The organism is Paenimyroides viscosum, assembly GCF_003858535.1.
Lineage (GTDB): Bacteria > Bacteroidota > Bacteroidia > Flavobacteriales > Flavobacteriaceae > Flavobacterium > Flavobacterium viscosum.
On the sequence record NZ_RQTJ01000018.1, the window covers coordinates 1 to 55,713 of the forward strand.

The 55,713-nt window shown below is 32.0% G+C and carries 53 protein-coding genes; 22 read left to right on the top strand and 31 right to left on the bottom strand.

Annotated features, from left to right (window positions below):
* The first annotated feature begins 806 nt into the window (after positions 1-806).
* Complete coding sequence (locus EG242_RS09230; protein ID WP_162497625.1) at positions 807-2,099, top strand: NAD(P)/FAD-dependent oxidoreductase; 1,293 nt, start codon at positions 807-809, stop codon at positions 2,097-2,099.
* Here EG242_RS09230 and EG242_RS09235 read toward each other — a convergent pair whose 3' ends face one another.
* Positions 2,100-3,167 (bottom strand): DUF3810 domain-containing protein, encoded by a 1,068-nt coding sequence (locus tag EG242_RS09235; RefSeq protein WP_124899609.1) that lies wholly within the window; start codon positions 3,165-3,167, stop codon positions 2,100-2,102.
* A gap of 66 nt (positions 3,168-3,233) precedes the next feature.
* Here EG242_RS09235 and EG242_RS09240 point away from each other — a divergent pair, with 66 nt between their 5' ends.
* Positions 3,234-3,497, top strand: a complete 264-nt coding sequence (locus tag EG242_RS09240) for a (2Fe-2S) ferredoxin domain-containing protein (RefSeq protein ID WP_124899610.1) — start codon at positions 3,234-3,236, stop codon at positions 3,495-3,497.
* Positions 3,498-3,603: 106 nt separating this feature from the next.
* The gene (locus tag EG242_RS09245; protein ID WP_124899611.1) at positions 3,604-5,067 is read left to right on the top strand and encodes an aminoacyl-histidine dipeptidase; all 1,464 of its coding nucleotides are present in this window, start codon (positions 3,604-3,606) and stop codon (positions 5,065-5,067) included.
* Positions 5,068-5,097: 30 nt separating this feature from the next.
* Here the strand turns inward: EG242_RS09245 and EG242_RS09250 are convergent, their stop codons facing one another.
* Together EG242_RS09250 and EG242_RS09255 are read right to left on the bottom strand one after the other, a co-directional pair.
* Positions 5,098-5,505: a hypothetical protein gene (locus tag EG242_RS09250; RefSeq protein ID WP_124899612.1), complete on the bottom strand. Its 408-nt coding sequence runs from the start codon at positions 5,503-5,505 to the stop codon at positions 5,098-5,100.
* 4 nt (positions 5,506-5,509) lie between these two features.
* A complete protein-coding gene (locus EG242_RS09255) occupies positions 5,510-6,094 on the bottom strand; it encodes a hypothetical protein (protein ID WP_124899613.1) in 585 nt (194 codons plus the stop codon).
* Between the two features lie 69 nt (positions 6,095-6,163).
* On the opposite strand from EG242_RS09255, the gene EG242_RS09260 reads away from it, so the two are divergent.
* Positions 6,164-6,373, top strand: a complete 210-nt coding sequence (locus EG242_RS09260; RefSeq protein ID WP_124899614.1) for a hypothetical protein — start codon at positions 6,164-6,166, stop codon at positions 6,371-6,373.
* Between the two features lie 13 nt (positions 6,374-6,386).
* Here EG242_RS09260 and EG242_RS09265 read toward each other — a convergent pair whose 3' ends face one another.
* Positions 6,387-7,667 (bottom strand): DEAD/DEAH box helicase, encoded by a 1,281-nt coding sequence (locus tag EG242_RS09265; protein WP_124899615.1) that lies wholly within the window; start codon positions 7,665-7,667, stop codon positions 6,387-6,389.
* A 79-nt stretch (positions 7,668-7,746) separates the two neighbouring features.
* Here EG242_RS09265 and EG242_RS09270 point away from each other — a divergent pair, with 79 nt between their 5' ends.
* The 3 genes from EG242_RS09270 to aroC all read left to right on the top strand — a co-directional run bounded on the left by EG242_RS09270 (position 7,747) and on the right by aroC (position 11,924).
* Complete coding sequence (locus tag EG242_RS09270) at positions 7,747-9,831, top strand: M1 family metallopeptidase (RefSeq protein WP_124899616.1); 2,085 nt, start codon at positions 7,747-7,749, stop codon at positions 9,829-9,831.
* A 378-nt stretch (positions 9,832-10,209) separates the two neighbouring features.
* Positions 10,210-10,728, top strand: a complete 519-nt coding sequence (locus EG242_RS09275; RefSeq protein ID WP_124899617.1) for a hypothetical protein — start codon at positions 10,210-10,212, stop codon at positions 10,726-10,728.
* 152 nt (positions 10,729-10,880) lie between these two features.
* Positions 10,881-11,924 carry a chorismate synthase gene (gene aroC / locus EG242_RS09280; RefSeq protein WP_124899618.1) on the top strand — a complete coding sequence of 348 codons (1,044 nt, stop codon included), beginning with the start codon at positions 10,881-10,883 and terminating at the stop codon, positions 11,922-11,924.
* Here aroC and EG242_RS09285 read toward each other — a convergent pair.
* The 3 genes from EG242_RS09285 to EG242_RS15240 form a co-directional block, all read right to left on the bottom strand.
* On the bottom strand, positions 11,921-12,583 hold the full coding sequence (locus EG242_RS09285) for a thiamine diphosphokinase (protein ID WP_124899619.1): 663 nt from the start codon (positions 12,581-12,583) through the stop codon (positions 11,921-11,923). The genes aroC and EG242_RS09285 overlap by 4 nt on opposite strands.
* Before the next feature lie 221 nt (positions 12,584-12,804).
* A complete protein-coding gene (locus EG242_RS09290; protein ID WP_124899620.1) occupies positions 12,805-13,797 on the bottom strand; it encodes a T9SS type A sorting domain-containing protein in 993 nt (330 codons plus the stop codon).
* 171 nt (positions 13,798-13,968) lie between these two features.
* A complete protein-coding gene (locus EG242_RS15240) occupies positions 13,969-14,085 on the bottom strand; it encodes a T9SS type A sorting domain-containing protein (RefSeq protein WP_124899661.1) in 117 nt (38 codons plus the stop codon).
* Positions 14,086-14,175: 90 nt separating this feature from the next.
* Between EG242_RS15240 and EG242_RS09300 the strand changes: the two genes are divergently transcribed.
* Together EG242_RS09300 and EG242_RS09305 are read left to right on the top strand one after the other, a co-directional pair.
* Complete coding sequence (locus EG242_RS09300) at positions 14,176-14,481, top strand: rhodanese-like domain-containing protein (RefSeq protein WP_124899621.1); 306 nt, start codon at positions 14,176-14,178, stop codon at positions 14,479-14,481.
* Positions 14,482-14,536: 55 nt separating this feature from the next.
* The gene (locus EG242_RS09305) at positions 14,537-15,193 is read left to right on the top strand and encodes a DedA family protein (protein ID WP_124899622.1); all 657 of its coding nucleotides are present in this window, start codon (positions 14,537-14,539) and stop codon (positions 15,191-15,193) included.
* A gap of 16 nt (positions 15,194-15,209) precedes the next feature.
* Here the strand turns inward: EG242_RS09305 and EG242_RS09310 are convergent, their stop codons facing one another.
* The 11 genes from EG242_RS09310 to EG242_RS09360 all read right to left on the bottom strand — a co-directional run bounded on the left by EG242_RS09310 (position 15,210) and on the right by EG242_RS09360 (position 30,961).
* Positions 15,210-15,884 (bottom strand): DUF2490 domain-containing protein, encoded by a 675-nt coding sequence (locus EG242_RS09310; protein WP_124899623.1) that lies wholly within the window; start codon positions 15,882-15,884, stop codon positions 15,210-15,212.
* A 26-nt stretch (positions 15,885-15,910) separates the two neighbouring features.
* On the bottom strand, positions 15,911-16,948 hold the full coding sequence (locus tag EG242_RS09315; protein WP_124899624.1) for a COX15/CtaA family protein: 1,038 nt from the start codon (positions 16,946-16,948) through the stop codon (positions 15,911-15,913).
* 2 nt (positions 16,949-16,950) lie between these two features.
* Positions 16,951-18,390: a CCA tRNA nucleotidyltransferase gene (locus EG242_RS09320; protein WP_124899625.1), complete on the bottom strand. Its 1,440-nt coding sequence runs from the start codon at positions 18,388-18,390 to the stop codon at positions 16,951-16,953.
* Positions 18,390-18,959 carry an L-threonylcarbamoyladenylate synthase gene (locus EG242_RS09325; RefSeq protein ID WP_124899626.1) on the bottom strand — a complete coding sequence of 190 codons (570 nt, stop codon included), beginning with the start codon at positions 18,957-18,959 and terminating at the stop codon, positions 18,390-18,392. The genes EG242_RS09320 and EG242_RS09325 overlap by 1 nt, the downstream gene beginning before the upstream one ends.
* 23 nt (positions 18,960-18,982) lie before the next feature.
* On the bottom strand, positions 18,983-20,059 hold the full coding sequence (locus tag EG242_RS09330; protein ID WP_124899627.1) for an agmatinase family protein: 1,077 nt from the start codon (positions 20,057-20,059) through the stop codon (positions 18,983-18,985).
* A 65-nt stretch (positions 20,060-20,124) separates the two neighbouring features.
* A complete protein-coding gene (kynU, locus tag EG242_RS09335) occupies positions 20,125-21,402 on the bottom strand; it encodes a kynureninase (protein ID WP_124899628.1) in 1,278 nt (425 codons plus the stop codon).
* Positions 21,403-21,486: 84 nt separating this feature from the next.
* A complete protein-coding gene (locus tag EG242_RS09340; protein WP_124899629.1) occupies positions 21,487-21,825 on the bottom strand; it encodes a hypothetical protein in 339 nt (112 codons plus the stop codon).
* Between the two features lie 96 nt (positions 21,826-21,921).
* Positions 21,922-24,183: an aconitate hydratase gene (locus EG242_RS09345; RefSeq protein ID WP_124899630.1), complete on the bottom strand. Its 2,262-nt coding sequence runs from the start codon at positions 24,181-24,183 to the stop codon at positions 21,922-21,924.
* 310 nt (positions 24,184-24,493) lie between these two features.
* A complete protein-coding gene (locus tag EG242_RS09350; protein ID WP_124899631.1) occupies positions 24,494-27,256 on the bottom strand; it encodes a bifunctional aconitate hydratase 2/2-methylisocitrate dehydratase in 2,763 nt (920 codons plus the stop codon).
* A 324-nt stretch (positions 27,257-27,580) separates the two neighbouring features.
* On the bottom strand, positions 27,581-28,942 hold the full coding sequence (locus EG242_RS09355) for a peptidylprolyl isomerase (RefSeq protein ID WP_124899632.1): 1,362 nt from the start codon (positions 28,940-28,942) through the stop codon (positions 27,581-27,583).
* Positions 28,943-29,014: 72 nt separating this feature from the next.
* On the bottom strand, positions 29,015-30,961 hold the full coding sequence (locus tag EG242_RS09360) for a peptidylprolyl isomerase (protein WP_124899633.1): 1,947 nt from the start codon (positions 30,959-30,961) through the stop codon (positions 29,015-29,017).
* 130 nt (positions 30,962-31,091) lie between these two features.
* Here EG242_RS09360 and EG242_RS09365 point away from each other — a divergent pair, with 130 nt between their 5' ends.
* Together EG242_RS09365 and EG242_RS09370 are read left to right on the top strand one after the other, a co-directional pair.
* Positions 31,092-32,684: a peptide chain release factor 3 gene (locus EG242_RS09365; RefSeq protein ID WP_124899634.1), complete on the top strand. Its 1,593-nt coding sequence runs from the start codon at positions 31,092-31,094 to the stop codon at positions 32,682-32,684.
* A gap of 62 nt (positions 32,685-32,746) precedes the next feature.
* On the top strand, positions 32,747-33,730 hold the full coding sequence (locus tag EG242_RS09370; protein ID WP_124899635.1) for a hypothetical protein: 984 nt from the start codon (positions 32,747-32,749) through the stop codon (positions 33,728-33,730).
* 99 nt (positions 33,731-33,829) lie between these two features.
* Here the strand turns inward: EG242_RS09370 and EG242_RS09375 are convergent, their stop codons facing one another.
* Both EG242_RS09375 and EG242_RS09380 read right to left on the bottom strand, forming a co-directional pair.
* Complete coding sequence (locus EG242_RS09375; RefSeq protein WP_124899636.1) at positions 33,830-34,888, bottom strand: nucleoid-associated protein; 1,059 nt, start codon at positions 34,886-34,888, stop codon at positions 33,830-33,832.
* A 101-nt stretch (positions 34,889-34,989) separates the two neighbouring features.
* On the bottom strand, positions 34,990-35,538 hold the full coding sequence (locus EG242_RS09380) for an IS1096 element passenger TnpR family protein (RefSeq protein WP_124899637.1): 549 nt from the start codon (positions 35,536-35,538) through the stop codon (positions 34,990-34,992).
* A 181-nt stretch (positions 35,539-35,719) separates the two neighbouring features.
* On the opposite strand from EG242_RS09380, the gene EG242_RS09385 reads away from it, so the two are divergent.
* The 7 genes from EG242_RS09385 (at position 35,720) to EG242_RS09415 (ending at position 42,203) form a co-directional block, all read left to right on the top strand.
* Positions 35,720-37,036 carry a histidine kinase gene (locus EG242_RS09385; RefSeq protein WP_124899638.1) on the top strand — a complete coding sequence of 439 codons (1,317 nt, stop codon included), beginning with the start codon at positions 35,720-35,722 and terminating at the stop codon, positions 37,034-37,036.
* Positions 37,023-37,325, top strand: a complete 303-nt coding sequence (locus EG242_RS09390; RefSeq protein ID WP_203227697.1) for a 2TM domain-containing protein — start codon at positions 37,023-37,025, stop codon at positions 37,323-37,325. Before EG242_RS09385 ends, EG242_RS09390 begins: the two co-directional genes overlap by 14 nt.
* A complete protein-coding gene (locus EG242_RS09395; RefSeq protein WP_124899640.1) occupies positions 37,322-38,059 on the top strand; it encodes a LytR/AlgR family response regulator transcription factor in 738 nt (245 codons plus the stop codon). Before EG242_RS09390 ends, EG242_RS09395 begins: the two co-directional genes overlap by 4 nt.
* Before the next feature lie 31 nt (positions 38,060-38,090).
* Positions 38,091-38,585: a thioredoxin family protein gene (locus EG242_RS09400; RefSeq protein ID WP_124899641.1), complete on the top strand. Its 495-nt coding sequence runs from the start codon at positions 38,091-38,093 to the stop codon at positions 38,583-38,585.
* A gap of 327 nt (positions 38,586-38,912) precedes the next feature.
* On the top strand, positions 38,913-40,121 hold the full coding sequence (gene lysA, locus EG242_RS09405; RefSeq protein ID WP_124899642.1) for a diaminopimelate decarboxylase: 1,209 nt from the start codon (positions 38,913-38,915) through the stop codon (positions 40,119-40,121).
* Positions 40,122-40,200: 79 nt separating this feature from the next.
* A complete protein-coding gene (locus EG242_RS09410; RefSeq protein ID WP_124899643.1) occupies positions 40,201-41,619 on the top strand; it encodes an alkaline phosphatase in 1,419 nt (472 codons plus the stop codon).
* 14 nt (positions 41,620-41,633) lie between these two features.
* Complete coding sequence (locus tag EG242_RS09415) at positions 41,634-42,203, top strand: anthranilate synthase component II (protein WP_124899644.1); 570 nt, start codon at positions 41,634-41,636, stop codon at positions 42,201-42,203.
* Between the two features lie 15 nt (positions 42,204-42,218).
* Here the strand turns inward: EG242_RS09415 and EG242_RS09420 are convergent, their stop codons facing one another.
* From EG242_RS09420 to EG242_RS09455, 8 genes are all read right to left on the bottom strand, one after another.
* Entirely contained in the window at positions 42,219-43,676 is a 1,458-nt protein-coding gene (locus tag EG242_RS09420) for a hypothetical protein (protein WP_124899645.1), read from the bottom strand.
* Between the two features lie 133 nt (positions 43,677-43,809).
* Entirely contained in the window at positions 43,810-44,265 is a 456-nt protein-coding gene (locus EG242_RS09425) for a DUF1456 family protein (RefSeq protein WP_124899646.1), read from the bottom strand.
* 55 nt (positions 44,266-44,320) lie between these two features.
* A complete protein-coding gene (locus tag EG242_RS09430; protein ID WP_158608860.1) occupies positions 44,321-45,070 on the bottom strand; it encodes an LVIVD repeat-containing protein in 750 nt (249 codons plus the stop codon).
* Between the two features lie 5 nt (positions 45,071-45,075).
* Positions 45,076-45,585: an LVIVD repeat-containing protein gene (locus EG242_RS09435; protein WP_124899648.1), complete on the bottom strand. Its 510-nt coding sequence runs from the start codon at positions 45,583-45,585 to the stop codon at positions 45,076-45,078.
* Between the two features lie 37 nt (positions 45,586-45,622).
* Positions 45,623-47,620, bottom strand: coding sequence for an excinuclease ABC subunit UvrB (uvrB, locus tag EG242_RS09440; RefSeq protein ID WP_124899649.1), 1,998 nt, complete (start codon positions 47,618-47,620; stop codon positions 45,623-45,625).
* Between the two features lie 81 nt (positions 47,621-47,701).
* The gene (locus tag EG242_RS09445) at positions 47,702-48,967 is read right to left on the bottom strand and encodes an OmpA family protein (protein ID WP_124899650.1); all 1,266 of its coding nucleotides are present in this window, start codon (positions 48,965-48,967) and stop codon (positions 47,702-47,704) included.
* Between the two features lie 94 nt (positions 48,968-49,061).
* Positions 49,062-49,343: a DUF3817 domain-containing protein gene (locus EG242_RS09450; RefSeq protein ID WP_124899651.1), complete on the bottom strand. Its 282-nt coding sequence runs from the start codon at positions 49,341-49,343 to the stop codon at positions 49,062-49,064.
* A gap of 2 nt (positions 49,344-49,345) precedes the next feature.
* On the bottom strand, positions 49,346-49,702 hold the full coding sequence (locus EG242_RS09455; RefSeq protein WP_124899652.1) for a hypothetical protein: 357 nt from the start codon (positions 49,700-49,702) through the stop codon (positions 49,346-49,348).
* A 194-nt stretch (positions 49,703-49,896) separates the two neighbouring features.
* On the opposite strand from EG242_RS09455, the gene EG242_RS09460 reads away from it, so the two are divergent.
* The gene (locus EG242_RS09460) at positions 49,897-50,718 is read left to right on the top strand and encodes an EamA family transporter (protein ID WP_203227698.1); all 822 of its coding nucleotides are present in this window, start codon (positions 49,897-49,899) and stop codon (positions 50,716-50,718) included.
* Positions 50,719-51,153, top strand: a complete 435-nt coding sequence (locus EG242_RS09465) for an NUDIX domain-containing protein (RefSeq protein WP_124899654.1) — start codon at positions 50,719-50,721, stop codon at positions 51,151-51,153.
* A gap of 13 nt (positions 51,154-51,166) precedes the next feature.
* On the opposite strand, the gene EG242_RS09470 is transcribed toward EG242_RS09465, so the two are convergent.
* The 3 genes from EG242_RS09470 to EG242_RS09480 form a co-directional block, all read right to left on the bottom strand.
* Entirely contained in the window at positions 51,167-51,787 is a 621-nt protein-coding gene (locus EG242_RS09470) for an L-threonylcarbamoyladenylate synthase (protein WP_124899655.1), read from the bottom strand.
* Positions 51,788-51,791: 4 nt separating this feature from the next.
* Positions 51,792-52,097, bottom strand: a complete 306-nt coding sequence (locus tag EG242_RS14845; RefSeq protein WP_124899656.1) for a hypothetical protein — start codon at positions 52,095-52,097, stop codon at positions 51,792-51,794.
* A 327-nt stretch (positions 52,098-52,424) separates the two neighbouring features.
* Entirely contained in the window at positions 52,425-54,761 is a 2,337-nt protein-coding gene (locus EG242_RS09480; protein WP_124899657.1) for an ATP-dependent helicase, read from the bottom strand.
* Positions 54,762-54,857: 96 nt separating this feature from the next.
* On the opposite strand from EG242_RS09480, the gene EG242_RS09485 reads away from it, so the two are divergent.
* Together EG242_RS09485 and EG242_RS09490 are read left to right on the top strand one after the other, a co-directional pair.
* Positions 54,858-55,418 (top strand): DUF7935 family protein, encoded by a 561-nt coding sequence (locus EG242_RS09485; protein WP_124899658.1) that lies wholly within the window; start codon positions 54,858-54,860, stop codon positions 55,416-55,418.
* Between the two features lie 37 nt (positions 55,419-55,455).
* Entirely contained in the window at positions 55,456-55,653 is a 198-nt protein-coding gene (locus EG242_RS09490; protein WP_124899659.1) for a hypothetical protein, read from the top strand.
* Positions 55,654-55,713 lie beyond the last annotated feature (60 nt).

Genomic DNA, 55,713 nt, shown 5'->3' on the forward strand with positions numbered 1-55,713 from the left:
AAACCAAAGTTATATAATTAATTTCTTAATTTCACTCCAGCTTTATAGGGGGCTAATATACTTTTATAGTAATTCTTTTACTGTATGATAGTTTTTAGTTAACTGTTTTAAACTACGTTCGTAAAGCAATTTATAAACGATCCACATAAACGTTATGCCAACAATTGAAATAAACGTACAGCAAATAATCAATACCGTATAATAAAAGGTGGTTTTAATGCTAGTGAGATTGGTGGCTTCTATAATAGTTTCGTAAACAGCAGAATATAAAACAAATAAAAAAATTATCAGTTTGCTGAACGCAAAGATTTTTAAACACATCCTAGCGTATGAAATGTTCTTCATAAGATTTATCACCGAGTCATCTTTTTTAATAGATTGTGTAATCCAAATACACACCCCAGTAAATACTATAGGTAAACTAAAAAGTATAATATTTAATAAATCAATAAGCGATTTGAGGAAATTTTGTTCTTCTTCTACCACATTTTCTTCGTCGACCAATAAACTAGCTACTACATAAAATAACAGAACAAAACAAAACAATTAACTATTACTATACATTTTAAACTTTTTAATGTTGTTTTTTTTAAAGTTGATAGTAATTCTTCACGAGATCTTGCTGTAACTTTGTTTTTATGATTTTTATTATGTTTTAAAAAATTTAAACTAAACATTTATTGATAATTTATTGCAAAATAAGAATATATTTTATAATTTTTATACAACTAATCTAAAAACAAAATTAATAGTACTATAATTACTATTAACTTCGTAATTTTGTGTTATACTAAATAATTAGAGATATGATGAATATTCCAGACTCTAGTAATCCTAGAGTAGTTATCATAGGTGGCGGATTTGCAGGTGTTGCAGTAGCACAAAAATTAAAAAATAAAGAATTTCAAGTTGTTTTACTTGATAAGCATAACTATCATAATTTTCAACCCCTAATGTATCAGGTTGCAACCGGCGGTTTAGAATCAGGTTCTATTGCGTACCCAATGCGTAAAATTATTAAAGAGCATAAAGAAGCTTTTTTTAGAATGACTTTGGTTGAACAAATCGATACAGAAAATAAAAAAGTTATTACCGATATTGGTACAATATATTACGATTATCTGGTAATTGCAACAGGTTCTACCAATAATTATTTCGGCAATAAAGAAATTGAAAAAAACAGTATGGTAATGAAAACCATACCCGAAGCTTTAAATATCAGAACGCTTTTATTAGAAAATTTTGAATTGGCTTTACAAACCAATGATATGAATGAGCGTAAAGCGTTGATGAATTTCGTTATTGTAGGTGCAGGACCAACAGGTGTAGAGTTAGCCGGGGCTTTAGCCGAAATGAAAAAGGCAGTTTTTCCTAAAGATTATCCCGATTTGGATATTTCTATGATGGAAATTAATCTGATTCAAGGTGGTGAAAAAATTTTAGATGCCATGTCTAAAAAATCATCCAAAGCGGCAGAAAAGTTTTTGAAAGACTTAGGTGTAAAAATTCATTTAAAAACCATTGTAACTAATTATGATGGCAAACGTATTGAAACTAAAGATGGTTTGTCTTTTGATACACATGCAGTAATTTGGTCGGCAGGTGTAAAAGGTGCTCCGATTGAAGGAATGCCGCAAGCCTTAGATCGCGCATCACGTATCCGTGTAAACGAATTTAATCAGGTTGAAGGTTTTACCGATGTTTTTGCATTGGGCGATGTTGCCGCAATGTATGGCGATAAATTTCAATACGGACATCCAATGATGGCACAACCTGCCATTCAACAGGGAAATTTATTAGCCGAAAATTTAGAACGTTTAGAAAAGAAACAATCATTAAAGAAATTTATTTATAATGATAAAGGTTCTATGGCAACTATTGGTAGAAACAAAGCGGTGGTAGATCTACCTAAACTGCATTTTAATGGTGTTTTTGCTTGGTTTGTTTGGATGTTTGTGCACTTATTTTCGTTAATTGGCTTTAAAAATAAAACTTTGGTTTTCTGGAGCTGGGTTTATAATTATTTTGTTTTTGATCGTGAGTCGCGCGTAATCATTCGTCCGTACCGTAAAAACAGAGACATCAAAACCACAGGATAATTAAATTTCACGATATTTTTTGTTGTAATTAATCAATAAATCAACAAATTTATTATAGGATCTAATGCCATCTTTTTGATTATTAATTTTTAAAAAGCCACCATAAAGATTTTTAAATAAATACGAAGAAACATTTCTTTTACTTTGCCAAAACAGTTCACTGTCTAATATATTTTGTTGAACACCGCTGTTTAATTGGTTATAAAGTAACTGATAAGTTTCTTCGTTTTCTCTTCTATATTCTTTTAAACAATACTTTAAAGCATACAAATTGGCGGCGTATTTAAATTTTTCATCGCTACTTTGTACGGTCGTTATATATCCAAAAAAATTAGCTTCGGCTTCACTTGCAATACCAAGTTGATGTGCCATTTCATGAGCCACCGTAACAGGCATTCCAATGGTTGGTATTTCAATATTTACCTGATTCTCGTGCGTTAACGGATTAAAGTACCCACTAAATCCGGTGTACGATTGCATATAAGAATAAAACGATGGCTTTACTTTGTTAATTTTATTATCAGTAAGAATTCCCTTTAAATGATCAGGTAAATTTTTATAGTTTAATTGCGCAATGTTGTTAAATAATTCAAGATTTTTTTCAAAATCAACTTTTTGTAAAGCATCATTAGTTACTAATAAATGCTGACTGTTTACAACATTTATTAATTGATTTGTGATAGAATCTAATTCCGTTTTACTATAACCTTTTCCTAATTCTAATTGATGAGCAACTGATAATTTGTAATTATTCAATCCCCAAAAAAACTGAAAAAAACTAAAAAACAGCACTAAAAAACCGATAATAAAAAGTGTTACTTCTTTCAACATTTTCTTTTTAAGTAAAACAAAACTTTTATACACTACATAACAAACAATAAGTGCGTACACAATATCACCTATAGAAAACGGAAACGCGTTGGTAAGTAAATACAAGATACTATCTAAGCCACTGTATATTTTTTGATTATAATGTCGGGTTATAAATAACGGAAATTTTGGACTAACCAAGTAACTAAGAACTAACAAAAGAAATAATGTAATAAAAAAATAATATTTTCTTTTCATTTATATGTTTTATTTAGAATAAATAAAAATAATTATTTATATTTGTACTCGTTAAAGATAAGGATAATGAGTAAATGTAAATCTTTTAATGAAGTAATTTATTTTTGTGACGGAAAAAAATGTTGCAGATACAATGAGGAAGCTAAATCTTGCTTAAAAGAATTACTTAATGATACAGGTTTAAACAAAAATGTTTCTTTAGAAAAAATGAAATGTCAGGGAATGTGTAAAAGCGCTCCTATATTTTATATTAATTCTGAAAAAAAGTATAAAAAGGAAGTCACAAAGAAAAAAGCACAAAAATTATTCGATAAGTATATTGTTGCATAATTTTAAAAAATAGTTATTGTTTTTATTTTGTATGAAGCCATTTTAAACCATGTTTAAAGTGGCTTTTTTATGGAATAATAAGTAACTTTGGGTAAAATTTAAAAATATGAGTCAAGATATTCGCAATTTAGAACCACTGCCGTTGTGGAATCATTTTGCAGATTTAAACGCAGTTCCGCGTCCGTCAAAAAAAGAAGAACGTGTAATTACTTTCATGAAACAATTCGGTGAAAATTTAGGATTGGAAACCATTGTAGACGAAGTAGGTAACGTAATTGTAAAAAAACCGGCAACTTCTGGTATGGAGAATCGTAAAACAATTGTTTTACAGTCGCATTTAGATATGGTTCACCAAAAGAACAACGACACCGTTTTCGATTTTGATACACAAGGAATTGATATGTATATCGATGAAGACTGGGTTCGCGCAAAAGGAACTACCTTGGGTGCCGATAACGGTATTGGCGTAGCAACCATTATGGCGGTTTTAGCATCAAAAGAAATAGAACATCCGGCAATTGAAGCTTTGTTTACTATTGATGAAGAAACCGGAATGACAGGTGCGATGGGCTTAAAAGGCGGATTGTTAACGGGCGATATATTATTAAATTTAGATACAGAAGAAGACGATGAAATTGATATCGGTTGTGCCGGTGGAGTAGATGTTACTGCACGCGCAGAGTATGATGACGAGGATACACCCGACGGATCTGTCGCTTACAAAATAACCGTTAAAGGTTTAAAAGGCGGACATTCTGGTATGGATATTCACAAAGGTTTGGGTAACGCAAATAAAATTATGAACCGTTTGCTTTTTAATGGTTTCGATAATTTTGGATTACAGATTTCTACCATTAACGGTGGAAGTTTACGTAACGCAATTCCGCGCGAAAGTGTTGCAAACGTGATCATTGCAAAAATGTACGATGAATCTTTTGTGTTTGATATGTTACCGGTTGTAAACGATATTAAAGCAGAATTTGCAACTACAGAACCTAATTTAGAAATCATTTTTGAAAAGCAGGAAACATTACCTGAAAAAGTAATGCCAGCAATGGCGCAATATTACTTGGTTCGTGCGTTGTACACGGCTCATAACGGAGTTTACAGAATGAGTGCTGATTTCGATGATTTGGTTGAAACATCTAACAATATTGCAAAAGTAACGGTTGGTAATGGTAAATTGCAGGTACAATGTTTAACAAGATCTTCGGTTGAAACATCAAAGTTCGATTTAGCGAACAGTTTACGTTCTGCATTTGAATTAATGGGGTGCGAAGTTGATTTTTCTGGATCTTATCCAGGTTGGACACCAAATCCAAATTCATCAATCTTAAAAGTTTTAGATGAATTGTACGAAAAACAAAACGGACAAAAAGCAAATGTAGTTGCTTGCCATGCCGGATTAGAGTGCGGTATTTTAGGAACTAATTACCCTGATATGGAAATGATTTCTTTTGGACCAACAATTCGCGGTGCACATTCACCAGAAGAACGTGTGTCTATTTCATCAGTTCAAAAATATTGGAAATTTGTTTTAGAAATTCTAAAGAATATTCCTGTTAAATAGCAAAAAAGCAACTCAATTGAGTTGCTTTTTTTATTTTCTTCCCAAAACATATCCTAAATAAGCCATTGGAATATAAGCCAAAATTAAATCAATACTGTTAAACCACATGGGGGCGTTGGGTACCATAAAAACCATTGAAATACCACCTGCTAAAAACAAAACACCGATTACCATTGGTTCGATAATAGATTTTGGATTTGATAGTTTTGTAGCAATAAATGCTCCAACCAACGTTCCTAAAGCATGAGCCAGAAAAGGAAATACAAAATGTTTGGGTTCCATTAAATGCATACCTGCAGCTAAACCTTCGGCAGTTTTATTATTTAAACCAGCTGGTAACGGAATTATTTTACCACTTACGGCAACAAGAATCATGTTTACTAATGATCCTATAATAAACCCAGCAATAGTTGCTAATATATTTCTGTATTTTTTCATTGCATTACTTCTTTGCTAACTTATCATTGCATTTTTGAATAAACTTCAGCTTTTCGGTTTTTAATTCATCCGCTTTTTCATCTAAATCAGAATTTTCAATACCCTCAAGTTCTTCGTATGTATAAAAATTATACTGTATGTTTTCTTTTAAATGATCTATATGAAACTGGTACTCCTCTAACAAATAACCAATTTCTTCTTTCAGCTCTTTTTTGAATTCTTTTACAACTTTTAATTCTTCCAAAATTTGCTCAATAGCTTCTTCTGTTTCAAAAAAACTATAAGGTGTATATATTGGTGCAAGTGATTTAAAATCAGTACTATTTTGTAGAGTATTTAATGTTTTAATCGAACCAAAATCAAAATTTGAATATCCTTTTAAAAGTGCTTCGTTTTTAATGATATGGTTGATAAATTCAGCATAAAAAGATTCAGTTTCAGTATCAAAATTCTTTAAATTATAAAAATGCTGTAACAGTACAAATGCATCATTATAAAAACTAATTACATCGTCTTCAATTACATCTGTTGTATAGTTTTCTTTAAACTGCAAAACAAAATCATAAATAGGCACACTGTTATTTTCCATAAATTTAATATTTTTTGTAAAGATATTCCTAATATTTTTATCTTTGGTTACAATGTGATAAAATTAGTTATGAAAACAATTTATGAAATAGATTTGCACGAAAGTACGGTTGTTAAAACGGTAATACCGGAATATGAAAACCGACTGAAACAAATTCTTTACTATCGTGTAACGCGTGTTGCAGGTGGTTGGTTGTATAAGAAAATTGGAGTTGATTTTCCTGAGGTTTTTGTACCTTACACCGATGAGTTTAAAAGTAGAAGAGAAACAGATGTATAGCGAAAGAGATGGTTTAATACCATCTCTTTTTATTTTTTTTAGAAGCATCGGACTTTCGTGATGCCGAATTTTGTGTCGATTTTTTTTTATTTGAATTACCTGTTGCTGCTGATTTATTTTTATTTCGTAAATCTTTTTTAGCATTTGGGTTTGGTTCGCGCCACGGGAAAGGATTGTCTTTTACAACTTTAACCTGCAAACGAATTAGTTTTTCAATATCGCGCCAATAGTTTTTTTCATCTCTACCAACAAAAGAAAGTGCCAAACCTTCTTCGCCGGCACGACCTGTTCTACCAATTCTGTGAATATAAATTTCGGGAATATTCGGAATATCAAAGTTAATCACAAAAGGCAGTTGCTGAATGTCAATTCCGCGTGAAGCCACATCTGTAGCAACTAAAATATCAATTTTTTTATTTTTGAAATCGTCTAAAATCTGAAATCGTGCCGCTTGCGATTTATCTCCGTGAATAGCATCGGCTTTATAACCTTCTTTTTGTAAATATTCAACTACATTATCGGCTCCGTGTTTGGTTCTTGTAAAAAGCAATACATTTTTTAAATTCTGTGTTTCAAGAACATGTTTTAAAAGTTTCTTTTTATCTTCTTTTTCTACCAAATACGTTTTCTGCGTAATATTTGCACCGGTACTAGAATCGGGATCAACCGAAACATACACGGCATTACTTAAAAATTCGTCAGCCAATTCACGAACACCCATTGGCATGGTAGCAGAAAACATTAACGTTTGTCTGTTTGGCGGGGTCAGTTTTATAATTTTTCGAACATCATTAATAAAACCCATATCCAGCATTAAATCGGCTTCATCGATCACTAATTGGTGTAAAGCATCGGTTTTAATGTAGTTTTGTTTGTATAAATCTAAAAACCTGCCTGGTGTAGCAACCAAAACATCAATACCGTATTTAAGGGCTTTAATTTGTGGCTCCATATTTACACCGCCATAAACAACATACGTTCTAATCTGTGTGTATTTGCTTAAAGCTTCAAAATGTTCGGCAATTTGTATAGCTAATTCACGGGTAGGCGAAAGGATAATAGTTCTAATCTGCTTGCGTTTTTTGCCAGCGCCTACAATTCTGTGGATATGATTTATAATAGGAATGGCAAATGCAGCCGTTTTTCCTGTTCCTGTTTGCGCACAACCCACCAAATCTTTCCCTTCGATTAAAGACGGAATTGCTTTTTCCTGAATTGGTGTAGCGGTGGTGTAACCTAGATCTTTAATGGCTTCGGCAACATTATTATTTAGTGCAAATTCGGTAAAATTCATATCAAAATTTTAAGCAAAATTACGTTTTTAATTTCGTACTTTTATGAAATTCTAATACCTTTCAACAAAATTTCTGTTCATGAAACAAACAATACTTGCAATAAGTTTACTTATATCGTTAAATATTTGGTCGCAAACAAAACCTAAAGTCGACTTTACTACCGCCAACGCTTCTATAAAATTTGATATTGCCGAACACATGGTAATTGGCGATGTTACCTATCAGTTTACCGTGAACGAAGCAACCGATTCTATTAAAATCGATGCTAAAAATATGATGATTCAAGGGATGAAGCTAAACGGACAAACACCTAAATATCATTACGATAAAAAGCAGATTTCATTAACACAAGGTTTTAAAGAAGGTGAAAACACAATTACAATTAGTTATAAAACCAACCCTAAACAAGCACTTTATTATGTGGGATCTGGAACCGATTTACAGATTTGGACGCAAGGTCAGGGAAAATATACAAGCCATTGGTTGCCAAGTTTTGACGATTACAATGAAAAAGTAATTTTTAATACAAAGATTTCTTTTGAATCTGGTTATGATGTAATTAGTAACGGAACTTTAGACGGAAAAACCGTTAATGGCAAGCAAACTACTTGGAGTTATAAAATGACCAAGCCAATGAGCTCTTATTTAGTGATGTTGGCAATTGGTAAATTCGATAAAAAGACCGAAAAATCTGCATCAGGCATAACTATCGAAAATTATATTCGTCCGGTTGATGCTTCAAAATACACGACAACCTATCAGCATACAAAGAAAATGTTCGATTTTCTTGAAACGCAAACCGGTTTTTCGTATCCGTGGCAAATCTATCGAAACATTCCGGTAGAAGATTTTATGTACGGTGGTATGGAAAATACAACTTCGACCATTTTTAACAGTGATTATGTGGTTGATAATATTGGTGTGAACGATCGCGATTACGTAAACGTGAATGCACACGAAATGGCGCATCAGTGGTTTGGAAATCTTGTTACGGCAAAAACAGGTAAAGATCATTGGCTGCAAGAAGGTTTTGCAACCTATTATGCTTTGCTGGCAGAACGAGAAGTTTATGGTGTTGATGATTTTTATTGGAAATTATACGAAATGGCAGAATTGATTACCAAAGATGCTAAAGAAAATAAAAACACGGCGGTTTACAGTGAAAAAGCTACAACTGCAACCTATTATCAAAAAGGTGCTTGGATGTTGTTTTATTTATCAAGCCAGATTGGCGAAGCTAATTTTAATACCGTTGTAAAAAATTATCTGAATAAATATGCTTTTAAAAATGCTTCTACACAAGAATTTTTAAACGAAATTACTGCTGTTGTTCCTAATTTTAATATTGATAATTATAAGAAAAATTGGTTAGAAAACAAGTCGTTCAATACCAAAGATGCGTTGTTTTTAATTGAAAATACACCATTGGTAAAATCGTATTTTGAAGTATTGTCATTACAGGAAAAAGGTTTTGAAGTTAAAAAAGATCAATTACTAAAATTATTGAAAGATTCAAACACTTCTACAGATGCAAAACGCGAAATTGTTTTTCAATTGCATAAAGTTCCTTATGAAGATGCAAAAGAATTTTATCAAACCGTTGTACAATCGAACAATTTAAAGGTACGCCAAGCTTTGGCTCAGGTTGTTAGTGAAATTCCAGCGGAGTTTATGGAAGATTACAAAAAGTTCTTAAACGATAATTCATATATTACCCGCGAAATTGTCTTAAAAAATTTATGGTTGCAAGATGTATCGGGTAGAGCAGCTTTATTAGATAAAACAGCTGCTTGGAAAGGCTTTAACGATTATAATTTACGTATTACTTGGTTGATGTTTGCCTTAGCAACAGAAAATTATAAAAACGATAAAAAAACACATTGGTATTCAGAACTTGAAAATTTTGCCTACAACAAATACAACAGCAACATTCGTACAAATGCCATAAATGCAATGTGGTATTTAAATAAGTACGACAGTAATACGTTACCGCATTTGGTAAATGCTTTGGTGCATCATAACAGTCGTTTTCAAAAATTTGGACGCGATGCCATTGTTCGTTTATGTGAAAGGAAAGAGTTTAAAGATCATTTTAAAAAGTTGACACCATACTTGCCACAAGACGAACATGATGCTTTAAAAAAGTTGATAGAAGAGATGTAATTTAAAACTTAGTAAGCTAAACCTTTAAATATGTCAATAAAATGCAGCTAATAAATTTGTAAACAAATTATCCTAATAGCTTTTAATGAATTACACGAAACCTCAGTTAATATACTTATGTAAAAATGCCCGTTTCATAGGGCATTTTTATTTAGTTGCTGTTCAATTAAAATGATTTAAAAAATCGTTATTGAAAATATTGTAGTTTAAATTATAACAAACAATGAAGATTTTTTTATTTACAATTAATTAGCCTTATTTATGTTATAATTTTCTTTCAAAAGTTGTGAGTAAAAAAATCACCCAAATGGGGTATTTAGTAAAAAAAGGATTTTATGTAAGTTTGAATTTATAAAAACATTACAAACGTACATAAATATGGAAAGTAGCTTAACATCAATTTTGAAAATAAACCATAAGCTGATAAAAAATTTTTCTCCAAAAAATGTAGAAGGCAGATTTTTTATCAATGAAACGGAACATGGGTTAGATGTAAAAATCGAAAAAGACGTCAAAGATATTACCGATTGTATTTTTAGTATTAAATTAAATTTCCCACTAATTTCTTATGAAATAAATCTTTGGTCTAAAGAAGAAGATGGCTATTTAATTAATATTACTCGTAACAATGAAAATACCACCATATATAAACAAGAATATAACGTTTTAACTTCTGAAAACATTCATATTCTAAACAAAAATTTTAAATACGTTGTTAGTTTTGATAAAGTAGAGTTAGTTCATTTCATAAATAAAAAGCTGTATGATTTAGAACTAAATACAATGGCAATTATGAATATACCAAACGTTTCTAAAATAAAAGGAATCTTAAATAAAGAATTTACAAACCTTTGTTTTTACTCTTGTGGCAATACATTATTTTTAACAATTAAGTAATTTTAACTCATTTAAATGTAAAATGCTGTAAGCATAGAATTATAAAAACGATAAAGGTTTAATAATCCATTAAAAATTATACACCTACTAAATGTAATATCTATCTAAGATCGTATCTTTGTTATTAAGATTTTAATTTCTCAACAAATAAAATGGCAGGCAATACATTTGGTAACAAATTTAAACTAACAACATTTGGCGAATCACACGGAGTGGCAATTGGTGGAATAATTGATGGATGCCCGTCGAATATTGTATTAGATTTAAATGCTGTTCAGTTGGAATTAGATCGAAGAAAACCCGGACAATCAAAATTGGTAACTCAAAGAAAAGAAGCCGATGAAGTTGTTTTTTTGTCAGGTATTTTTGAAGAAAAGACCTTGGGAACTCCTATTGCTTTCCAAATAATCAACAATAATTCTAAATCAGCTGATTATGATTTGTTAAAAGATGCTTATCGCCCAAGTCATGCAGATTTTGTCTATCAGCAAAAGTACAAACATCGCGATTACAGAGGAGGAGGAAGAAGTTCTGCCAGAGAAACCGCAGCCCGAGTTATAGGCGGAGCCATTGCAAAGCAAATTATTAAACCTATTGAAATTTCAGCGTATGTTTCTTCTGTAGGATCTATTTCTTTAAATAAAAAATACACCGAACTTAATTTATTATTAACAGAAACCAATGATGTTCGATGTCCCGATGTTGAAATTGCGCAACAAATGGAACAACTTATTTTAGAAACTAAGAAAAAAGGCGATACCGTTGGTGGCATTATAACTTGTGTTATTAAAAATGTTCCGATTGGTTTGGGCGAACCTGTTTTCGATCGATTGGAAGCGAATCTGGCAAAGGCAATGTTGTCTATCAACGCTTGTAAAGGTTTTAGTTTTGGAAGTGGTTTTGAAGGAACAAAAATGTTTGGATCCCAACACAATGATTATTTTAATGAAGACGGATCAACCAAAACGAATTTTTCAGGCGGTATTCAAGGGGGAATAAGCAACGGAATGGATATTTATTTCGATGTCGCTTTTAAACCTGTTGCTACTTTACTACAACCGCAAGAAATGTTAACTACTAAAGGAACATTGGAAGTTATTAAAGGAAAAGGTAGACACGATGCTTGTGTTCTTCCGCGTGCCGTACCCATTGTAGAAGCTATGGCTGCTTTAGTAATTGCCGATTTTATGGTTTAATCATTACATTCCATCAAAATTAAATGTCCGTTTTTGTAGCTAATTTCAACCAAACCATCAGTTGAAACCTCATTGCTGCTCCCGGGTTTAAATCCTAATATTAAAGAATCATTTTCAAGTTCGTATTTCAAGTTTTTTGTCGAAATTCCATCAACAGTTCCAACAGGAATCAACGATAAAATAGTTTCTTTTGGATACCATTTTACGAAATTCTTCTGCAAAGGAAAAATTTTAGAATAATCGTCAATCATCACTAATTTTATAACTCCTTGATATTTAATAAGATTGGTGATGTTTGTAAACGTATGATCCATTCTTCTGCCGGTTGCCCAAACAATATTTGCCGCAGGTATTTTTCGGTCAATCAAATAGTTAATCGCCTTGTCAATATCATATGAATCCTGCTCGGCTAACTTTACAATTTCAATGGGATACTGCAAATTTTTGTAATATTCGTAATCAAAATCTCGGTCAAAATCCCCAATTAAAACATCAACTTTAATTCCTAATTCCAAAACGCGTGTAATGGCACTATCTAACACAATAACTAACGGATTCCATTCCAACAATTGGTTGAGTAATTCCATAGAACAAGCTTCGCCATTGGCTATGATTAATGCAGGTTCTTGATCGTCGCGTACAATATGATGAGAGGACATGATTTTTCTATTTTTAAAACCACTAAATTAAGATGTTTTCTTTATTTTAAAGGTAATATTCTTTTTAATTAAAAAAGCAACAATAAAATTTGGTTGCTTTTTGTTTTTCGACTTTAGTTTATCATGACATCTCGAAAATACCCGAAGCTTCCGCTTCTCCTCTTAATTTCAAATGCTCGATGTGACAGCTTTTTGTAAGGCTATAACTGACAAATTATGTTTTATTTCTTAACCAGCTTTTTCACGGCTAACCCGGCGTTTGTTTGTATATGCAGCATATACGTACCGCTTGCTAAATTTTCTACGTTTAATTGTATTTCGGTTTGGTTATTAAAACTTTGCGTGTTTAGCTGCTTGCCTATACTATCGTAAATAGTAACCTGCTCTACCAACATATTTTCACTGTTGGTTATGTTCACCACATTTGTTGCAGGGTTTGGGTACATATTAAATTTAGCCGACACTATTTCGTTAGCACTTAAAATATACGTTGGTACACTTGGTAATGCCGTAAGTTTAATGTTATCGTATTTAACAACTGTACCTGGTTTTAAGGCGTTTGTAAATAGATATATTTGATGAGGATCAGCTATAGATGACGACTTAATACCTGCACTAAATAGATTTAAAGTTGGTAAGTATGTATAAAACTTATTACTATCATAGTCAACATACAATTCTACCTTTAACCAAAGATTATGCGGAAAAGTAGTTGATGTGTAATTTTTTAATCTTTTATAGCTACCCCCGATTGCGCCCAATTGTAAAGTTTCTATGTAAGAATTACCTGATGAATATAGACGCATATCTATAATTGCACCATTACTAGTAGTAGTGTAACTAATGCCACTCACAGTATTAAACCAACCTATTCCATATACCTCGTATTCGTATTTTAAAACATTATTACCAGTGGTACGGTTATTCCACAATGCATTAATAACACCCATGTTTTGTTGAATCGTAATTCCCTCATTTAAATTGTTACTTGTTGTAATACTAACAACATTTCCTTTGCCTGTTTCGGGGGTAACCATGGCGGTTACACTGCCATGCCTTTCTGTAACCCAACCACCTTGCCCGGCTGCGGTACCTGTATAATCGGTATTTAAGTGTCCTGCCGGGTAACTGTTAAAATCTTCGCTTAATAATACTTGGGCGGTAGCCAAATGCGTAATTAAACAAGTTGTTATTAAAAGTATGTTTTTTTTCATAATTTATTATGTTTTTAATCAGTTATTATGTAAATATAAAAAATAATTTAACAACAAAAGCAACCAATAAATTTTAGTTGCTTTTGTTTTTTGAGACTTAAGTTTATCTTGACATCTCGACTCCGCTCGATGTGACAGCTTTCTGTAAGGCAAGAACTGGCAAATTATTTTTTATTTTTTAACTAACTTTTTAACCGCTAAACCCGCGTTTGTTTGTATATGCAGCATATACGTACCGCTTGCTAAATTTTCTACGTTTAACTGTTTAAAAGTTTCATTGAAGAATATTTATTTGAAGTTTTAAAACCACTAAATTAAGATGTTTTCTTTATTTTAAAAGGATTTAATTATATTTGAAGAAAATTAAAATTCTTAAAAATGGATTTACAACAAGACCAATGGTGGAGTAATTTTAAAAACGATGAAAACGCCGTTTTATTAGATGTTCGCACAGAAGATGAAGTAAGCGAAGGTGCAATTCCAAACGCGGTTCATCATGATTTTTATCAAGGACAAGATTTTTTAACTGCGTTAGAAAATTTAGATAAATCTAAAAATTATTATGTTTATTGTCGTTCTGGAAACCGTAGCGGTCAAACGTGTTTATTAATGAACCAATTAGGGTTTGAAAATACGTATAACTTGGTTGGCGGAATGAACGAGTGGAACGGACCTACAGTTTAATTAAGGCGTTAGCCTTTTTTTATGTAGATAAACGATACGAAAAAAATACTTTTGAATGGAATTAATAGATTTTATATTACACATAGACCAATATTTACAGGTTTTTTTGCAAGATTACGGTGTTTGGGTTTATGCCATATTGTTTTTAATTATTTTTGTTGAAACCGGTTTGGTAGTAATGCCTTTTTTACCTGGCGATTCGTTACTATTTGCAACGGGTATGTTGGCTGCACAATTTCCGGAAAGTTTAAACGTATGGTTAGTAATGATTTTAATGTTCATAGCAGCTGTTTTAGGCGATGCTTTAAACTATACCATAGGTAAAGATATTGGTATGCGCATTATAAACTTTAAAATATTTGGTAAACAACCCGTTACAATAGATCATATTAACAAAACACATACGTTTTATGAAAAGTACGGAACTAAAACAATTGTAATTGCTCGTTTTGTGCCTATTGTACGTACGTTAGCACCGTTTGTAGCTGGTATTGGAAGAATGGATTATAAAACTTTTTTTAGCTACAATGTAATTGGTGGTTTTGTATGGGTTTTTGGAATTACTTTGGCAGGATACTTTTTAGGAAATATTCCATTAATAAAAGACAACTTTTCAAAAGTAGTTTTACTGATTATTTTGATATCGGTTCTCCCAATTATCTACTCGGTTATAAAAGAAAAACTAAGTAATAAAACAAAAACGCTTTCGTAATGAAAGCGTTTTTTGTTTATATCTTTAAATTATGGTGTAAAGAAAACATCAATTGCTGATATGAGTTATTTTGAAGCATTTGATTCATCCATCCTAACTGAAATGCTAAATTAGTATTCACCTTAAATCCTGCACCAAAGTACAATCTGTTCCTATCGAATGGGTTTGTTTTTCTAGAAGTTTTATCAACATTCATAAAAATTTCGTTATACAACGTAGCATATAAATTTTGGTTTTTTTCTGTATTTTGATATAAAGGAATATCTAATCCTAATTGATAACGAAATCTTGATTTAAAATCTTGATTGTCAATAAATCGCTGTTCTAATCTAAATCTATGCTTTAATGTGTTACTAGCGATTTTTTGATTGGTAAGTACATCTTGAAAAATTCTGTTTTCAGCAAAAGGATTATCTGGTTTTTCAAATTGTTCGGTGTGTACAAAAGCGTAACCAGATCCAACAGTTAAATTATCGAACCAAACATATTGAACAGATCCTCTTAATAACATTTGATTTAAATCGGTAATAAAAGCATGATTTCTATTTTGTATATCGTAATTGAAATTCCATTTAGTGTTTTCTACTTTTGTGTTTCCATAATACATATACCAACTGCCTAATTGGGGATTGTTAGAAAAAACTTTTGCACTAAATAAAATGGTAATAAATAGAAGAATTGTTTTTATCATAACTAAAATTAGTTTGTTATTAATTATTAGCTTGTACTGTTTTTTAAGTTGCGCTTACTTGTTTCTAATATCAAAGCAAATTGTAAACCATACATAAGCGCTGCTAAAACCAAGTGTGCTGCCTGCGTACCAAACGGAAAGTGTATGTAATACATTAAAACGCCCGTAATAATTTCTAAAATTAGTAAAAGCATAATCCAATCCATTTTGGCAATTCCTAAGTTAAGACGTTTATTTCTTAAAAATAGATAAAGATTTACAAAAAATATCACAAAAGAAAAGGTTCTGTGAATGTAAAAACTCACATCGGGGTTTGCCAACCAAACTGATACATCGGTAATTCCGCTTCTTGTTTGAACATCTATAAACTGACGAACTTGTGTTCCTAATCCAATCTGTATCAAAGATAAAAGCATGGCAACCCAAGTAAAAATATGAAATGCGGCATCGTATTTACCTACATATTTTTTATTTTCCTTTGCTAAATGAATCAAATAAATTAACGCCGCCACATTTAATAACGCTGCAATCATGTGTGTGGTAATTCTTGCTGGATTCAAAACCGAAAAAACAACTGTTGCACCTAACCACGCATTAAATCCTAATAAAAACAATACGATTCCTGCCCATAAAACCACCGATTTTTTTATTTTCCAATATTTAAACGAAAGAACAAACAACACTAAACATGACAAACCTGCTAAAGCTCCGCACAAACGGTTAATGTATTCTACCCAAGTGTGGTAAGGATTAAACTCGGCATAATCGTGTTTTGTATATTGTTCCCAGTTCGATGGATTATAAACATCTGTTGTTGTAAAACGGTTGTTTGCCACCCAAAGCGAGTTATTTTTAATGATAACCTGTCCTTTGTTATATTCATGGTTTGGTTTCCAAAGCAATTCTTCAACTTGGGTAGGCGGTATGTAGTAACCAAAACATCTAGGCCAATCGGGACAACCCATACCAGAACCGGTCATTCTAACAGTAGCACCAGCTATAATTACTAAATAAATTAATATAAGTGATATTTTTGCCCAACGAATAAATGTTTTGTTTTCCATGATTATAATTTTGGATTTACCGGTTTTAAACCTAATTTTTCGGCTTTTATTAACATAAATTGATATGCTTCTGTGTAATCATTTGCAATATCGCCTTCTAAAATAGCTTCTTTAATGGCATCTTTAATTTGTCCGATTTCTCTTGAAGGGGATAAATTAAAAATCTCCATAATTTCTTCGCCTGTAATTGGTGGTTGAAAGTTGCGTACATGATCGCGTTCTTCTACTTCGATAATTTTTTGACGTACAATTTTAAAATTGTTATGATACTTTTTAAATTTCTTTTGATTTTTTGTAGTGATATCGGCTTCGCACAAAGTCAATAGATTTTCTACATCTTCACCGGCATCAAAAACAAGTCTTCTAACAGCAGAATCGGTTACTAAATCTTCTGAAATAACAATTGGTCGCGAACTCATGGCAACCATTTTTTGTACAAAACGCATTTTTTGGTTTAATGGCATGTGTAAACGTTCAAAAATTCGTTTTACCATCTTACTACCTAAAAACTCGTGCCCGTGAAATGTCCAACCGTTTTTCTTGTTGAATTTTTTTGTAGGTGCTTTGCCAATGTCGTGTAATAAAGCAGACCAACGCAGCCAAAGATCATCGGTATTCACACAAATATTATCAACAACTTCCAATGTGTGGTAAAAATTGTTTTTGTGTGTATGTCCTTCCACTTCTTCTACATTATTCAACGCAGTTAATTCAGGAAGAATTAAATCTAACAGACCGGTTTTATATAAAAGCAAAAAGCCAACAGATGGTTTCTCTGTCAATAAAATTTTATTAAGTTCTTCTACAATTCGTTCGCCCGAAATAATTTTTATGCGATCGGCATTTTTTGTAATGGCATTTAGCGAATTTTCTTCAATAATAAAATTCAACTGAGTTGCAAAACGAATGGCGCGCATCATTCGCAAAGGATCGTCAGAATAGGTAACATCAGGATCCAAAGGCGTTTTAATGATTTTATCGGTTAAAGCAGCCATTCCGTTAAAAGGATCAACCAGATCACCAAAATTTTCTTTGTTCAACGAAAAAGCCATAGCGTTAATGGTAAAATCGCGTCGGTTTTGATCGTCTTGCAACGTTCCGTTTTCAACCAAAGGATTTCTACTTTCATTTCGATACGATTCTTTTCGCGCACCAACAAACTCAATATCAATATCGTTAAAACGCAGCATTGCAGTGCCGTAATTTTTAAAAACCTGAACTTTAGGGTGGTGCGGAATTAGTTCAGAAACCTTCAACGCCAGATCAATACCGCTGCCAACTGCAACAATATCAATATCTTTTTTAGTGTTTCGTTCTAAAATAAAATCACGTACAAAACCGCCAATTACGTAAGCTTCAACCTGTAATTCTTTTGCAGCTTGTGTTATAATTTTGAAAATGGGATCTTGTAGCGCTTCGTTATAATTGGATGATTGAATCATTATTTTCTTAAAATTTTTACTTGTGCATCGTTTGTAAGTTTAATTACAGTTGATGATTTTTTACAGATTTTTGCTTGATCTATGTTTACAACATAATCCACGCCGTTTATGATTTCTTTTGATATTTCAGAAAACTGCATTGGTGTAGGTTCGCCACTGATGTTTGCCGATGTGGATACCAACGGACGTTTCATTCGTTCTACCAATTTATACACAAAAGGAACGTTTACAATACGTATTCCCAATGAATTGTCTTCGGCAATCAGGTTTTTTGCCACATTTGTAGGATTGTCTAAAACCAAAGTTGTTGGTTTTTCGGCGCAATCTAAAATATCAAAAGCAACGGGCGGAATATTCTTAAAAACATTGTAAAGCAAGCGGTCGTTATTCACTAACACAATCATGCTTTTACTTTCGGCACGTTTTTTTAAATCATATATTTTTTTAACGGCTTCCTCATTTGTAGCATCACAACCTATTCCCCAAACGGTATCAGTAGGATACAGAATAATGCCGCCGTTTTTAATAACTTCAAAAGCTTCGTGAACTTCTTTATTAATGTCTTCCATAAAAAGGAATTAGTTTAGTTTGATTAAAACTCAATTTTCTCGCCCACATTTAAGCCTGAATTTTTAGCGAAAACACCACATAAATGGAACAGTAAGCGAGCACCAACATTTCCGTCCCAATCATCAGATCCCGGAGCTACTTCTACCAAATCAATTCCGATAATTTTTTTGTTAGAATCTGCCAATCTGCTCAATAAATAAGTAGCTTGTTCGTATGATAATCCGCCTGGAACGGGAGTTCCCGTGTTTGGACAATACCAACGATACAATGCATCAATATCGAAACTAACAGCTACATTTTCAGGTAATTGATTTAGAATTTCATCGCACTGATCTTTCCACGTTTTTCCACTGAATTGGTTCGCTTTTAAATCGGTGTCTGTATAAACTTTTACTTTGTTTGATGCTTTGATCACATTTACTTCGCCTTCACTGAAATCGCGTATACCAACCTGAACAATTTTTTCGATTTGTGGTAATTTAATGGCATTGTACATGATGGATGCATGCGAATAGGTAAAACCTTCGTAAGCTTCGCGCAAATCCATGTGTGCATCAAAATGTAAAATTCCGAAATTATCGTTTTTAGATGCCAAAGCTTCATAATATCCCATTGGTGTTGAATGATCTCCACCTAATAAAATCACTTTTTTGCCTTGATTCATCCAATAAAGCGCACGTTCTTTCACTTCTTGATTGAATTGTGCCGATGCTTTATTAATTTTATCTAAATCTGATTGAAGCTGAGGAAATGTTTCAATATTCTCTCCGTTTTCTAACGCTTCAATAACAGGTTGCGCTAAACTTTTATATTTTTCGCTGTTAGTGATCCATTGTTCTGGCGCTTCGTCCATGTAAATTCCCAATTTCCATAAATCTGGAAATTCCTGGTGTAATAAATCTACCTGAAAAGAGGCGTCAAAAATAGCTTCCGGACCTTCGCTGGCACCACTTCCGTAGCTTACAGTAACTTCCCAAGGTGCAGGTAAAATAATGATTTCACTTTCTTCTGCGTTAAACGGTAATCCATAAATGGTGGCATCTGCCAAACCTGGTTGCGATGGATCGAAATTCTCTATTTTTTGTTGTTTTGATAACATACTAAATTCCACTAGTTTTTAAAATGCAAATATAAAAAAAGCCAGCGTAAAGCCGGCTAAATATCTTAAGTTGTTTGGATACCTGTCTTTAAAATCTGACCAAAATCGTACATTTCTTCAAAAGTGGTGTATAATGGTACCGGAGCCAAACGAATAACCGCTGGTTCGCGCCAATCTGTAACAACGCCTTGCTTCATTAAATAGTGAAACAATTCTTTACCTTCACCGTGTAAAATAACCGATAATTGCGATCCACGTTCTGCTTGATTTTTAGGCGTAATAATTTCTAAATTAGTTCTTGTTTCTTTAGCAGTTTCTTCAACAATAAATTCTAAATATGCTGTAATTAAATTTCGCTTTTCAACTAAAGCTTCCATTCCAATTTCATCGAACATTTCAACCGATGCCAAATACGGGGCCATTGCTAATACACCTGTACATGAACTTTGCCAGCCTAAAGCACCTTCATTTGGTGTATATTCTGGTTCCATTAAAAAACGACGTTCTTTATTGTGTCCGTACCATCCGCCAAAACGATTTAAATTTTTATTGGTATGATGCTTTTCATGAACGAAATAACCAGATACACTTCCCGGACCGGCATTCATATATTTATAACTACACCAACACGCAAAATCAACTTGCCAATCATGTAGTTTTAGTTCGATATTTCCTGCGGCATGCGCCAAATCCCAACCAACTTTTGCACCAACTACATGTCCGGCTTTTGTGATATTTTCCATATCTAAAACCTGACCGGTGTAATAGTTAATTCCACCAATTAAAACCAACGCCAATTGATCGCCAACTTGGTTAATTTTAGCAATAATGTCTTCATTGCGTAAATTGTGTTCGCCTTCTCTGCGCTTAACTTCAACAATAACATCTTTTGGATCTAAACCATGAAATTTAACCTGTGTTTGAAACATATATTGATCGCTTGGAAACGCTTTTTCTTCGCAGATAATTTTAAATCGGGTAGAAGTAGGGTTGTAAAACGAAACCATCATCATGTGCAGATTAACGGTTAACGTATTCATTACCGAAACTTCGCTTGGTTTTGCACCAACAATTTTTGACAAAGGATTTGAAAAACGCTCGTGATAATCCCACCAAGGTTTTTCTGCATAAAAATGACCTTCAACTGCCATATTTGCCCAATCGTTCATAACATCTTCTACATATTTTTTTGCGCGTTTTGGCATTAATCCTAAAGAATTTCCTGTAAAATAAATTGTTTTTTTACCGTTTACTTTAGGAAATTCAAATTCTGATTGATATTTTTTTAATTGATCTTGCGCATCTAATGACTGTGCAAATTCTCTTGTATTTTGAAAATTCATTTAGTTTTATTTTTGAAGGCTAAATTTAATTATAAAATAGGTATTGAACAAAGAGTTTTAGATAGAAAAAACAGATTATGGAAATTATTCCTCATCGTGGTCTTCTGGTTTAGGTCCATCTTTATCGATATCTTCATTTAAAAAAGGAACATAAATTCGTTCGCTTTTAATGACAATAATCATGGAAAGAACGGCATGCAGAAAAATGCAGGTGAGTAGAAAAATTATTCGTCCTTTACCAAAAATATCGTTGTTAAAAATAACTTCATAATGATAAGCTACAAAGCAATATCCCACAAAAACCAAAGTGTTTAAGGTGATTACACGAAAAAACTTTTTTCGGTTAGACAATACAATGATGGTCACCAAAAAACAAAGCATGGAGATTGCAATAACGACTAATATTCCTTGTAAAAATGTCATATAAAATTTTCTATGGTAAATATCGTAATTTTAAAAGATACAAAACAAAAAAATCCGATCATGGGACCGGATTTTTAACTTATAATTACCAACTAATTATTTTCCTGCAGCGATTAAGTTTAAGGCAGAACCTGCTTTAAACCATTCTATCTGACTATCATTATAGGTGTGGTTTGCCATGATAATGTCTTTAGATCCATCTTTATGAACAAATTCTAATGTTAACTGTTTTCCTGGAGCAAATTCAGTTAAATCTAAAAAGTTGATGGTATCATCTTCTTGAATTTTATCGTAGTCAGCTTCGTTGGCAAACGTTAAACCTAACATTCCTTGTTTTTTAAGGTTTGTTTCGTGAATACGTGCAAACGATTTTACAAGCACCGCAACAACACCTAAATGGCGTGGTTCCATTGCAGCGTGCTCACGCGAAGATCCTTCGCCGTAATTTTGATCGCCAACTACAATAGATGGGATACCTGCAGCTTTGTATTCGCGTTGTACAGCCGGCACTTCAGCATACGTTCCTGTTAATTGGTTTTTAACGCTGTTTGTTTTATTGTTAAAAGCATTTTCGGCACCAATAAGCATATTGTTCGAAATATTATCTAAATGTCCGCGGAAACGTAACCATGGTCCAGCCATAGAAATATGATCGGTTGTACATTTACCAAATGCTTTGATTAACAATTTTGCACCTGTAATATTTTGACCATCCCAAGGTTGGAAAGGTTCTAACAACTGTAAACGAGAAGAATCTGGTGATACAATTACCTGAACGCTTGATCCGTTTGCAGCCGGAGCTTGAAATCCAGGATCTTCCACTTCGAAACCTTTCGTTGGCAATTCGTCTCCAAACGGAGGTTTGAACATGACTTCTTCGCCATTATCATTTAATAATTTATCAGTAATTGGGTTGAAATCCAATCGACCAGAAATCGCCAAAGCAGCTACCATTTCAGGTGATGTTACAAAAGCATGTGTGTTAGGATTTCCATCGGCGCGTTTAGAGAAGTTACGGTTAAAAGAATGAACAATGGTGTTTTTCTCGCCCTTATCAGCACCTTCACGATCCCATTGACCAATACAAGGACCACAAGCGTTGGTAAATACTTTAGTTCCCATTTTCTCAAAAGCAGCAATAATTCCGTCACGTTCAATGGTGTAACGAATTTGTTCTGATCCTGGGTTGATACCGAATTCAGCTTTAGGTGTGATCCCTAATTCAACTGCTTGATTTACGATAGAAACCGCTCTTGACATATCTTCGTAAGACGAGTTGGTACAAGATCCGATCAATCCCCATTCTACTTTAATTGGCCAATCGTTTTTAGCAGCTTCTTCCTTCATTTTAGAAACCGGTGTACCTCTGTCTGGAGTGAATGGTCCGTTGATATGTGGTTCTAATTCGGTTAAATTAATTTCGATTAATTCATCGAAATATTGCTCTGGATTTGCATACACTTCAGCATCTGCCGTCAAATAATTAGCTATTTTATCAGCAGCATCAACCACATCTTGGCGACCTGTTGCAGCTAAATATCTACGCATTGAATCATCGTAACCAAAAGTTGATGTTGTTGCACCAATTTCGGCTCCCATGTTACAAATGGTTCCTTTACCAGTTGCCGACAGAGATTTAGCACCTTCGCCAAAATATTCGACAATGGCGCCTGTACCACCTTTTACGGTTAAGATATCAGCTACTTTTAAGATAACATCTTTTGGAGCAGTCCAGCCGTTTAAGTTTCCTGTTAATTTAACTCCGATTAATTTTGGAAATTTTAATTCCCAAGACATTCCTGACATTACATCAACAGCATCGGCACCACCAACACCAATTGCCAACATACCCAAGCCACCAGCGTTTACTGTGTGCGAATCGGTACCAATAATTAATCCGCCTGGGAAAGCATAGTTTTCTAATACAATTTGGTGAATAATTCCCGAGCCTGGTTTCCAAAATCCGATACCGTATTTGTTAGAAACGGAAGAAAGAAAATCGAAAACTTCTTTAGATTGTGTATTTGCAACTGCCAAATCTTTTTCGGCACCTACTTTTGCAAGAATCAAGTGATCGCAATGTACGGTGGTTGGTACAGCTACGCTTTCTTTACCAGCGTGCATGAACTGCAACAATGCCATTTGTGCGGTTGCGTCTTGACAAGCCACACGGTCTGGTGCAAAATCTACATAATCTTTAGAACGGGTAAATTTAGTAGAAGGCATTCCTTCCCATAAATGTGCATATAAGATTTTTTCTGAAAGTGTTAACGGACGCCCAACCAATTCACGTGCTTTGTCAACGCGTGAAGGCATGGTTTCGTACACTTTTTTAATCATTTCAATATCAAAAGCCATAGTATTCAAATTGAATTTTTCAATTACTAATTATTAACTACAATTTACGGCTTTTTTTTTTAAAATAATGGTAATAATCTTAGTTGAAGTAATTTAAAATGATTCTAATCAGTTCATTGGAATGGTTTACATAGAAACAATTGCGGCAGGGATAGCAGCGGTTAGCCCGGAGTGTAGCTTTGAAAAAGCTATGCGAGGACTATGAGCGGATAGCCCGGTGCTTTGCAGCCGCCCAAAAAATAAACAACAAAAAAAACGAGTCAACCAAATGAATGATTAACTCGTTTTGTATGTAAGATTTCGAGAATGTTTAGTTCATCGAAATTGGTTTGAATTTTGTTAAGTTGATACCTTCAACCGCTGCTTTATATTCTTCGATAGATGGCATTCTACCTAAGATTGCAGATAAAACAACTACTGGAGTTGAGGCTAATAAAGATTCACCTTTTTTACCATCGCGATCCTCTACCACACGACCTTGGAAAAGTCGCGTTGAAGTAGCCAAAACGGTATCACCTTTTTCGGCTTTTTCTTGGTTACCCATACATAGGTTACAACCAGGGCGCTCAAGATACATCACGTTTTCGTACTCGGTACGAGCGTTTTGTTTTGGTAAAGCATCAGAAAACTCGAAGCCTGAATATTTTTGTAAATATTCCCAATCACCTTCAGCTTTTAACTCGTCGATGATGTTATAGGTAGGAGCAGCCACAACTAATGGCGCGTTGAATTTTACTTCTCCGTTTTGTTTTTCGATGTTTTTCAACATTTGAGAAACGATTTTCAAGTCGTCTTTGTGCACCATACACGATCCTACGAATCCTAAATCTACTTTTTTATCGCTACCGTAGTAAGATAATTCGCGAATGGTATCGTGCGTATAACGTTTTGAAACATCTTCATTGTTAACGTCTGGATCGGCAATCATTGGCTCTTCGATAATATCTAAATCAATCACCACTTCGGCAAAATATTTTGCATTGGCATCTGGCGTTAAAGCTGGTTTTTTTCCTGAACGAATTTCTTCGATACGTTTGTTTGCTTTATCGATTAAACCTTGTAATACTTGGTTTTCGTTGTCCATACCTTTCTCGATCATGATTTGGATACGAGATTTCGCAATTTCTAACGATTCGATTAAGGTATCGTCTTGTGAAATACAGATAGACGCTTTTGCTTTCATTTCAGCTGTCCAATCTGTAAAAGTAAACGCTTGATCAGCTAACAAAGTTCCGATGTGCACTTCAATGATTCGACCTTGGAAAACATTCTCTCCGTCGAATTGTTTCAACATTTGAGATTGCGTTGCATGAACCACGTCACGGAAATCCATGTGCGGTTTCATTTCACCTTTGAAGGTAACTTTTACAGATTCTGGAATTGGCATAGAAGCCTCACCCGTTGCCAAAGCTAAAGCTACCGTACCAGAATCGGCACCGAAAGCAACACCTTTTGACATACGTGTGTGCGAGTCACCACCAATGATAATTGCCCATTCGTCAATTGTAATATCGTTTAATACTTTATGGATAACATCGGTCATTGAATGATAAACACCTTTTGGATCACGTGCCGTGATTACACCAAAATCGTTCATGAATTTCATTAATTTAGGGATGTTGGCTTGCGCTTTTTTATCCCAAACAGAAGCTGTGTGACAACCTGATTGATAAGCACCATCAACTGTAGGCGCAATCACTGTAGCAGCCATAGACTCCAATTCTTGAGCAGTCATTAAACCAGTTGTATCTTGTGAACCTACAATGTTTACTTTTACACGAACATCAGATCCTGCATGTAATGTTTTACCTGGTGTAACACCTACTGCATTTTTATTGAATATTTTTTCAACAGCCGTTAAACCTTGACCTTCAACAGAAATTTCTTTAGATGGAGCAAATACCAATGGCGCCTCGATACCTAAAGTTTCTGCGGCAAATGTTTGGATTTTTTTTCCAAATACAATGGCATAAGAACCACCAGCTTTGATAAACTCTAATTTTTGAGGTGTGAAAGATTTAGAAATATCTTTTAATTCAACCTCACCGTTATATAATTTTTTTGATTTTGTATTGATCGTTAAAACGCTGCCTGTAGCTACAGAATAAACTTCTTCTAAAACAGGATCACCAGCTTCGTTACGAACTACATCTCCGTTAGCATCTACTTGTTTTTTCCAGTTTTGTAAATCGATACCAATACCACCCGTTACATCAACAGTTGTTAAGAAAATTGGTGAAATTCCGTTCGTTCCTGCTACGATTGGCGCAATGTTTACGAATGGAATGTATGGAGAAGCTTGTTTACCTGTCCATAAAGCCACGTTGTTTACACCTGACATACGAGAAGATCCAACTCCCATTGTACCTTTTTCAGCAATTAGCATTACAGAAGCATCTGGATGTTGTGCTTGTAAAGCTACGATTTCTGCTTGTTGTGCAGGAGACATCATACATTGTCCATGTAATTCACGGTCTGAACGAGAGTGTGCTTGATTACCTGGCGACAATAAATCGGTAGAGATATCACCTTCTGCCGCAATGTAAGTTACTACCTTGATTTCTTCTGCAACTTCTGGAAGCTTTGTGAAAAATTCTGCTTTAGCATAACTTTCTAAAATATTTTTCGCAATTTGGTTTCCTGCATTGAAAGCATCAGCTAAACGAGCTGTATCTGCATCGTAAAGGAAAACTTGCGTTTTAAGTACTTCGGCCGCTTGTTTTGCGATTTCAACATCGTTTCCTAAAGCTAAATCTAAAAGTACTTTGATCGATGGTCCACCTTTCATGTGCGATAATAATTCAAACGCGAACGTTGGATTGATTTCAGCAACATTTTCCTGACCTAAGATGATTTCTTTCAAAAATTGTGCTTTAACACCTGCCGCAGAAGTTGTTCCTGGCAAAGTATTGTAGATAAAAAACTTAACCGAATCTTCGCGGTTTTCGTTTGATGTATCTTTAATTTGCGCAATAATTTCGTTCAATAAATCAGCATCATCAATTGGTTTTGGGTGTAAGCCTAATGCTTTTCTTTCTTCGATTTCGTTGATGTAATCTTGATATAAATTCATAGTTTTATTTTGTAATTTTTAAAAGGCAGTTTCGCTTACCGCATTAAACTGGCTTGTGTTTTTATTTTAATTAAGTTGTGATTTTTTTTAATTTGATGCAAAATTACAAAAAGGATTTTATATTTTAAAATTTTTCAATAAAATCATCAAATCAAACAATTATTATTTATAATTATTCTTTTTTAAGATTAAATAATTATTGTTTTAAGAAAGTTTATTGCGAATAGTTTAAATAATAATATTTTTATTACAATTTAGATATATTTATTTCCATAAAATTGATAATTAAATAAAAAGCTCTTCGAACAGAAGAGCTTTAATGTATTATTTTTTTAACCAATTACTTTTAAAAGTACAATTTTGGTAATCGTCATCGATATATATATAGGTATCATCAACTGTTTTAGAAATCCATTTACCTATTGTTTCATTTTGTTTTGCTTGTAAGGCTACACTTCTAATTTTCATATAATCGTTAGAAAAATCTGCTGCATGTTCAGGAATCTTATTTATTACTTGAACAATTTGATAGTGTGATTTGTTTGATGGATCTGTAATTAATGTTGTTGGAGATATTTCGTTAACTTTTAAATTAGAAACCATTGAATATAATGTACGATCTTCCATTTGGTTTAATTCAAAACGAGTATCACCTCTTTTGTCTGTTAAAACACCACCGCTTTGCTTTGTTTCTTTTTGATCTGAATATTGGCGGGCAGCATCGGCAAACGTTATTTCTTTATTTAAAATACGAATACGTAAATCGTCTAAATCTTTCTTTGCCTTCTCTAAAGCTTCTTGTGATGGTTTAGGCGACATAACAATATGGCGGACTTCTAAATTTTTACCAACAATTTTTTCTAACAATATAATGTGGTAACCAAATTCGGTTTCAAAAGGTTTAGAAACTTCGCCTTCTTTCAATGAAAAGGCAACATCTTTAAACTCTTTTACATATTGCGATTTTTTATCTAACGAAAAGAAACCACCTGTTTGTAAAGAAGCTCTGTCTTCTGAATGTAAATATACTTTACTTGCAAACGAAGATCCATCTAAAACATCTTGACGAATTTCGTTTAATTTGTCAATAACCGCTTGGCGTTCTTCTTTTGTAATTACTGGTTTTATAACAATTTCAGCCAATTCTAATTCTTCACCAACAATTGGAAGTGAATCTTTTGGAATGTTGTTGTAAAACTGACGAATTTCTTCTGGTGTAATGGTTACATCTTTAATTAATTTTTCTTGCATACGAGCAGCCAGCTGATTTTCTTTCATAATTTCAAAAAAAACGCTTCTTAATTCTTCGTAAGATTTCTTATTGTAATATTTCACAACATTATCAATAGAACCTACTTGTTCTACCATACGATCAATCTGCTCGTCCATTTTAAAATTTATATCCTCATCAGTTACAACAATACTATCTTGTATTGCCTGATGTGAGAATAATCTGTTTTCTAAAAGAGTACCCAAAATTTCACAACGACCAAATTTAGATGTATCGTAACCAGTTGCTTTTGCTTGAATGAATCCGTTATAGATATCAGAATCTAAAACCACATAATTACCAACAATACCAACAATACCATCGATACGTTTTTTTGTTGATTCTTGTGCTTGTACGCTCACAAAACCAATAACAGTTAAAACTGTTAGTAAGGTATTTTTAAGAAATAATTTCATATTTGTTTATTAAATTTTTACAAATCGCAACAAAGATACATAGCTACGACAAACTTTTATATTTTTTTAATTTTAATTAAGAGTTTTTTTATTGTATTTGGTTTTTAGTTGATCTAAAACCGGTTGATTTACTTTAATTTGGGCTTTGTTTATAAGATCTTGATTGTACTTATCTTCGTATTGTTTTTGATAATCAGACAAAACTTGATTTTTAACTTCTTCATAATTTGACTGGTGTTCGTCTTTCTTATCACGAATGTAAAAAACATAATAGTTATTATTGTGCTTTACTACGTTTTTACCAAGCGAATTAAAATCTAAATTTTCGGGTAAACGTTTGTCATTCATATAAAATCGACCTTGGTATTTGTAAACCATTGGAAAATCGGCTTCTTTAACTTTGTAATTCTTTTTTAGCAGTTTATGATATGTTTTAGCGTCTGATTTACTGTTGAAAACATACACTTCGCCAATAAAATTAGCTGGTTGTAAATATGTAGTTTTATTGTTTTGGTAATAGTTTTGTAAGGCAACAGTATCTTTGGCGCTTTCATTCCAAATGTTTTGCTCTAACAACTCAAATAAAACTAAACCTTCTTTAAACTCATTTAAATTATGAGCAAACTCAGGAAAATTACTTTCTAAATTGTTATTGTACGTTTCTTTTAATTTTCGTAAAGAATAAAAATCAAAGGCTTTTTTAATTAAAAGTTCATCGGTTTTTACCGCAGCATATTGTTTCGGGAACGAATAAATATGATCTAAAATATTTTTTGTCGTTATTTTTTGGTCAGAATACGTAGCAAGAATCATTTCTGTAGCCTCATTACTTTCAACAGTTGGCTGATTCATCAGTTCTTGGCGTTGAAAAAGAGGAACTGTAGCATTGATGTTTTTTTCGTTAACGGTGAAATGATACATTTCTCTTAAATGGGTAATTAAATCTTTTTCTAAGATTTTAGAACGGCTATCACTTTTAATTTTTCGTAGATAATTAGCTTTTAATTCCTCCTTAGTTGGTTTGTCTTTAATATTTGTTACGGCAACAATATGCCAACCATACTGACTTAAGAAGGGTTTTGAGTAAGCGTCATTAAAGTTAAGATCGTACAAAACATCAGAAATTCCATCGATATTTAACGAACCTTCGTTGTAAATACCTATATCACCGCCTTTATCACACGTATGAATATCTTCAGAAAAATGAAAAGCAACATCGTAAAAAGTATCGCCAACTGTTAAACGCTTGTAAATGTCGTCGATTTTCTTTTTAGCTTCCGCATTATTTTTATCTTTGGTTTCAACTAAAATATGGGCAATGTTTTTAATTTTTGGTGTTTCACGTTTGTTGTAAACCTTAATTAAATGATATCCGAAATTAGATCGAACCGGCAAAGAAATTTCGCCAATTTTTGTATTGTATGCACCACTTTCAAAAGGATAAACCATTTTAAAAACACTAAAATATCCTAAGTTTCCATTGTTTGTTTTGGCACTTAAATCATCAGAATATTTAACGGCTGCATTTTCAAACGATAGTCCTTTTAAAATTTCATTTCTAACATCTATCGCTTTATTGTATGCTTTTAATGTATCGGCTGGCTGCGCAAATTCATCAACATTAATTAAAATATGCGATGCTTTTACTTCAAAATCGGCACGGTTTAAAGCTTCGTTTACTAAGCGATCTAATTCTTTTTCGTTTATAAAATATTTTTCAGCTAATTCTGTTCTATAAACTTTGAGTTCTTGTTCAATTTTGGCCAATTTATCAATTTCTAACGCATAAGCATTTTGCAGTCTTAACTTGTAAGTTTTATATAAGTTAAAATAGGTGTCAATGTCTTTCTGAGATTCATCGGCAATAATATCAATGTTTTTGTTGTATAAACGCTCAAAATCACCAACATTATAGACACTGTCGTTAATGGTAACTAAAAAATCGGTAGGTTTTTGTGCAAAAGCTGTGATTGATAAATTAAGCAGTAAAAAATTTAAAGTTACTTTTATAAGTTTCATTACAATTTTGGTTGATTTCACAAAGTTAAACTTTTTTGTGAGAGAACATAATTAGATTAAAAAATGCGCCAATCTATTTGTTTTAAAATACACATTAATATACTATTTTTGCAAACCTAAGTACACAGTAATGAGTTTTAAAGACGAAATATTAAAAAGAAGAACCTTTGCGGTTATTGCGCATCCCGATGCCGGTAAAACAACCTTAACAGAAAAACTGCTTTTGTTTGGTGGTGCAATTCAGGAAGCTGGTGCCGTAAAAAGCAATAAAATTAAAAAAGGAGCCACATCCGATTTTATGGAAATTGAACGCCAAAGGGGAATTTCGGTGGCAACTTCGGTTCTTGCTTTTAATTATAAAGAGAAAAAAGTTAATATTTTAGATACACCCGGGCACAAAGATTTTGCCGAAGATACCTTTAGAACACTTACAGCGGTTGATTCTGTTATTGTGGTAATCGACGTTGCAAAAGGGGTAGAGGAGCAGACCGAAAAATTGGTTGAAGTTTGTAGAATGCGTAACATACCTATGATTGTGTTTATTAACAAATTAGACCGTGAAGGTAAAGATGCTTTTGATTTGTTAGATGAAGTGGAGCAAAAGTTAGGATTAAAAGTTACGCCTTTGTCGTTTCCTATTGGTATGGGATACGATTTTCAAGGTATTTACAATATTTGGGAGAAGAACATAAACTTGTTTTCTGAAGACAGCCGTAAAAATATCGACGATGTAATTACGATTGATAATTTGGAAGACGAAGCGTTGGATAAATTAGTAGGAGGGAAAGCTGCTACTAGGTTGCGTGAAGAACTGGAATTGGTTGCAGAAGTGTATCCGGAGTTTAATCGTGAAGATTATATTAATGGCGATTTACAGCCGGTTTTCTTTGGATCTGCCTTAAATAATTTTGGTGTACGTGAAATGCTTGATTGTTTTATAGAGATAGCTCCGTCGCCACGTGCGAAAGATTCTGACACTAGAACAGTTCAGCCCGATGAAAATAAATTTGCAGGTTTCGTGTTTAAAATCCACGCAAATATGGATCCAAAACACCGAGACCGTTTAGCGTTTATTAAAATAGTTTCGGGAACTTTTGAACGTAACAAACCATATATGCATGTACGTTTAGGCAAGAATTTGAAATTTTCTAGTCCGAATGCGTTTTTTGCCGAAAAGAAAGAAATTGTTGATATTTCCTATGCTGGTGATATTGTTGGTTTGCACGATACTGGAAATTTTAAAATTGGCGATACTTTAACAGAAGGCGAGTTGATGAATTTCCGAGGGATACCATCGTTCTCTCCAGAGCATTTCCGTTACATTAACAATGCCGATCCAATGAAATCGAAGCAATTAGAAAAAGGAATTGATCAGTTAATGGATGAAGGTGTAGCGCAGTTGTTTACCTTAGAATTAAACGGACGAAAAGTTATTGGAACCGTTGGTGCCTTACAGTACGAAGTTATTCAGTACCGCTTAGAACACGAATATGGTGCAAAATGTACTTATGAACCTTTTGCAGCTTTTAAAGCGTGTTGGGTACGACCAGAAGATCCTAAAAATGAAGAATTTGCAGAATTTAAACGTGTAAAACAACGTTTTTTGGCAAAAGATAAATCGGGACAATTGGTTTTCTTGGCAGATTCTGATTTTTCTATACAAATGACGCAAAGTAAATATCCATCTGTAAAATTAGATTACGTTTCCGAACGAATTTTATAAATTTATTTATCATAATGTAAAAATCTTCCTTTTGGAGGATTTTTACTTATTAAAACAACCTTATGAAAAACACCATACTATTACTAATTATTTTTATACCTACATTAATTTTTGCTCAGGGCGATAATATAAAAGGTAAATGGATATTAGATTATGTGACTTATGAAGATGGTAATCCGTTAGAAATTGAAAATCCTTTATTTTCAATATTTAAAAGTATAGAAATTTTAGATGATCATATTATCATTGATGGAATCAGAAAAAATAAAGCAACAATTTATGTTGGCAGAATAAGTACACGCTATCTTAAATATAAATATTATATTGATAATAAATACCTAGTTTTAAAAGAAGATAAGGACGATAAACTTTATTATTACTTAAGAGTTATTGATTTTAAGTTTAAATATCCAGAATCAAAACCAAGTAGAATTGAATATGAGGGTAAAACTGTTTTAAAATACGACAGATTATTAAATGTTGATATTTTAAATAATTTTAATTACGATACCTTAATAGCATTTCAAAAAAACATAAAAAGTTATAAAAAACATTCATTTACCAACAAATTGTTTAAGGCTACATATATTTTAACAGCTGATAATAAAATAGAGCATGTAAAAATTGAAAAGTCTGTTTCACCTAAATTTGATGAAGATTTTATTAAAGAAGCGCACAATCTTAGTATGTTATATAATAACAAAACAGAAAATGATATTTTAATGGAATACACTGATTTTATGGGCACATATTGGCCTGAACGTAACGATGTTCAAAAAGAATTTTTTGCAAACAAAGTAATTGCAGATTATTACTTTACCAATAAGCAATTTAATTTATCTAAAGAAATTTATACTATCTTATATAATAGTAAAGATGTTTTAACTGTGATTGACAACGCAATAGTTAACGATATTTATAAAAAATTATATGTATCATTATTACATACTAATAATTTAGTTGATGCTTGTATAATGTTGAATGATATCAAAGAATCAGATTATTTTAATGTTAGAAATTATCTTAAAGAATATTGCCCCCAATAAAAAAGCTTCCAAAATAGGAAGCTTTCGTCATTTATAATGTATCTCTGTAGATTCTTCATTTCACTGTGTTACATTCAGAATGACACAAAAAATATATAATTACGATTTTTGTTCTTTATTAAAATAAACAAGGTAGTAATACATTTGTTTTTCTTCGTCCCAACCTTTTTCTATGAATTTTTCAGCAGATTCAGGATTAATGAAATCTAACTTAATTTGTACGTTGGTATCTAAATTAATTACGTTTTTAATTTTTTTACGAACATCAGAAACCGCGTTATTTGCAATTGGGAAGTTTGATACATCTTCAATGCTGTATTTTTCAGCACGATCTGTTTTGTAATTCTTAAACTCGGCTTGTAAATCAGGATTGTCAATTACATCATTAATAAAATTCTGCTCTTCGAACTCGTCATTCTTTGCAAAATAATTTACAGATCGGTTCATAAACATCACCTCTTCTTTTTTATCTTCGGCAGGTAAAACCACATCTTTAGCAAAATCCTGAACAAACTTTAAGTATTTTTTGGTCATGAAGTTTTCATCTTGAAAAGCATCAACCGATAAAAAATGTTCTAACCAATAACGCGCATCGTAACGGTTACTGTCAATAGTCAAAATTTTGTAGCCTTCTTCTTTCTTGTAATTGAAAATGATACAGCCTTTATCTAATTTGCTCAAATTAATTCCTTGCTGAAGCACCATTTCCAGGTTGCTGTTGTTTTCTTCGAATTGTAAAAAGTCTGATTTTAACTCACTTTTAAAAATACCAATCGCATCAACCGGATTGTTATCAATAGTAATATGCGTTAAATAAGTCACGTAAACTTCACCGTTTTTAATATGCGGATGGTTTGACTGCTCATATAAATGCTTAGTGATTTTCTTTGAAACTTCGTGAGCGTTGCTTGGATTTGCAAAAATTTCGTTGGCAAAATTAAACATGTCGTTATAATCTAAGTCAACATCGTGTGCAAACTGGTAATAGTTTTCTTCTTTTTCGCGAAAAGGCTTAAAAAAATATTCTTTTAAAAGTGGCGTAATTTCGTCGTTTACATTAAAAGTATTTTCAGACAGAAAAATAGCTTCGGCACGGCTTTTATTTCCAACTCGGTGAATTGACAAAGATTCTATCTGGGTATTAAATAAATTAATCATAGCGTTTGTACTGTTTATAGGTAAAAAAAGAAAACCGTTTGGCTTTCTTTTAATTAATTTTTATGTTATTATTTGTCATTCCCACGAAAGAGAAATCTTTGTTAATAATTGTTATCGTCGTTATCAAATTCACTAAAACCTTCATCACCGTCAAACATATCAAAATCTTCATCATCGTAATCATCATCAAAATCTCCGTAGATATCGTCTTTAGAAATCGGATCGTCGAAGTTTTTAACAGGCGCATCTTCAGGTAAAATTCCGTGTGCAAAAAGTAGCGCAGGCAATTCTTTTTCTTCCGAATCGTCTTCACTTTCAATTGCAGCCAATTCTACAAAGAATGTCCAGTTTACAAACGGATCGTATACATAAAGAATTTTTGTTTGATCTTCATACAATAAATCACTCAGTTTAAAATCGCTCATTATTTTGTGTTCGCCCGGAACATCGCCCATATCAAACAACATAATTTCATCTTGTTGTTCCCAATTGTCATCACACAAAAAGAACGATCCGCCTTCCATACCATCAAACCCGAAAGCGTTGATAATAGTATTGTGTAAATCTTCTAAAGTATCTGTATCTTTAATGGCAATGTCTCTTAAAACATCATCTTCAGCATCTAAAATAACGCGAAATTTGTAAACCATAGCTCTTAATATTTGATAGCAAATTTACTATTTAATATTGATTTTTTTCCGCTTTTAAAATTTCTTTTTTTTGTTTATGAAGGTAAAAATTACAGTTGAGAAGGTAAAATCGACAATTCGGCTACTTTTAGTTTTTGCGTCAATGATCTTGCCCTACATTTGACTTATAAATAATTACGATATGAAAAATTTTATAAAACACATAAAACAGTTTTCAATAATATTGGTAATATGCTATGCTATTGTGGTCGCTATAAATTATCAATATGGCGCAAGATACAACGGCTTTGGATTTGTAAAGCAATTTATAAACGTGTTTACCTACACTTTTGGAATTTACCTTGCAAATACTTTGGTATTATCGGACTATTATTTAAAACGTAAAAAGAATTTTGAAAACATTTTAGTCGGCGGAATTTTAGTAAACATCTTAACTGCTTTGGTAGTTTTATTGTTAGAATTTTCAGGATATTTAGTTTTTATAAACAGTTCTGTTGCTGAAGCTTTTACGTTTGTAAAAAATAACTCTATGGTTATGTTATGGTTTTCTATGACTATTTCAACTATTGTTTACATTGTTTTATTAATTCGCCGAAAAGATAAAATTGAAGTTACACAGCAAAAAGATATTGCTATAAAAGCAACAGCGTCGTTTGAAACATTGAAAAATCAGTTAGATCCGCATTTTTTGTTTAATTCTTTGAATGTTTTAAGTTCTTTAATCGAAGAAAATCCAAAAAAAGCACAAGAATTTACCATAGCACTTTCAAAGATTTATCGTTATGTTTTAGATAAGAAAGATAAAAACCTGATTTCGGTTGAAGAAGAATTAAATTTCGCAAAATTGTATGTTTCACTTTTAAAGATGCGTTTTGAAGATGCCATCATCATCAATTTTCAAACAGATTCTGATGTGAACGAATTTAGAATTGTTCCATTAAGTTTACAGCTTTTGTTAGAAAACGCTATTAAACACAACATTATATCAGATCAAAAACCGTTACAGATCGATATTTTTAAAGAAGGTAATTGCCTGGTTGTTCAAAATTCTTTTCAAAAAAAGGAAACTTTTGAAAAATCTGCAGGTATTGGTTTACAAAATATTATACAACGTTACCATTTGTTTTCAAATACAGAGATCAATATTCAACAAATTGATAAACATTATATTGTAAAGCTCCCATTAATTTCAGGCGAATCATTGTACAATTTTCAAGAAGATTTAATAACCGAAGAAGTATTTAACAACGCTTACGACAGAATGTATCAGTTAAAGGAATTTTATATAACAGTGGTCGCAGCAATTATTTTTATACCGTTAGCAATAATTGTAAATATGTTTTATATGCCCACTTTTAAATGGTCATTAGCATTAACTTTATTTATGTTATTCGCATTGGTTATAAATGGAATAAAAACGATTAACTTTTTAAAAAAATGGGAAGATAAAATGATTAATAAACAAATTAATAAAAATAAAGAAAATGGAAAATTATAGTCAGTTAGAACTTTTAAAAGCAAGAAAACGTGTCAAAAAAGTGAAAGAATTTTACGTACATTTAATCGTTTATATTTGTGTAAATTCCTTTTTTATAATCATAACTTTAATAAATAATGATGGAAATTATTGGTTTTTATTGCCATTGATAGGTTGGGGAATAGGATTGTTTTCGCACGCTGCAAGTACTTTTAATTTTATACCTTTTTTAAATAAAGATTGGGAAAATCGAAAAATTAAGCAGTATATGGACGAAGAACGAAATGCTTTTAAAAACAAAGAACAATGAAAATTGTAATTATTGAAGACGAAAAACCCGCTGCACGTTTATTAAAACGCAAAGTAGAAAATTTAAATTGTGAGGTGGTTATGATTTTAGAATCTGTAACAGAAAGTATTGAATGGTTTTTATCTAACGAACATCCCGATTTGGTTTTGGTTGATATTCAATTGTCCGACGGTTTATCGTTTGAAATTTTTGAACAAGTCGCAATTAAAAGTGCTGTCATTTTCACAACTGCTTATGACGAATATGCCCTAAAAGCATTTAAGTTGAACAGTATAGATTATTTGTTGAAACCAATTGATGAAAACGAACTGAAAGCAGCTATTAAAAAGTTTTTAGCATTGCAGAATAAAACAGTTTTTAATCAGCAAAGTTTAAACAATGTCTACAGCAGTAATTTTAAAAAACGATTTGTAATTAAAACTGGTAATATCATAAAAATTATCGATGTTAACGATATTGAATGTTTTTACAGCGCATTTAAAAGCAGTTTTTTAACAACGATTGAAAATAGAACGTTTAGCTTAGACGATAGCCTTGAAACAATTGAAAATGAAGTAAATTCAAAAGATTTTTTTAGAGTAAACCGACAGTTTTTAATCAATTTAAAAGCGATTAAAGAAATAAGTATTTATAGCAATTCGCGTTTAAAAATCAGCCTGAATAATTATAAAGAAGAAGAAATTATTGTAAGCAGAGAAAAAGTTCAGGCTTTTAAAGAATGGATAAGCCGATAAATTCAGTAGTTTAGATTAAAATTTAAAATCAATGAAAAATTATTTAGTTGCGATATGTTTAGTTGGATTTTTATTAAATTCAGTTGAAACAACAGCTCAAACGCCTCAAACGGTTTCTGAAAAAAAATTATTAGAAAAGCCTTATAATCCCAGCGATAATGCCCAACAAAAGATAGATGCATTACTAAAACAGGTTAAAAAAGAAAAAAAGAATGTTATTCTACAAGCTGGTGGAAACTGGTGCAGTTGGTGTTTGCTGTTTAACGATTTTATTAAAACAAATACTAAAGTAAAAAAAGAACTTCAAAGCAATTTTTTATACTATCACTTAAATTATTCAAAAGAAAATAAAAACGAATCCGTTTTTAAAAAATACGCTCCAAATGGCGATAAATTAGGCTATCCGTTTTTTATTGTTTTGAATAGTAGCGGTAAAGTTTTAAAAGTTCAGGAAAGTGGAAGTTTAGAAGAAGGTAAAGGATATAACGAAACAAAAGTTTTAAGCTTTTTAAAATCGGTAAAATAAATTTATAATTTTCATTTTAAATTATTCTTACATTAATGTTTTAAATGATTATTGGAAAGATTACACCAAGCTTTAATTTTATCATCAATGTCATGCTGAACTTGTTTCAGCATCTCACAAGATTAAATAATGATTAGATTACTTCGTCAGTTCGCAAGCTCGTGTCCGTGTCAAGCACGGAATGACACGCTGTATATTGACAAAACGTGCTTTCAATATTTTGGTACAAGGTTCCAAATAGTCATTATCTCTTAAATAAATTTTTTAAAAAACGTCCTTTTTAGTTAATAATTATAAATTTGCATCTTCAACAACAATTTTAAAAAAATGGATACAAATTTATTAGTAGACATTGCGCAGCAATATGGCTGTCCGGTGTATGTTTATGACGGTAACACAATTGAAAATCAATTTCAACGTTTACAAGATGCTTTTAAACAAGTAAAAAAATTAAAAATCAATTATGCGGCTAAAGCATTAACCAACATTTCCGTTTTAAAGTTGTTGAAGAAGAAGGGCAGTGGGTTAGACACCGTATCTATACAGGAAGTTTTATTAGGATTAGAAGCAGGTTTTTCTCCAGATGACATCATGTTTACTCCGAACGGTGTATCTTTAGAAGAGATCGAAGAAGCGGTACAATTAGGTGTTCACATTAATATTGATAACCTTTCTATTTTAGAGCAATTTGGAGCTAAACACCCGAATATCCCTGTTTGTGTGCGCATTAATCCGCATGTAATGGCAGGTGGAAACAGCAATATTTCAGTGGGACATATCGATAGTAAATTCGGAATTTCGGTTCATCAAACGCCTCATATTTTAAGAATTATCGAAAATACCAAAATGAAAGTAAACGGAATCCACATGCACACGGGTTCTGATATTTTAGATATCGAAGTTTTTTTATATGCTTCTGAAATTTTGTTCGAAACAGCTAAACAATTTAAAAACCTTGATTTTATTGACTTTGGTAGTGGATTCAAAGTTCCATATAAAGAGGGTGATTTAGAAACCGATATTGAAGAACTTGGAGAAAAATTAACGGTTCGTTTCAATGAATTCTGTAAAGAATACGGCAAAAATTTAACTTTGGTTTTTGAACCAGGAAAGTTTTTGGTTTCTCAAGCAGGTTATTTTTTGGCTAAAGTAAATGTGGTAAAACAAACTACATCTACTGTATTTGCTGGTGTAGATTCTGGTTTTAATCATTTAATCCGTCCAATGTTTTACAATTCGTACCATCATATCACTAATATTTCAAATGAAATCGGTAAACAGCGTTTTTATTCGGTGGTAGGATACATTTGTGAAACCGATACCTTTGCAAGTAACCGCAAAATTGCCGAAATTAGTGAAGGCGACATTTTGTGTTTTCACAATGCAGGTGCTTACTGTTTTTCAATGACATCAAATTATAATTCTCGCTTTAAACCTGCCGAAGTTTTGGTTTATAACGAAAAAGTTCATTTAATTAGAAAACACGAAACGATGGATGATTTATTAAAAAATCAAGTGTTGGTTGATTTAGATTAATTATTCCGTAACAAATATTTAATATCAATAGGATAGGCAAGCGTTTAGTTTGCCTATTTTTGTATAAAATAATTCAGAAATGAAAAGAAGAAGTTTTTTTAAGTTAGGAGGCTTAGCTGCTTTGGGTTCAACATTAGTTAATCCAATCGATACTTTTGCAGGAAACACCGATATATCATTAAATTCAACCAATAAAAAAGCCAAGAATATTATTTTTATGGTGAGCGACGGAATGAGTTCTGGAACGCTGAATCTTGCAAATATGTATTCTAACCGCATACTTGGAAAAACCAGTAATTGGATTCAACTTTATATAGATAACAAAGTTTCTCGCGGAATAATGGATATGGCATCGGCTTCATCAATCGTTACCGATTCTGCTGCGGCAAGTTCATCTTGGGGCGGTGGCGCACGTGTGAATAACGGTTCGTTGAACATTAGTCCGTCTGGTGAAGGAAATCTTCCTATTTGGCAAAAATTCAAATTAAAAGGTAAAAAAGCAGGTTGTGTTACTACGGTTCCTATCACACATGCAACGCCAGCTGGTTTTACAGTTGCAATTAAAAGTCGAAACGATCAATCGGCAATTGCAGAAGAGTATCTTCGTATTGGTTACGATGTTTTATTAGGCGGTGGTCAGCGTTATTTTGATCCGTCACACAGAAAAGATAAAAAGGATATGTATGCTGCCTTTCAAAAACAAAATTATGTGGTTGCAAAAAACAAGTCCGATTTAAGAAATACAGATCAATCTAAAAAATTATTAGGTGTATTTGATTTTGATGCACTTCCTTATCAAATTGATCGAAAACAATCTGTGGAACTGACGAATTCTATTCCGACTTTGGCTGAAATGACAGAGGTTGCGATCAATCAAATGAAAGATCATAAAGATGGATTTGTGTTACAGGTTGAATCAGGAAAAGTTGATTGGGCGGCACATGCAAACGATGTTTCGGCTTTAATTCACGAACAATTGCAGTTTGATGAAGCCATTGCTGTAGCTATGAAATTTGCCGAACAAGATAAAAATACATTGGTTGTAATTACCACCGATCACGGAAATGCAAATCCCGGAATGATTTACGGAAAATATGCAAACGAACATTTCGACAGTCTGGAGAAATACAATTTTACAAACGAACATATTTTAAACAATATTAAGAATAATCAGTCCGAAAGTCAGATTAAAGAGTTTATTAAAAGTTCGATAAATGTTGAGTTAAACGATGACGAAGCTAAAACAATAGCATCATACTACAACGGATTAAAAAAAGGCGATGACGGTTTGTACAATTACAAGCATTTGCCTTTTAGTACGTTTGCCGAAATTCAGAAAAAATATAATTCAGTAGGATGGATCTCAATGGATCACTCTGCAGATTATGTAGAAGTTGCCATGTTTGGTCCAGGAAATCATTTGCATAAACCGTTTATGAAAAATACCGATATGCACTATTTATTGTTGGAAGCCGCCGAAGTAGAAAACAAATTTTAGTGTATTTTTGTCGAATGAAAATTGCAGTAATCAATAATTACGACTCATTTGTACACAACATCATTCACTATTTAGAAAGTTTTGATGGAGTAGAAGTATCCGTTTTTTTAAACGATAAATTTTACTTAGAACAATTGCAGAGTTTTGATAAAATTGTGTTGTCTCCAGGTCCTGGAATTCCAGAAGAAGCGGGACTTTTATTAGATGTAATTGATTTTTATAAAGATAAAAAAAGCATTTTAGGCGTTTGTTTGGGGCATCAGGCAATTGCTGAATATTTTGGATGTTCACTTGTGAATTTAAATCAGCCTTTACACGGAATTGCAACAAAGCTACACATTATAGAAGACGATTTTTTATGGAATGATCTACATAACGATATTTTTGTTGGGCATTACCATTCGTGGAGTGTAAGTAAAAATAATCTTTCTACTGAAATCATTGTTACCGCAATTGATGAACTGGGAAATATTATGGCATTAAAACATAAAAAATATGATATTCGCGGCGTTCAGTTTCATCCGGAATCTGTTTTAACCCCACAAGGAAAAATAATAATTGAGAATTGGTTGAAAAGTAATTAAAAAAGAAAAACGATCTTAACGATCGTTTTTCTTTTTATTCAATTTAAAATAACTTAAAAAATCACCTATGTAATAATCACCATTTTTATAATATTCTTTGGTAGAAGATTTTTTGGTTGCAAAATCCGATTTGGGTTTTAAATTAAGATTAGTATTTCCAATTATATAAAACCCATTTTTTGTAGGTAAGTTAATACCGCTATCTGTACCTTCAAACCCATAAAATGATGCATACTCTAGCTTGCTTCCATCCAATGAAATAATAGAACTATAAACATCCGTATTTCCACCGCCGTGTTTAGTTTGGTATGAATTAACTGTTGTTGGTAAATGATCTTGAGAACTAACATTATTATTAGTAGAACTTATAAATAAACCATTTTCATTACCAAATAAATGCTCCCCTCCATGAACAAAACTGGTCCAAATTCTTTGACCGTCTTGGGAAAATTTTGAAACAGTTTTAGGACCGGCAGTAGAATTGGGCTCTTTTAAAAAAGCATTATCTGTAATTAAATTTTTATTTCTATTTAATTTAAAACCTACCTTAAATGATGTTAAAATATAAGCTTCATCACCTATAACTGTCAAGGCATTGTTGTTTTTTAAGACACTTCCAAAAGGAACATTGGAATTTTGTTCACCAAAGTAAGTGCTCCACAATCTAGTTCCATCAAAATTAAACTTAGAAAGAAAAACACTTGAAATAGCCCCTGATATATTACCATTTCTAACAATTGTTTTTTGATGTGTGTTAGCTGTACCAAAATAATCACTTCCAGCACTTGCGTTCATGTGGTCGCCATAAATATACAAACCATTTGTACCAGCAACAATACTTTTAATTATTGAAAAATCTTTAGTATAAAAGGTACTCCAAATGTGCTTTCCGTTTGCGTCAAGCTTACTAATAGCATCTTGATACTTAATGGTAGAATTTGTATCACCTTTGGTTTGAAAGAAAGACGGTGAGGTTATAGAATTTTTATTTCTTTTATTTAGAACATAAATATTATTGTTTTTATCAATAGTTAAATGTCCTTCGTTTAATGCTATATCATGAAAATAGCTAAACCAAATAAGTTTTCCTTCAAGATTAATTTTTGATATAAAACTTGGTCTTGCAAACATTCCAATCATAATTCGCTCACCATAAACACCTGGTGTGGCAAAATTTTCATTGTTTGTTCTTCCTGTAAAGATTATATTATTTTCAGAATCAAACTTTATATTTTCAATAACAGAACCTCCTTTTTCGCCGGCTGGAATTTTATAAATGAGTTTTGGATTGATTTCATTTGGACGATATTCATAAATTTCATCTCCATCTGCATTTAATACATACAAATATCCTGTTTTAGCATTCACTTCAGTAACAAAAGAATGGTTTCTTACTATTGATTTATGTGGACTAAAAGGTTTTATTGTTCTATCAAATATAGGTAGCAATGTTCCCCATTCACGTTTGTACAAAGACTGTCCGTAATTTTCTGTAGTAGTAAATAGAACAAATGCTGATATAAGCAACACTAATTTTCGCATAATAATTTGTAAATCTACTCTTAATAAACTAATAGTCTAATTTATTAGATGATGAATGTTTAAATTAATCTTTCTTTTTTGGCTTACCGTTATTAAATTTAACGTTGCCTAATATGTCTTTTTTAGTTGGTGTAGTGCTTTTTGCAGTTGTATTGTTTTTTCCTTTAAAAGCTGGTTTAGAAGTTACTGGTTTTTTAGGAGTATATACCATTTTAGGTTTATCTTCAACCTTTGGTTTATCTGTTAAAGGAATTTTTGAAGCTGAAATTCCTGCTAAAACTTCTCTTGGATTTTTAGGATTTTCTTTTGTGCCACGTAAGTGAATTACTAATCCGTTTAAAAAATTACGTAAAACTTGATCTTGACATTCAACATATTTAGGATGATCTTCGTTTCTAAAAAAATTTCCAATTTCACCTTTTGAGATTCTAAAATCTACTAATTCTAAAATTTCTACAATTTGATCGTCGCGTAATTGTAATGCAACACGTAATTTTTTAAAGATATCGTTGTTTGTCATAATAATTCTTAAATTTTATCAAAGATACAAGAAAAAAGCTTTCTTAAAAGAAAGCTTAATAAGTAATATCGCTAATTGGTGTTAAGGTTAAAAAATCAACCGCATTCCATTTAAATTGTGTAACCTTTTGCTCGCCAAAAGCATAAAGTATGTCATTATAAATTACAATATCTTTAAATTTATAATTTACAGATTTTACTAAAACAGGTTCCGCTGCTTGTGTTACATCAAATATTTTAAGCTCATCATCACAAATAATTAAATAATTTTCATGTATAGCTAAACCACGCGGATATGTTAAATTTCTTTGGTGAATTAATTTCGGATTTGTTACATCGGCAATATCATAAACCATTAAAGTGTTTAAATTGTTGCCACAAGTTGTATTAGAATGTAAGGTTACAAATGCGTGTGTTTTATTTGCCACTACAGGGTCGCATGCTGTAAAATGCTGAGCGTCTGATAGGTACTTTGGGTTTTCAGGATTTGATACATCATAAATAAACATACCGTTTCGCGAACCCATAAACATTAAATTATCTAATGAATAAATGGTTTCTATATCACGACCAATTGTTACATCATTTACCTTTACAGGATCAGTTGTGTTTGATATTTGAAAAACATGTAGTTTTTGATTATCAACCGTATAAAGATAATTTCCTTTAATAGTAAAAACTGCCATTGATCCACCTTTTCCAGACCCTTCACTACTAGGAGAAGCCGTATCTGACCCATCACTTGAACAAAATGTTAATAGAAAACAAGATGCAAGTAAAAAACTAAATTTTAAAAACTTTTTCATAAACATTAAGATTTCCAATCAACAATAATTTCATTTTCACCTGCATAATGTACCCAACCGTCTGGACTTATTTTTTGTGGGAAAGTATTTTTAATGCGTTTATGAACAGTAACTTGACTATTATTTATTGACACCGCTACTAAATCAACTGCTTGGTTAATGTAAATAGTGTTGTTTTTAATTGCCATGTCGGTTGCTCCAGGAACTTCAAGAAAACCCGTTAATTGTGGGGCATTAGGGTTGGAATTATCGTATATGTGAAATCCTTTATTTTCGTCTGTAATAAAAATATAAGTATCTTTTACATAGATTTTACCCGCTTTAATCATATTTTTTGGGGCAGTCATTTTAATAGAACTTTCTAATTGTGCACGCGACATAATTACAGCTTGATATTGTGAATAATGTGGTTGTGATGGCACATCATCGTCATCATAATAATTATAGAAACAACTTTGTAAAGATAAAGTTCCTACAAGTGTTAGTGAGAAAAATAATAATTTAATTTTTTTCATGTTTTATATGTATTTTTTTTAAAAATATAAAAAATACTTATAGGTTTGTTTTTTTATTAGTTAATTCTTGAATTTCATCTCGTAAACGTGCAGCTTGTATAAAATCTAGGTTTTTAGCTGCTTTTTCCATTTCTTTGCGTTTTTCTTTAACAACTTTATCAATATCTTTTGTAGTACGATAAATTATTTGATCTTCTGCTACCGTTTTTAGTTCCGTTTCATTTTGATCATAACCTTTAAATTTATCTGTAAACGATTTTTCAATTTTTTTATTTAAAGCTTTTGGTTTTAAACCATGTTCTTTATTAAAAGCAATTTGTTTATTGCGTCTATAAATTGTTTCGTCTATTGTACGTTGCATGCTCGCAGTTATTTTATCGGCATACATAATAGCTCTACCATTTATATTACGTGCAGCCCTTCCAACTGTTTGAGTTAAAGAACGTGTACTGCGTAAAAAACCTTCTTTATCTGCATCTAAAATCGCTACTAAAGATACTTCGGGTAAATCTAAACCTTCACGTAAAAGATTTACACCAATTAATACATCAAATATCCCTTTGCGAAGATCCTGCATAATTTCAATACGCTCTAATGTTTCCACATCGGAATGTATGTATCTGCATCGAATCCCAATTTTTGTAAAGTGTTTTGCCAATTCTTCTGCCATTCGTTTGGTTAGGGTTGTAACCAAAACACGTTCGTCTAGTTCAACGCGTTTATGAATTTCTTCTACTAAATCATCTATTTGATTTTGACTTGGACGAACTTCTATAATTGGGTCTAATAATCCTGTTGGACGAATAACTTGCTCAACATAAATACCTTCAGACTTCTGTAATTCATAATCTGCCGGAGTTGCCGAAACATAAATTACTTGATTTTGTAGTAATTCAAACTCTTCAAATTTTAACGGACGGTTATCCATTGCTGCCGGTAACCTAAAACCATATTCTACCAAGTTTTCTTTACGGGAACGATCACCACCATACATAGCATGAACTTGCGATACCGTAACGTGACTTTCATCGATTATCATTAAATAATCTTTTGGGAAATAATCTATCAAACAGAAAGGACGAGTTCCAGGTTCGCGACCATCTAAATATCTTGAATAATTTTCGATACCTGAACAATAGCCTAGTTCGCGTATCATTTCTAGATCAAAATTGGTACGTTCTTCTAAACGCTTTGCTTCAAGGTGTTTACCTATAGATTTAAAGTAATCTACTTGTTTAACCATATCTTGTTGAATTGCCCAAATAGCATTTTGCAACACATCTGGCGAAGTAACAAACATATTGGCAGGATAAATACTTAATAATTTGTACTTTTCTATCACTTTTGATGAAGAAATATCAAATGATTCTATGGTTTCAATTTCATCACCAAAAAAATGAATTCTAAACGGATCGTCTGCATAACTTGGAAAAACTTCTATAGTATCGCCTTTAATTCTAAAAGTACCGTGCGAAAATTCAGCTTCGGTTCGTGAATATAACGATTGAACTAATTGTTGAAGAAATTTAGTACGTGAAATAATCTGATCTTGTTCAATGGTTACTACGTTTTTCTGAAACTCTGTCGGATTTCCAATTCCATACAAACACGAAACAGACGCAACAACTAAAACATCTCTTCGTCCTGAAAGTAGAGAAGATGTAGTACTTAATCGCATCTTTTCTAGATCTTCGTTAATAGATAAATCTTTTTCAATATAAGTTCCTGTTACAGGTAGATAGGCTTCTGGTTGGTAGTAATCATAGTATGAAACAAAATATTCCACTGCATTATTTGGAAAGAATTGTTTAAATTCTGAATACAATTGTGCAGCTAATGTTTTATTATGCGCCAAAACCAATGTTGGTTTTTGTACTTCTTGAATAACATTTGCAACAGTAAATGTTTTACCAGAGCCTGTAACACCTAATAATGTCTGGAAACGTTCGTCGTTATTAATTCCGCTTGATAAACTTTTTATTGCTGTAGGCTGATCGCCCATTGGTTTGTATTCTGATACTACTTCAAATTTCATTTTGTAGAGAGTTTATACAAATATAGGAATAAAAAAAGAGAGGTATAAAACCTCTCTTTTTTCTTATTATAAAACTATTAATTAGTTTACTTTGAAAGTTACTCTTCTAGCAAATTTAGAAGTAGTTTTGTTAGTACCGTCGAATGAGGTATCTTCACCTTTAGCACTTGTTGTAATTCTAGAGCTAGAAATACCAGATTGTTCTAAAATTTTAGCTACGTTTTTAGCACGTTTTTCAGACAAACGTTGGTTGTATGAAGGGTTACCAACTGAATCAGCAAAACCATTAACTTCAACAGTAGCATTTGGATTAGAACGTAAGTAAGTAATTAAGAAATTAGTTGCTTCTGCGTTTTTAGGAGTTGATTTGTCGAAATCAAAATAAACTGCAACATATCCTTGGTTGATTAAGTCTTGAGCTGTGTTTGAATCAGCAGAAGAGAATGTATCACCTTTTTTAGCATATCTTGAATCGAAATAATCTTCGTAAGAATCTGGAATACCGTTTTTGTTTAAGTCAATAGAACGACCTTTAGTATCAACCATGTTTCCTGCTGGAGTATTTGGTTCTAAATCTAAATAATCAGCTACACCATCGTTATCAGAATCAATCATTTTGTTTTCGATGTCAGTAACACGGTTTTCTAAAGATTCAACTCTGTTTGTTAAACCATCGTTAGCATACCAGTCAGCATGTTGTTCGTTTTTCCCTAAGTAAAAAGATAAACCTAAAGTTGCATTGTAGAAAGTACCGTTAAATCCTCTTTCGTTAGCATTGATTTCTGAAGCACCATCAAATGTATAGTTTTGACGAACAGTATTAACCATTGTAAAGTCAGCATTTAAAGCAACACGGTTACCTAATTTTACTTGACCAGTTAATCCTAACAATACGTGACCCATTTTATCTTTTCCATAGTCAAGAACTGTAGAACCATCTTTACCTGGTTCCATCCAAGAGTATCCAGCACCCATGTGAGCTTGTAAACCAAAAGTTCTAGTCCACTCTTCAAAGTTCATAATACGACCTAAATTTGCAACCCCTTGTAAGCTTGCTCTGTAGTGTGTAGTTCTAAAGTAGTTAGAATCTTCTCCATTTTTCATATAGTCATATCCAAAATCAGCTTTAATACCGAATTTGTTATTGAACATGTAACGAACACCAGCATCAGCGTGAACTAATCCGAAGAAAGTATCACCTGTATAACCAGGAGTCATTGGAGCTGAAGGTTTTGTTAAACCACCATTAATGTCAATAGACCATTTGTTGTAAGGTAATCCTTCTTGAGCATTCATATTAGATAAACCTAATACAGCTGCAATTAAAGGCAAAGTTATTTTTTTCATAAAACTTTTTTTTAAATTATTAATAAAAACAGATAATTTTGTATTTGTAATTTTTGGTAAAAATAGTATATTTTAACTAAAAACAAAAATTTTTTTAATTTTTTAACCATTTATAATCTGAATAAAAAGTTCCAAAAGGCAGGAGGGAAGCAATTAATACCAAACCTAACTTCTTAAAAGACCAGTTATATTCATATTTTAAATAAATAGCTAGTACAACATATAGAACAAAAAGTATGCCATGAATCATACCAATTGGATATAATAATTGTTGATACAATTCAGGATTATTAGGTTTATTGTATAACATGTTATAAAATAAAGCCAAATATGAGATACCTTCTAAGGTTGCAACTAATCTAAAAAAGTTTAACATTTTTAAAATTGTTGAAATTGTTGGTTGTATTCTTTTAAGTCGGCTACATTATGTTTATTATCTAAATCTAACATTAAAGACATAAAATAGGTAAAGCTTTCACTTGTAGAACTATCGGTTGATATTTCAACATTATCCTCAATTGGTTCGTCAGATGGGATATTTACTAAAAAATCTTCGTTTTGGTCAATATGCTCATAAGCTAAGCGCAATGCTTTAACTAGAACTGGTTTTTCTTCTAGTAATGCAAATTCTCTAAGCTTTTTTAGTTCTGGAACTATAGTTTTTGCAACTATGCCGTTTGAAATAACTTCTGCTTGAAGCGCTTTTATAATTTTTTGTGCGTTTGAATTTTCCACTTATTTATTTTTTATAAACAGCGCAAAAATAGTGATATTTGTTGAAATAAAAATTTATTATTACTATTTTATTTATATAATTATATTGAACTATAATATATATTATGTAAAATAGAATTAGTTAAATTGTTTTAATCCATTTAAATAATCTATAATTAATGTACGCTTTACTGTTAAGTTTAATATCATCTCTTTTGGTTGGTTTTTATTTTAAAAGTCTAAAAATCAGCAATATAAAAAATATTTATATTGTAATATTTACAAATTATATTGTTGCTATAATTACATGCTATTTACTATTTAATGAATCTCTCAATGTATTTACTGTTAAAAAATCAATATCAATAATAACTTTATTATTAGGTATTTTAATGCCAACAATTTTTTTTATACTTAATAAATCGTTGATAAGATCTGGTTTAGCGAAAACAGATATTTTTCAACGTATATCATTAATTATTCCTGTAGCATTGAGTTTTTGGCTGTTTAATGAAGTATTTACATGGTCAAAATTTATTGCAATTATTCTAGCTTTTACAAGTATTGTACTATTGTTGTATAAAAAATCCACAAATAAGGGAAATTTCAACGGTTTCTACTTGCTAGCTGTTTTTATTGGATATGGTACTGTTGATACATTATTTAAAATTCTAGCTACAAATAAAGAAATTCCGTACATAGCTGCATTATTTACGGTGTTTATTTTATGTGCTATTACAAGTTTAATTTATTTACTAATACATAAAGGAACAATTAAGATAAACTATATATATTATGGGATTGTGTTGGGAATTTTAAATTTTTCGAACATTTATTTCTATATGAAAGCACATAAAATTTTTTCAGAGACCCCGACTCTAGTCTTTATTACCATGAACTTAGGTGTTATTATTGGCGGAAGTTTTATTGGGAAATTTTATTTTAAAGAAAATCTTACAAAAAATGCAGTTACAGGTATTGTTTTAGCCGTGATTAGTGTAATTTTATTAGCTTTAATTCAAATAGATATTTTATAAATGAACTATACTCCCAAAATATTTGTAACTGTTGATGTTGTTTTATTTAGAAAGATAAACAGCAGCTACGAAATTTTATTAATTCAGCGATTGAACGATCCCTTTAAAGATTATTGGGCTTTACCTGGCGGTTTTGTTGATGAAAACGAGGATTTAGAAACAGCCGCCAAACGCGAACTTTTTGAAGAAACCGATATTCAGCTATTTCAGGTTAAGCAAATTAAAGCGTATGGAAATCCTAAAAGAGATCCGCGCCATCATACAATATCTGTGGCTTTTATGGGCGAAATTGACAGTTTGGCTGAAGCCAAAGCAAAGGATGATGCAAAATCGGTGAAGTGGTTTTCTGTAGATGAATTACCTGCTTTAGCTTTTGATCATGCCGAAATTATTCGAGATGCGATTGAAAAATTCATAATAAAACCAGCTTATTAGGCTGGTTTTTGTTTTAAAAGATATCAATACTTCCTTTTCCTTCACGAATCACTTCTGGTTCGTTTCCAGTTAAGTCAATAATGGTTGATGCCATGTTATCTCCGTAACCACCATCAATTACAGCATCAACTTTATTCTGCCATTTTTCAAAAATCAATTCAGGATCAGTTGTGTATTCAATTAATTCATCATCATCATAAATCGATGTTGAAACAATAGGATTTCCCAATTGCTTAACCAATTCTAATGCAATGCTGTTATCGGGCACACGAATTCCGACAGTCTTTTTCTTTTTAAATTCCTTCGGAAGATTATTATTTCCTTCTAAAATAAAGGTGTACGGACCAGGCAATGCACGTTTTAAAATTTTAAACGACGAGGTGTCTAAACTTTTAACGTAGTCCGAAATATTACTTAAATCGTTACAAACAAAAGAAAAATTTGCTTTTTCGAGCTTGATTCCCTTAATTTTAGCGATACGTTCTAAAGCTTTTGTGTTTGTAATATCGCAACCTAAACCGTAAACCGTGTCGGTTGGATAAATAATCAAACCACCATCTTTTAATATCTTTACTACTTTCTGAATTTCCTTTTCATTAGGATTATCAGGATATATTTTTATAAATTTTGCCATACTTTTAATTTTTCAATTTAATATTCAAATAGTCAACAACATAATAATTCCAAATACCTTTTTTTATACCTATTTCAACTATGTAATTATTTGGATTTTTACCAATAAACTGATTTATTCTTTTTGAACTAACTTTTATACTTTCTGAATGATTATTAAATTTAAAATAGATTTTATTTGACTGTCTGGATTTTGTGAACTTTTCAACTGGAATCGAAACTACTTCTATTTTGCTTTTTTGTATTTCAATTTTGTTAAATATGTCCCAAATTATATTTGAAGGAATCCAAAACATAACTAAAGAGAACATAAAAAAAACAAAGTTTATTAGTAAAATGTATATAATTTTAATGTGAATTTTTTTTTATTTTTTAAGCTCTGAAAAAGATTTTTTATAATCCAGTCCTAATATGTTAAATCTTATAGCAATAAAGAAACCTATCAAAATTGGCAACCAAAATATAAATATATTGTATTTGTAATCTTTGCCAATATATGATGACTTGATAAAAATATTATACAAAACAAAAACGATAATTAGAGCTATAAAAGATTTAAATAGATAATTACCTCCTTTTGTTTGCTTCTTCTTATGTTGATATTTTGATTTATAATATCCCATTTATAAATTTTGCCATTATTCCAGTATATTAAGTTTTGCAAAACGCAGCAGCAATTTTTTAATTCCACCAACATCAAAATGAATTTCGGCTTTTTTGTCTGCCCCTGCTCCTTCTAAGTTAAGAATTTTTCCTTTACCAAAACGTTCGTGCATAATAATTTGTCCTTCTTGTAACGAAGAATTTTCATTTGATGAGGAACTTGAAGCCGAAATCTTACTCATATCCTTCAATCTTCTAATATCATTATTTGGCTTTTGATCCTCATTTTCTCGAACCCATTTTGGCGGAACTCCTGCAGTTGGCTTGTTTAAACGCAATTTAGATTTATCAACATCGCCAAAAATATCTTCATTGATTGATGATTTATATCGGTAATTTGTTTCGGGAGCCGATAGAAATTCCAAATACTGCGGATCAATCTCTTGAATAAATCTTGACGGATCACAATCGCTTAATTTTCCCCAACGATATCTGCTTTGAGCATAAGTTAAGTATGCTTTATGTTCGGCACGGGTTAAAGCAACGTAAAACAAACGACGTTCTTCTTCTAAATCTGCACGCGAATTCACACTCATGGCACTCGGAAACAGATCTTCTTCCATACCAACCACAAAAACTGTCGGGAATTCCAGTCCTTTTGCCAAGTGAATGGTCATTAAAGCCACACGGTCATCATCGCCTTTATCGTTATCCAAATCACTTGCCAATGCAACATCTTCCAAAAATTCTGCTAAACTTCCACGTGCACCATCAACTTCAACCTGACCTTCAGTAAAATCCTTAATACCGTTTAAAAGTTCTTCAATATTATCTAAACGCGTAATACCTTCAGGTGTTCCGTCTTTTTTTAATTCCTGAACTAAGCCGGTTTTTTTAACCACATAATCGGTTAAATAATACGCATCATGATTATCATTTATTACCTGGAAATTTTTAATCATGGTAACAAAATCGCTTATTTTACTTTTGGTTCCAGATGTTAATTTGAGATCAATTTTATCGATATGTTCCATTACCTCAAAAATACTGCGCTTGTAATGATTGGCGGCAATATTCAGTTTTTCAACCGTTGTATTACCAATTCCGCGCGCCGGATAGTTTATTACACGCACCAAAGCTTCTTCGTCTTTAGGGTTTACAAGCAAACGAAGATATCCTAAAACATCTTTAATTTCTTTACGTTGATAGAACGATAAACCGCCATAAATTCTATAAGGTATATCCTTTTTACGCAAGGCATCTTCCATAGCACGCGATTGCGCATTGGTTCTGTACAAAATAGCGAAATCGCCATTTTTCATTTGATGCGTCATTTTTTCTTCAAAAATGGTCGATGCTACAAATCTTCCTTCTTCGGCATCGGTTATCGATCGGTGAATTTTAATTTTTGGTCCGTCATCATTTGCTGTCCAAACCAATTTATCAAGCTTGGTTTTATTTTTGTCGATAATGGTATTGGCTGCTTCTACAATATTTTTTGATGATCGATAATTCTGTTCCAAACGATACACCTTAACATCGTCAAAATCTTTCTGAAAATTGAAAATGTTGTTGATATTGGCGCCACGAAACGCATAAATTGATTGTGCATCGTCGCCTACCACACAAATATTCTGAAAACGATCTGCCAGCGCCTTTACAATTAAGTATTGCGAATTGTTGGTATCCTGATACTCATCAACCATAATATATCTGAAACGATCCTGATATTTCAACAAAACTTCAGGAAAACGAATCAAAAGCTCATTTGTTTTCAACAATAAATCGTCAAAATCCATTGCGCCAGCCTTAAAACATCTTTCAACATACGCCTGATATAAATCGCCAACACGTGGTTTTTTTGCCATGGCATCGGCTTCCATCAACTCCGGATTGTTAAAATACGCTTTAACGGTAACCATATTATTTTTGTAGTTAGATATTCTGCTTAAAACATCTTTAGGCTTGTAAATATCCTTATCTAACTGCATTTCTTTAATAATTTGCCCGATCAAACGTTGTGAATCTTGAGAATCGTAAATCGTAAAATTTGAAGGATATCCCAACTTATCAGCTTCAGCACGAAGAATTCTTGCAAAAACCGAGTGAAAAGTTCCCATCCATAAATTTTTAGCTTCGGCAGAATTAACAATTTTCGAGATACGTTCTTTCATTTCTTTAGCCGCTTTGTTGGTAAAAGTCAGCGACAAAATGTTAAAAGCATCAACGCCAAGGTGCATCAAATAAGCAATACGTAAGGTTAAAACGCGTGTTTTACCAGAACCCGCACCGGCAATAATAATCATTGGTCCGTTTTTTTGTAAAACAGGTTCACGTTGCGCATCGTTTAATTGATCGATATAATTTTGCATAGATTTATTTTCAGAAAAAACAAAGTTACTACTACTAAAAATAAGTAGCAAATAATATTATTTTAGGTTTATATTTGTTTTTTAAAAGTGATATAGATGTTTTCAAATTTTACGGTTGACTGGAAAGAGTCGTTACTTATATTATTAGGTTTAGTTATTATAGTATTATTGTTTTATGTTTTTAATAGAAAATCGATTGCGAAAGAGAAAGAAACACGAAATTTTTTAAGACAACGTATGCAACAACCCCATACCGCGCCAAAGGTTCAAGAAACTTTAAGAAAATCTACTCCGCAAACGGTGCAGGCATACGAAAGATTAATTATTTTAATGGAACGTATAGATTTGCAAAAATTAGTAGTTCGTGTAGCACCAATATCAGAGTTAAAACAAGATTACGCATCGTTCTTAATACAAAATATAGAACAAGAATACGATTTTAATATTTCACAGCAATTGTATGTATCAGAAGAAGCATGGGCATTAATTGCAACTGCAAAACAAACAATTATTCAACAAATTTTAAAAACAAGTTTAAAAGAAGATGTTTTAACTGCAACCGATTTACAAAAAAAACTTATACAAAGTAAAGAACAAAACTCGGTAACCGAATTGGCAAAAAACAGATTAAAACAAGAATTTAAAAATTTGGTTTAATTTTTGATTAATTACAATAAACATTAAAGTAAAAAGTATGAAAAAGGTATTAACTATTTTGGGAATTGCTTTTTTAGCAAGTTGCGAATCGTCTGACACCTGTCATTGTGAAGTTTTTGAAAACATTGGCACCGAAGAGCAACCTCAGTTGAGATACATTGGAAGTTTAGATGGAAACTGCGATGATAAAATTAAAGAAGAAGAAAAAGTTTACCAAAGTGTAAGCTGTGATTAAGAAGCTGTCTCAAAACTAGACAGCTTCTTTTTTGCTTTTTAGAATATATATGTTCTTGTA

What these genes read in the sequence shown, in the direction of transcription:
- EG242_RS09310 (WP_124899623.1), bottom strand. Translation starts at nt 15,884, where the DNA reads ATGATAAAAACAATTCTTCTATTTATTACCATTTTATTTAGTGCAAAA.
- EG242_RS09470 (WP_124899655.1), bottom strand. Translation starts at nt 51,787, where the DNA reads ATGGCAAAATTTATAAAAATATATCCTGATAATCCTAATGAAAAGGAA.
- EG242_RS09250 (WP_124899612.1), bottom strand. Translation starts at nt 5,505, where the DNA reads ATGAAAAAATACAGAAATATATTAGCAACTATTGCTGGGTTTATTATA.
- EG242_RS09385 (WP_124899638.1), top strand. Translation starts at nt 35,720, where the DNA reads ATGAAAAATTTTATAAAACACATAAAACAGTTTTCAATAATATTGGTA.
- EG242_RS09300 (WP_124899621.1), top strand. Translation starts at nt 14,176, where the DNA reads ATGGATTTACAACAAGACCAATGGTGGAGTAATTTTAAAAACGATGAA.
- EG242_RS09425 (WP_124899646.1), bottom strand. Translation starts at nt 44,265, where the DNA reads ATGACAAACAACGATATCTTTAAAAAATTACGTGTTGCATTACAATTA.
- EG242_RS09480 (WP_124899657.1), bottom strand. Translation starts at nt 54,761, where the DNA reads ATGCAAAATTATATCGATCAATTAAACGATGCGCAACGTGAACCTGTT.
- EG242_RS09290 (WP_124899620.1), bottom strand. Translation starts at nt 13,797, where the DNA reads ATGAAAAAAAACATACTTTTAATAACAACTTGTTTAATTACGCATTTG.
- EG242_RS09240 (WP_124899610.1), top strand. Translation starts at nt 3,234, where the DNA reads ATGAGTAAATGTAAATCTTTTAATGAAGTAATTTATTTTTGTGACGGA.
- EG242_RS09450 (WP_124899651.1), bottom strand. Translation starts at nt 49,343, where the DNA reads ATGTTAAACTTTTTTAGATTAGTTGCAACCTTAGAAGGTATCTCATAT.
- EG242_RS09270 (WP_124899616.1), top strand. Translation starts at nt 7,747, where the DNA reads ATGAAACAAACAATACTTGCAATAAGTTTACTTATATCGTTAAATATT.
- kynU (WP_124899628.1), bottom strand. Translation starts at nt 21,402, where the DNA reads ATGAATTTTCAAAATACAAGAGAATTTGCACAGTCATTAGATGCGCAA.
- EG242_RS09275 (WP_124899617.1), top strand. Translation starts at nt 10,210, where the DNA reads ATGGAAAGTAGCTTAACATCAATTTTGAAAATAAACCATAAGCTGATA.
- EG242_RS09400 (WP_124899641.1), top strand. Translation starts at nt 38,091, where the DNA reads ATGAAAAATTATTTAGTTGCGATATGTTTAGTTGGATTTTTATTAAAT.
- aroC (WP_124899618.1), top strand. Translation starts at nt 10,881, where the DNA reads ATGGCAGGCAATACATTTGGTAACAAATTTAAACTAACAACATTTGGC.
- EG242_RS09465 (WP_124899654.1), top strand. Translation starts at nt 50,719, where the DNA reads ATGAACTATACTCCCAAAATATTTGTAACTGTTGATGTTGTTTTATTT.
- EG242_RS09365 (WP_124899634.1), top strand. Translation starts at nt 31,092, where the DNA reads ATGAGTTTTAAAGACGAAATATTAAAAAGAAGAACCTTTGCGGTTATT.
- EG242_RS09410 (WP_124899643.1), top strand. Translation starts at nt 40,201, where the DNA reads ATGAAAAGAAGAAGTTTTTTTAAGTTAGGAGGCTTAGCTGCTTTGGGT.
- EG242_RS09395 (WP_124899640.1), top strand. Translation starts at nt 37,322, where the DNA reads ATGAAAATTGTAATTATTGAAGACGAAAAACCCGCTGCACGTTTATTA.
- EG242_RS09260 (WP_124899614.1), top strand. Translation starts at nt 6,164, where the DNA reads ATGAAAACAATTTATGAAATAGATTTGCACGAAAGTACGGTTGTTAAA.
- EG242_RS09380 (WP_124899637.1), bottom strand. Translation starts at nt 35,538, where the DNA reads ATGGTTTACAAATTTCGCGTTATTTTAGATGCTGAAGATGATGTTTTA.
- EG242_RS09285 (WP_124899619.1), bottom strand. Translation starts at nt 12,583, where the DNA reads ATGTCCTCTCATCATATTGTACGCGACGATCAAGAACCTGCATTAATC.
- lysA (WP_124899642.1), top strand. Translation starts at nt 38,913, where the DNA reads ATGGATACAAATTTATTAGTAGACATTGCGCAGCAATATGGCTGTCCG.
- EG242_RS09265 (WP_124899615.1), bottom strand. Translation starts at nt 7,667, where the DNA reads ATGAATTTTACCGAATTTGCACTAAATAATAATGTTGCCGAAGCCATT.
- EG242_RS09360 (WP_124899633.1), bottom strand. Translation starts at nt 30,961, where the DNA reads ATGAAACTTATAAAAGTAACTTTAAATTTTTTACTGCTTAATTTATCA.
- EG242_RS09375 (WP_124899636.1), bottom strand. Translation starts at nt 34,888, where the DNA reads ATGATTAATTTATTTAATACCCAGATAGAATCTTTGTCAATTCACCGA.
- EG242_RS09370 (WP_124899635.1), top strand. Translation starts at nt 32,747, where the DNA reads ATGAAAAACACCATACTATTACTAATTATTTTTATACCTACATTAATT.
- uvrB (WP_124899649.1), bottom strand. Translation starts at nt 47,620, where the DNA reads ATGAAATTTGAAGTAGTATCAGAATACAAACCAATGGGCGATCAGCCT.
- EG242_RS09255 (WP_124899613.1), bottom strand. Translation starts at nt 6,094, where the DNA reads ATGGAAAATAACAGTGTGCCTATTTATGATTTTGTTTTGCAGTTTAAA.
- EG242_RS09355 (WP_124899632.1), bottom strand. Translation starts at nt 28,942, where the DNA reads ATGAAATTATTTCTTAAAAATACCTTACTAACAGTTTTAACTGTTATT.
- EG242_RS09345 (WP_124899630.1), bottom strand. Translation starts at nt 24,183, where the DNA reads ATGGCTTTTGATATTGAAATGATTAAAAAAGTGTACGAAACCATGCCT.
- EG242_RS09305 (WP_124899622.1), top strand. Translation starts at nt 14,537, where the DNA reads ATGGAATTAATAGATTTTATATTACACATAGACCAATATTTACAGGTT.
- EG242_RS09445 (WP_124899650.1), bottom strand. Translation starts at nt 48,967, where the DNA reads ATGAAAAAAATAACTTTGCCTTTAATTGCAGCTGTATTAGGTTTATCT.
- EG242_RS09330 (WP_124899627.1), bottom strand. Translation starts at nt 20,059, where the DNA reads ATGTTATCAAAACAACAAAAAATAGAGAATTTCGATCCATCGCAACCA.
- EG242_RS09230 (WP_162497625.1), top strand. Translation starts at nt 807, where the DNA reads ATGATGAATATTCCAGACTCTAGTAATCCTAGAGTAGTTATCATAGGT.
- EG242_RS09435 (WP_124899648.1), bottom strand. Translation starts at nt 45,585, where the DNA reads ATGAAAAAAATTAAATTATTATTTTTCTCACTAACACTTGTAGGAACT.
- EG242_RS09430 (WP_158608860.1), bottom strand. Translation starts at nt 45,070, where the DNA reads ATGAAAAAGTTTTTAAAATTTAGTTTTTTACTTGCATCTTGTTTTCTA.
- EG242_RS09490 (WP_124899659.1), top strand. Translation starts at nt 55,456, where the DNA reads ATGAAAAAGGTATTAACTATTTTGGGAATTGCTTTTTTAGCAAGTTGC.
- EG242_RS09315 (WP_124899624.1), bottom strand. Translation starts at nt 16,948, where the DNA reads ATGGAAAACAAAACATTTATTCGTTGGGCAAAAATATCACTTATATTA.
- EG242_RS09245 (WP_124899611.1), top strand. Translation starts at nt 3,604, where the DNA reads ATGAGTCAAGATATTCGCAATTTAGAACCACTGCCGTTGTGGAATCAT.
- EG242_RS09415 (WP_124899644.1), top strand. Translation starts at nt 41,634, where the DNA reads ATGAAAATTGCAGTAATCAATAATTACGACTCATTTGTACACAACATC.
- EG242_RS09485 (WP_124899658.1), top strand. Translation starts at nt 54,858, where the DNA reads ATGTTTTCAAATTTTACGGTTGACTGGAAAGAGTCGTTACTTATATTA.
- EG242_RS09350 (WP_124899631.1), bottom strand. Translation starts at nt 27,256, where the DNA reads ATGAATTTATATCAAGATTACATCAACGAAATCGAAGAAAGAAAAGCA.
- EG242_RS14845 (WP_124899656.1), bottom strand. Translation starts at nt 52,097, where the DNA reads ATGTTCTCTTTAGTTATGTTTTGGATTCCTTCAAATATAATTTGGGAC.
- EG242_RS09320 (WP_124899625.1), bottom strand. Translation starts at nt 18,390, where the DNA reads ATGATTCAATCATCCAATTATAACGAAGCGCTACAAGATCCCATTTTC.
- EG242_RS09325 (WP_124899626.1), bottom strand. Translation starts at nt 18,959, where the DNA reads ATGGAAGACATTAATAAAGAAGTTCACGAAGCTTTTGAAGTTATTAAA.
- EG242_RS09340 (WP_124899629.1), bottom strand. Translation starts at nt 21,825, where the DNA reads ATGACATTTTTACAAGGAATATTAGTCGTTATTGCAATCTCCATGCTT.
- EG242_RS09390 (WP_203227697.1), top strand. Translation starts at nt 37,023, where the DNA reads ATGGAAAATTATAGTCAGTTAGAACTTTTAAAAGCAAGAAAACGTGTC.
- EG242_RS09235 (WP_124899609.1), bottom strand. Translation starts at nt 3,167, where the DNA reads ATGAAAAGAAAATATTATTTTTTTATTACATTATTTCTTTTGTTAGTT.